Below are 46024 nucleotides of genomic sequence, written 5' to 3' on the forward strand. Positions count from 1 at the left end.
CGGTGTTGCTGCGGCTGCCCTCACAATGGACAAACTGGCGACGCAGCCAATGCCGGAGGTAATTCAATGAGCAGAATGGACCATTCAATAATCTTGGGTGCGCGACAGCCAAACCTGGTCAACGCCTTCGCACAGGGACAGGCATTGCGCGCTCAGTCGGACCAACTAGCAAGCCAGAACGCATTGCGGAACCTGTACCAGACGCAAGGCGCGAATATCTTTGCCGGGGATAAGAACGCCCTGAATTCCTTGGCGCAGATTGACCCGACGCAGGCGCTTGCCATTCAAGGCCAGCATCAGGTTCAGCAAGAACGTAGCCAAAAAATGGCTTATGACCGTCAGGCGATGGAATTGAGAGTTCGTGAGCAGCTTGCGCAGATGGATGAAGCAGAGGCACAGCAGGAACTCACCAGAATCCGCCAAGGTATAACGCAGGCTATAGCGCTCCACGCGAAAGGTGACTTGCAAGGTGTGAACGCAATTCTGGAACGTGTTGGTGAGACTCCGATGCAAAGCCTGGACGAGTTCCCAGAGCGTGTCATCAAGTACGGTGATGCCGCAGAGGTTATCGAAGATTTTCTAAAGCCGCAGGATCAGAATTTTGACAACTTCAGGGTGGTCGGAAATCAGCTCTACGACCTTAGCGCAGAAGGTGGGCCCTCGGTTGTGGGTAGCAGTCAGCAGACGCCGGGTTTCAGCGTTACGACGTCTGACGGGACCGTTGTGCAGCACGGCTGGCAAGGCAATACGCCTCCGGGTCAGAACCCAGACTTGACGGGTACCCCGCGCAACCCCGGCCAGTTGGGTAAGGAACTGTCCAAGAAGGATGCCGCAGCCCTTGAAGAAATCAATGCCGCAGGGCGCACGGCAACTGACCTCGAAAGCCTTGCAACCCAGCTTGAAACCGTATCGCCAAAAGTTGGCTACACCGGCCCTGGTGGCGAAGCTTACGGGTTCGTTGACGATATTGTGGGCTTCCTCCCCGGTGACAGCGGCTCACGTGGCGCGTTCAAATCACTGGCGATGGAAGCGCAGCTTACGTTCACGGAAAAGACCAAGGGCGCAATCACGGATCGGGAAATGGGCATGTTCCGCGCAGCGGTTCCGAACCTCAGCCAGACCCCCGAAGGGAACGCCGCAATTTCTCAGGTTATGAAGGCCGCAGCCGCACGGGCGCAATCCCGTGCCGCGTTCTTCGAGAACTGGGCGCGCAAGCATGGCAGCCTCGAAGGTGCGCAGGAGGTGTGGTCGGACTACATGCGTGATAACCCCCTCATCTCGGAAAAGGGCAACGGCATCAAGGCAAACCCCGAGGGCGACTGGCAGAGCTATCTAAGCCGCCAACCCGCCATGAGCTACACGCCTGAGGCAATTCTTCAGATGGACCTCAACCAGCTCAGCCAAGTGCCTGTTGAGAAGATGACAGGCCCGCAACTTGACGCCCTGGAGCGTCGGTTTCAGGAGTTGGGTCAATGAACGGGGATATTCAGCAGCGCATCGCTGACCGCCGCGCAGAACTGGCCCAGCAGGGCAATCTGGCGGGAATGCAGGACCGCATTGCCAAGCGCAGGCAGCAACTATCCGGCGAGGTTGTCGCCACCACCGACGATGGCGGGCAGGTGTTCAAACTTGAGGACGGTTCCCTGTCCTTCAAGTCACCGGGATATGCCACAAATGACCAAGAGCGGATCGCAGAAATCATGCAAGGCGCAAAGTCCGTGGATCTGGTGCAGCGCGATGTTGACCAGCAACGGATATCAGAAAACCCAATCGCCGCCCGCGCTCAGGAGTTTATTCAAGGCACCCCGCTCGTTGGTGAATGGGCAGACGAGGCTGTTGGTTTGGTCAGCCCGCAGGCCGCAGAGAACATGCGCCTGACGTCTGATGCGATGGAGCGCCAACACCCCGGCCAATCCGCAGCCCTGAACGTCACAGGCGGAATTGCAACCGCACTTCCACTGGCTGTTGGAGCAGGTGGCGCAAAGGCCGCAGATTACGTAGCCAAGGGGGCCAACTGGCTTACACGCGGCGTACGGGCTGGCACGGTTGCCGCCCCAGCCGGTGCCGTCGAAGGTGCAGCAAGTTTTGCCGGTCGCGCCGATGACGATAATCGCCTGACCGAGGGTGCAAAAGGTGCCGGGATAGGTGGAACGCTTGCAACGTTCCTTGGCCCTGTTGCCACGTGGGCGGGCGAAAGTGCCGTCCATGTCGCCAAGCGCATCAAGAAACTGGACGTGCGCACAATTGCGGAAGAACTTGGCATTTCTCCGGCAGCGGCCCGGATCGTCAAGCAGGGCATCGTCAGCGACAATCTGGACGAGGCTCAGGTCCGCTTGGCTCAACTGGGTGAGGACGCGTTGTTAGCCGATGCAGGACCGTCTACAGGCGCTCTACTGGACGCTGCGGCCACGACGGGCGGAAAAGCCCTGAACGCCGCCAGAAACGCCGCAGACGGGCGGGCGGCACGTGTTGGCAAGCGACTGCCCGGTGTTCTTGACGGTGTGTTTGGTGAACCCAAGGGCATCAAGACCGCTGCAAAGGAAATCTCGCAGGGAACTGCCTCAGCAAGGCAGAGTGCCTACAAAGCGGCTTATGCCAGTCCCATTGATTATTCCGGCACGACGGGGCGACGTATTGAAGAAACCCTGTCGCGTATACCGCCCAATTCATTGAAAGCAGCGATAGGCGAGGCAAATGAAGCGATGATTGCAGCGGGTCAGCGCAATCAGCAAATCATGGCCCAGATTGCAGATGATGGCAGCGTGACGTTCCGGGAAATGCCCAACGTTCAGCAGTTGGACGAAATCAAGAAAGCACTCGACGGCATTGCCAGGGAGTCGGTTGACCAGTTCGGCAGGCTCACGGCAGCGGGCCTGAGAGCGCGTAAACTGGCCACAGAGCTACGGGAGGCCACAAAACAGGCTGTACCGCTCTACGGGCGCGCTCTGCGCCTCGGTGGCGATAAGGTTCAGCAGGACGAAGGCTTGGCACTTGGCAAGAACCTCCTGTTCAAGGGAACCACGGTGGAAGACGTCAAAGCCTTCCTGAACCAAGGTGTCTCCAATGATGCTCGTCAGGCCGTCAGACAGGGCGTGAGAGAGAGCATCGAGCAGAACATGTCCAATGTCCGGCGCACTATCACAGAACCCAACACGGACGCCCGAGAGGCCATGCAGCTGGTCAAGGAAATGTCGAGCCGCGCCAATATCCAGAAACTGCGCCTTGTTCTCGGAGGCCCCCGTGCGGATCGGCTGTTGAACGAGCTGGACCGCTCGGCAACCGCGCTGGAACTCAGGGCGGCAGTCGCGCAGAACTCCAAGACGGCAATTCGCCAGTCCATTCAGGAACAGGTGGCAGACGAAACCGCCCCCGGCCTTGCGCGCCGCACTGCTGGCAACATGGGCAACCCGCTGGATGCGGCCCGCGAAGTAACGCAATCAATCGCCGCAATTGATCCGCGTTCGATGTCAGCCCGAGAGCGTGGCATGTTTGCGGAAATCGCAAAGGCACTGACAGGCATCAAGGGAAAGGACGCACAGGACGCGCTCAAGGCCGTCAGGGGCGCATTAAATTGCCAGCCCCTCAAAGACGCTCAGGCGCGGCTGATAGGCCGTGTGGTGGCTGGTACTACTGCTCTAGGGCTTTATCAGAGCGCCAAGCAGCCCCTAGCACACACACAGTCCCGCTGATGCAGGCTATGAAAAACGGGATGAAGCCGAACTGATGGTAAATCTGCATGTATCCCCAGCCCACGGCAAAGACCGTAATCGGGGCGCAAAGCAGAATGAGAACAATGGCAAGGGCGATAATCAATCTACGCATGTCACCAAGGTAGGCACTCGCGCACCCGCAGTCCAGATAGGAGGCACCACATGACTAGCGAAACCAAAATCTGCGGAGCCAAGACCAAGGATGGCGTATGTATGTCAGCCCCTGTTGAGGGCAAGACCCGCTGTCGTATTCATGGCGGGCTTTCGACCGGAGCAAAGACAGCCGAGGGCCGGAGGCGCATATCAGAAGCAAACGTTGCACATTGGGCAGAGCGCAATCGTCTGATTGAACTGGCGCGGTCACTTGAGCAGGCGGCACGCTAAGGTTTTTTGCTCAGTTTGCGTGCCTATTTTTCTCCTGATTGCCGTAAACCTCTCGCCAAAAAGAACATTGCGTGCTGAGCGAAAACTGAGGAATGAGCGAAACCCTTAGCCGCGTCCTGAGTTCTGTTGTGTCTCCAGTTTCAATTCGCTGCCATCATAAGACAGTGATACCCGAGTTGCGTTCAAATCATTGAGAATGCGCGTTGAACTGACACAAACACCAACCAAAGTGCAGAAACTCCGCAGGCAAATACCTTCGTCCAATACGCAGCGTGCCTAACTTTATAAAAAAAACAAGTTCTGTCATACGACAAGCTAGCTTCTCCTGCTTTTTCTATAGTTTTGAGCATTTTCACGTTCTGCTGAATTGCTGCCAGATACTGCAACAGGTCAGCTGTGAGCGCCAAAATCGCAACTGCGACAGGACCGGCGACTAGGTAAGGTTCTAGGAAGGGTTCACCTTCCTTTTTGGCGCCTTCAATGATGTATGCCAACGAGGTAGCCAGCACACCGACTGATATTGTCCATACTCGATTTGATATTCGCTCCGTTAATGAATCAAGGTTCTCAATCACATCCTCTTTTGTCGGCATCCTTTACTTCGTCTCCATACAAACGGTTAATACCAATCACGCCAAAGAGACAATTCAATGCAAGGCACGCTTGTGCAACATCATTCAGATGACAATTTTGGCCCGCCCCAATCAGTCGTTTCCACTGTGGGATCCACAGTCGGCTCTCCTCCTTCTAGGCAAGCCGAGACGGTTAACCCCAAAATCAGAATCCAAGCAATTTTCAACGGTCTCTTCATGGCAAGACTCTCGCTTCGAAGGTCACGATTTACACCAAGGGTTTTTTCTCAATACGATTATCGAAATTTAGCCACCTCATCGAACAGTAGACAACTTTAATTTCACTTATCCGTTCATTCTGACGCATTTCTTTCCCGGACCAGGGAACGGCTGTCCGTCCAGAAAAGCGTACTGGGTTGCGTACAAAGGGGATCTTAAGACTGCACCCAAATTACTTGTCCAGTTTAAGGCGCTGTCGACCACCTTCGGGGCCCCTTGAGAGGATACTGCAGGTGCAAGAGAGCCATTCATAACCTCTGCAATGGTTGTTGCGAGTACTTGGCATCTCAATATTTCCTGTCGAGTGTCCGTATCATTCAAACTGGTTGATTTTAGGTCCTGCTGGAAACTTCGGGCCCTTCGAAGAAGCGCTCGTGCAAAGTAAATGTTGCAGTCGCGAGTTTCTATGCCACGTGCGTGGCAAATGTCGTGAACTTGACAAAGCGCATCGATATCATCGTAGGGGCGAGCGCGAGTTAAGTCTTTTTCTCGCCGACTGACAAGCTGTTCTCCGGAAAGGGTTTTTGGGTAAGAAAGTGGGGGGTGGTACGCTCCGCAATAGCATCCATATTTGAACTGAGCGGAAGCCTTCGCAACTGATGGGTTGGCGCATGGCCTATCCATTTTGGCGCTTTCCACAAAACGCTGTGCGCCCCCCCAAACAGAACTTGAAGAAGCCCTATCAATGTACTTTTCTATTCCACCTTGGGGTTCCTCCGTGTCCGGTGTTGCCGAACATGATGCTATTGCAAAAATAACAGTCATTAGGGTGAAAAATTGTCCCAAGTGTAACTTGGAAAATCTTTGCGTGAAAACAAACTGGTACAAGAAACGACGTGCCCCCAAATATGTTATTAGAAAAATTCGGAAATTAGAAATGCCCCCACGCAATAGGCATAACATAATAAGCCACAATCATGCAAAATAATGTGAGCTCCAAGTCAAATTTGAATGCATGCGTTACCATGCGCATGTGCGTTATGTTCGATATCCAAAAAGTGACGCGCTTACTACAAGCGCGCCCAGTCCACAGGGAGAAAATGAAAAAACTCGCGCTCTAAACTAAACATGAGCGCAAACTCGTCAATGTCCCCACTATTGCCGGGCGTGGTGAGAGAGTCAGTGACGCTGTTCACACATCCTCGGTGGCATTTATGTTCTGAGGAACAAAGGGCGGAAGACCTAGAGAGCAAAGCGTTTGTTTCGAAGGTAATGGTCCCGCTAGAGCGATGAACAAGCAAAAGTTTCCCAGTTGGGTTTAGTTTTGGTCTTCTGTATTAGGCGCGAGCGTGATTCTGCGGGAAATAATCGACAACCAGTCCGGCCTTTCTTCGAACTGCATTTGTAAGCTTAATTCCCCTTCTTTCTTCACCTCTGGAAGTGGAATAGGAAGCAAAATAGGAACCGGTCCGCTACCTTCATTGACCAATTCTCCTTCGGTAAAGGAGACTTCTTTGCCGTTTAAATTCGCTGTAATTTTTAGTTTGAACTTACCAGTTGCGTCCTCTGGCATGTTTAGGATCAAGTAGGCATGTAGGAGTAATGACGCAGGAAAACTCTGCACCATTATCCCCCCCGAATACACCCCAATCAAGATGTCCTTGCCGTTAACTTCAGTGCGTACAGTGTCGCATATTAGCGCCGTCTCAACACGCGGTGGTTCAACTTTAGCCATGGGAACTCATCTCAAACCTTGATTTGGGCTTAGATGTTCTGCTTTCGCACGGAGTGTTGTTTTTGTTGGATACTTCAAACATCGCCTCTGGTTTTGACCCTGCAACGGTTGCAACATTGTGTGAAGGTTCTGAGACTTTCTTAGCAGAAAACTCGGGCTCCCAGCCCAATGCCCAAAGAAACTCACCGACACTTCGAAGAGTAAGGTTTGAATGACCTCGAAGTAGGCGACTCACTGATGACTTATGTACCCCAAGCTTGTCAGCAATCTCTTGCTGCGAAATGCCTGAAATCTCTTTTTCTTCAGCAGCAGCTCGCAAGGTTTCTCGAAGCACAAGCGATATCATGTTGTTGCCAGCCCGTTCCTTTGGGTTGGTTCTAAATTTGAAAGACATCTTCATATCCTCCTTCTGTGTACTTCGGTTCGTCTAGTTCAATTCGATTGCGATGAAATTCTGTTTCGTTTCGGAGCCCATTATAAGCTCCTCTATTTTTTTTGATCCAATTCGCATCAACCGCGCGATAAAGGATGTAGAAATCGGGTCGCCAGAACCAACCAAACGCTCTAACATCCGCAGTCTTAAGTTCCCAGACCCCCTTGTCCTGCGGGTCAAGCCAGTGAGACTTCCAGTCGGCATCAAACGGCTTTCCCATGAGGAATCTTCGCAACAGGTCATCGACTTGGCCAGTTGGATCCATTCGACCTGATGCACCTTTCCAAGGTCGAATCTTTGGCAATTCATCGTTGTACCAATCGTTAAACCCTGGAAAAGCAAAGAGTTGTCTGATCGGTAGTTCATGTGCTTCCAATGCTTCGGCAAGGTCTAAAAGAAAGCCTTTTGTCGCAAGTTGCTGTGGTGTTGCCATTTATGTCAACTCAAATATCACTTCAAGCGGTTAATACAAGGTAATAGAAAGCGCGATTATCACACATTTTGTTGATACCAGCACACCTCCAGGGATTCCGCAATCAGACACGCGACGGCATTTCCAGCTTAAAGCCGGGATCACCAGTTTCGTCTATGAACACCAGCAATCAGGAAACCTCTGTGCCCTGCATAAGGGTCAAAAACCCGTGGCAATCCTCTGGCGTGGCTCCCTAGTTGACCTTAGGCTGACCTGCATCGTTTTTGAGCCCCAGCCGCAAGTTCCCCTTCAGAGGGGAACATCAGCCTCGCTGACTTAAAGGGGCCAAAGAATGGGCGCATCCAGCAGCGGATTGCAAATCCGGTTACTAAGTATTCAACCTACTATGTGCGGCGCGCCACACCTCATCAACTTGGCGCGTATCATCTGCTGCACTATCGGCATAAGATAATTGATCCGCATAAGCGTTGAGGTCGTGAATATCGTACAGCCTGTTCGCACCAGATACCCTGACGGGAATACCCAATGTTCGAAGCTTCGATGCAGAGACGCCAAGGTAGTGAGCTGCCGCTTTGGCTTGCATCAAGCGCGGTGGAAACTGGTATGTCACTTATTGGTCGCCCTTCTTAACCAAAGCCACGCCCGGTGCCTTTGCTGCGTCCGCTTCACTCAAGAATTGAACGCCCTCGGCCTCGAGAGCTTTTTGAATTCGTTCTGCCGTTGAGAGCTGGATGCCGCCCCTTTCCGTCTCAAAGCGGGTGATGGTGGCTGGCGCAGTTTCCGCCATTTCTGCCAATTCACGGACTCCAATCCTCAACGCGGCGCGCGCCATTCTAAGCTGCTCTGGGGTCATTATTATATCCCTGACACAAAAAGTTATAACACAGTGTTGACATAAGTAGGTCAACGCACTAAATACTTATCACAAGGACATAAGAAGGCAACGCAGAGATACAAGTAAGGGTTTCCGCCATGTATGACCGCCAGAACATCATGAACCGCGCTTGGGCCATTATGGCAGGACGCAAGTTTCACCGGGTAATCTGGCGCAACGCAATGTGGCAGGCATGGGACGAAGCTAAGGAGGCTGTGCGCCGCGCAAGCATGACCGAAGCGGACCATATCCGCGAAGCCATGAACCTGCTGCAAAACAAGGATACATGGACGCAGGCCGACTATCGCAAGAATGACGAACTGGCGGCAGCTTTGCGCGTCGCTGAGGACCACGAGGCCAAGGCAAAGGACTATGCGGAAAAGCGCGACCTGATTGCCAAGGCAAGAGGCCGGTTCGTTTCTATCACATTCACCAAGAAGGACGGAACCGAGCGCACAATGCGCGTTCAGCCCGCCACCCTACGCCAACACGTCAAAGGCGATGCAGCGTCAGAAGCAGTCCGCTCGGCCATCGAGACCCGCGCTCGTCGCCACCCACACCTCCTGCCCGTCTGGGATTCAGAGGCACAGGCCCCGCGCTCTGTGAACCTCGCAACCGTGTCCCGGATCGCCGCAGACGGGCACGTTCACACCTTCAACCAATAAGAGGAGCCACCATGATTAATCGCCGTAAACTCGTCCAATCTGCCCCGTTCGCTGCCTTGGCTGCTGGCGCTGTTATGCAGACCGAGACGCCCGACCCTCACGCGAGTTGGATTACAGAACACAAGGCCCTGATCCAGCGCATGTATGCACCGGACACCCCGGACGTTGAAATGAGCAACCCCGACTGGATTCGCAGCCAGGAACTGGAAGAGCTGATTAGCGTTACACCGGCCAAGACGCCCAAAGGTGCAGCTGCGCAGTTGGAGTTCGCACTTAGCGAAGAGGCAAACTTTGACCTCATCGGCGGTATTTTCAAGGACTTGGATGCTCAAGCCCTGAGAAACGTACTGACCACACTTCAGTCCTTAGCTTGAGAGGAAAGCACATGACACAGGTACATCGCCGCACGCTGCTGAAATCTAGTGTTCCGGTTCTCATGGGGGCAATCGCAACCGGAGCTATTGCCAGCGAGCTTGCCTGTAAAGAAACCAAAATTCAGAGCCTCTACGTCAATTGGGAGAAGTTCGGCAATCGATATGGCAACCTGATTAGCGAAAGCGACGCCTTGTTTGCCCGCCTGACTGCCGAGGGCAACCCGGATGCCGAGGCATTGACTGATGAGCACTATTCTAAGTTTGTCGATCCTGCCTGTGATGAATTCCTAAGGGTTGAGGTCCGAATAATGAGAACCCCGGCACAGGACTTCAAAGACCTTGCCATCAAGGCCCGTATCTCGGCGCGGGTAGATGGCACGATTGACGATGAATATAACAGGCTGATCCGGGAAGACGCGGAACGGCTGCTGGGCAAAGTAGATATCTAACCAGTCCCGCCACACCTACTGAGAGACCGCCCCGTCAAACGGGCGGTTTTTCACTGAAAGCAGTGAATGCGCTACTTGAGCGTCCCGTTAGCCATTACACGCACAGCCAGCCCCTTTGTGGCAGGTGTAATTCCTATTGATGCAGCTATTCCCGCAAGCCTTGCCTTTTCGGCACACCTTGCAACACGCGGCGTTGTAGACCTTCCCGTCTTGCTTGCTGGTCAAAAGGTTCCAGAAGGTTTCAGTGGCTAGTGTCGTTTTGCCTGGTTCTTTGTGCTGATTCTGAGCAAATGCAACTGCGGATGAAAGGACAAGAGCAAACAGGCAGAGTAAAATAAGGTGCTTCACAAACATTCTCCGTTAACAATGTGTTAACTTTTGCATAGCGATGAAGAGTTTGGAAAAGGCATTATTGAGGCATCTTTTCAGCGCAAACGAATCCAGCATCGTTTCGAGTTTAATGCGGGATCAACTGCTTCACCGCCATTTTCGTTTGGGGATGGGGCCGGTAAGTCCAAAAGCAGCAGATGGCTAGTTGCGCGCGCTTCCAGTTGCATCAAATTTTAAATGTTGGTCGAAATGTTGGGTATCTAGAGGCGCACCAGTGCAAAACTATTTATTTTAAGTATCTTGCAATGAGGTGGTGGTAGCGGAGGAGGGACTTGAACCCCCGACACGCGGATTATGATTCCGCTGCTCTAACCAACTGAGCTACTCCGCCGTGAGTGAGAGGCGATGTAAGCGAGGGGCCGGGGAGGGTCAAGAGGGAAATCGCCCTAACCGGGGAATTCTTTCACGGGCTCTTTCACCGGGTCCTGCAAGGGCGTCTGACGGAATATCGTGGTGTCCACCGTTCTGCGGATAAACGCGGCGCATATCTCCGGTTCTGTGATCAGGATCATATGACCCAGACCGTCGAGCTCTTCATAGCTCAGACCATATTTGACCATCGGCGGTCCGTGAAGGGCAGGGGACAGAAGTGCGTCCTGACGGCCATACAATATCCCACCGGGGACCGATAGCTCAGGATATCTGGCCACCAGCGCATCGCAACTGGCATCCAACCCGATAACGTCCTGCGAGGCCGTGACAAAGGCCGACGGGCGCAGCCCGAGCGCACCACCCGCACGGTCCAGAAAGTCATTTGGAGGGGTTTCAGGGTCAAATGCCACGCCCAGACTGTGCGGCGCTGTTTTTGAGGCCATGGGCACTGCAATCGTGTTGGCAATCAGACTGCGCAGCCATTTGGTCCGAATCTCGAGCGGTTTGAAGATCACCGGTGTTTCAGGCAGCCTGTGCGTTAGTGGTGCTAACAGAGCGAGGCTGGATACCCGCTCGGGGTAATCCAAAGCCAGTGCCAGCGACACCGCACCGCCCAGTGAATGCCCGACCAGCACGGCCTGATTCACGCCTTTGGTTTCAAGAAACTCAGCTATCATCGCGGCCTGCTGCGGCAATTGTGCGAGTTCTGCTGTATCCCGGGTTGAATATCCGCAACCGGGGCGATCCAGCGCGATGACGTGGAAATCCTCGGCCAGTTGATCTGCCAACGCGTAGGTAAAATGCTGTAACTGCCCAGCCAGACCATGAATCAGGATAACCGTCTGCGCGTCCGGATTGACCTTTTCCACATAGTGGATGCTACCGCCCTGCACGGGCACGATCTGGCCCATCTGCGGCACGGTTTCTAGCCCCTGACGGGTTATACGCCGGGTCCACAGGGCCATGGTCAGAAGAAAGACGGCAAAGGCCGCAACCAGGCTAAGAAAAATTGTCATCTAGCTGTCTCCGGTCCTAATAGGGATGTATTGCTCCAATCCCGATTGTGACATGCGTTTCTGAAATTCGGCAACTGTTCCGGGCCAAAGCGTCGTGTTTTGCCCATCCGCATCAATGTACCAGGATGTGCAGCCTCCGGTCTGCCAGACACTGTCCGCGTGGCGGTCCTGCATTTCCTGTGTAAAGGCCGCCTGTTTCGCCGCATCGGGGGTGATCACCGACAGTTCCTTGTGCTGCATCTCGCTCAGAACCCGACCGATATGCCCGACCTGGGCTTCGATCATCAACACGACCGAATTATGCCCAAGCCCGGTATGAGGCCCCAGAAGGATGAAAAAGTTGGGAAAACCGGCTATCGCCGTGCCCAGATGAGCAGACATCCCGTTTGTCCAGGCCGACCGCAGCGTTAGCCCATCTGTGCCAGTAATATCCAACCTCTCTACGACATTGGTGACCTGAAACCCGGTGCCCCAGATCAGCGCGTCTGCCTCTGCCCTGGTGCCATCTGACGCGAGGATGCTGTTGCCATCGATACTGGCAACGCCGTGCGGAATGACGCTGACATTGTCGCGGGCCAGCGCCGGGTACCAGTCATTTGAACTGAGAATGCGTTTGCACCCAATTCGATAGTCCGGGGTCAGAATGCGCCGTTCTTCTGGGTCGGCAATCGCGCCTTCCAACGATTTTCGCCACATCTTCAGAGCAAAGTTCATCGCGCGTTCCTCGCCCCTGAACACGCGGTGACGAAACTCGAAGAACATGAAAATCAGTTTGCGCCGGATGCGCGGAAGCAGGGGAAGGTAGGCATATAGTTTGCGCACCCAAGGCGCGATCGGGCCGTCAGGGCGCGGCATGACGTAAGGCGCGCTGCGCTGAAAAACGGTGACGTGGCCCGCAACCTTGGCAATCTCGGGCACGAACTGAACGGCTGACGCCCCGGTGCCGACAACAGCCACATGCTTTCCGGTCAGATCGACGGTGTGATCCCATTCGGCCGAATGAAAACAGGGGCCGGGAAAACTGCCCGCGCCGGGAATATCCGGAATGCTGGGATGATGCAGTGCGCCGATGGCCGAGACCAGAAACCGGGCCGACCAGAACTGGCCATCCATGGTTTCGACCTGCCAAAGCGTGCCATCCCATTTCGCCGATTTCAGCGCCTGCCCAAAGTGGCAAAGATCATACAACCCTTCCTGATGCGCGACATCTTGCAGATATTCCTGTATCTCTGCGCCACCGGCATAGGCGCGGCTCCAGTGCGGATTTGGGTGGGTCGCCATGGAATACAGATGCGAAGGCACATCGCAGGCGACGCCAGGATAGGTGTTCTCGCGCCACGTGCCACCGATATCTTCGGCCTTTTCCAGAATGGCGATATCTTTGATGCCACGTTTGCGCGCCTCAAGCGCCATCGTCAGCCCCGAGAACCCGGCACCGATGATCAGCATCTCTGTCGTGTGGTGCATTGAAGCGCCCCTCCTGAAACAACTTTATGGATATCTGTTGCAGATGTCTGCACGTGATTGGCAGTGAAGTAGGTCACACAAGGTAAAATGACTGAACGACCTTACGTGAACAGACATGGCGAAAAACCGTCATCAGGGCGGTGTCGCTTCCTGCAAACACATATCGCAATCAGAGAGGTGAACGGCGCGTAATTCCGTCAGTCTGATTCAAAACAGGAGGATTGCCCCTTGTCGACCCGTACTCTTACACGCGCTGGTGGGCGTTCCGCGCGCCGCGCTCTTCGCACCGCGCCGAATTTTGACATGCTGCCGGGGCTGACACGCGGCATCCCGCATTGCGAAGTTATGGACGGAAGTCAGGTTGAGCTTATCGACAAGGCCGCCATGGATATTCTGGAGAATGTCGGTGTCCAGTTCCGCGACCCAACCGCAGTGGAAGACTGGAAGAAAGCGGGCGCGAAGGTTGACGGAGAGCTGGTCTTTCTGGATCGCAACATGGTGCACGAGCTGATCGCGACCATTCCGGCGCAATTCACCTATCACGCGCGCGATCCGCAAAAGAACCTCGCTCTCGGCGGCAAGCACTCGATCTTCGTGCCGATGACCGGCGCGCCGTTTCTTCGTGATCTTGACGACGTGCGCCGGAACCCGACGCTGGACGATCTGGCGATGTTTCACAAACTGTCGCACATGATGCCCGCACTGCACAGTTCGGCCCATCATATCGTCGAACCTTACGATCACCCGATCAGCCAGCGGCACTTGCGCATCACTTTTTCGTCGATGAAATACTCCGACAAGACCTTCATGGGTATGACCACCTCGCCCAGGAATGCCGAAGACGTGATGGACATGTGCGACATCCTGTTCGGCGAAGGTTTCATCGATGACCACCCGGTTACAACAGGCAACTGCAACGGCAACAGCCCATTGGTCTGGGATGAAACCATGCTGGGTGCAATGCGTGCCTTCTGCCGCCGGAACCAGCCGGTCTTGTGCTCGCCCTTCGTTCTGGGCGGTGCCAATACGCCCGCATCGGTACCCGCAACCGTGGCACAGCTGACCGCCGAGGCGCTTTCGGCGCTGGCCTATACGCAGGTGATCCGCAAGGGCTGTCCGGCGATCTGGGGGCACTACCTGTCAACCGTTTCGATGAAATCCGGTGCACCGATGGCAGGGACGCCTGAAATCAGTCTGATGAATTTCATGATTGGTCAGATGGCGCGTTTTTACGATGTGCCATGGCGCACTTCGAACACGCTGGGCGGGGCCAAGACGTTTGACGCGCAGGCCGGGTACGAATCCGCGACAACTCTGGGCGCTGTTCTGCATGCAGGGGCCCATTACATCTGGCATTCGGCAGGCTGGAACGAGGCGGGGATGCATTGTTCGGTCGCAAAGTTTGTGGTGGACGCGGAACAATGCGCGATGGCCTATCGGATGGCGGAAGGTCCTAAATGGCACGATTTCGATCAGGCGTTGGCGGCGGTTTCTGATGTGGGTCCCGGCGGACACTATCTGGGTCATCCGCACACGCAGGACAATTTCCAGACTGCGTTCTTCATGCCGGAACTGTTCGACAACAACTCCATCGAACAGTGGGTGGCGGAAGGTGAAGTTGAAATCACCGAACGCGCTCTGAAATACGCGAGGAAGCTTTTAGCCGAGTATCAGGAACCAAAGCTGGACGAGGCCAAGAACGACGCCCTTCTGGACTATGTCGCCCGCCGTGAGAGAGAAATTCCGGCAGCAGATGAGCTAAACCAGACATACTGATGCAAACTCCCCGTGCTGGCCTGCCCGAAACACCGGGCGGGTTCTTTTTCGTTCAAGACCAAGAGACCAAAATGAAGATCGCCGAATTGCACATCTACAGCCACGACCTGTCGGTCAAAAACGGACCCTACACCATGGCCAATGCACAGGTCTGGTCCTTGGATACCACGCTGGTGAAAGTTGTGGCGGACAACGGTCTGGTTGGCTGGGGGGAAACCTGCCCAGTTGGGCCAACATATGCCGAGGCGCACGCAGCAGGTGCCCGCGCAGCGCTTGCCGAAATGGCCCCTGGCTTGATCGGGGTCGAGGTGCTGCCCCTGTCCCTGCATCGCCGGATGGATAGGCTGCTGAACGGGCATGCCTATGCTAAGGCGGCCATCGATATCGCGGTGCATGACCTGCTGGGCAAGCATCTGGGCGTTCCGGTCTGTGACCTGCTGGGCGGTGCGACCACGAACAAGGTACCATCCTACTACGCCACTGGCGTCGGCGCGCCCGATGACATTGCCCGGCTGGCAGGCGAAAAGCTGGCAGAAGGCTACCCCCGTCTGCAGATCAAAGTTGGGGGTCGCCCGGTCGAGATCGACATCGAAACCATCCGAAAAGTCTGGGATGTGGTCAAAGGATCAGGCATGCGACTTGCCGTCGACGGCAACCGGGGCTGGACCACGCGCGACGCCCTGCGTGTTAGCCGCGAATGCCCCGAAATCCCGTTCATCATGGAACAGCCCTGCAACACCATCGAAGACTTGCAGAAGATCCGGCCTCAGGTCGCACACGGTATATACATGGATGAAAACAGCACCAGCTTGAACATCGTGATTTCGGCAGCGGGCACCGGTTTGGTCGATGGGTTCGGCATGAAGGTCACCCGCATCGGCGGTCTGCATCCGATGCGCGCTTTCCGCGACATCTGCGAGGCGCGCAACCTGCCACACACCTGCGATGACAGCTGGGGAGGAGACATCATCGCTGCCGCCAGTACTCATATCGGTGCCACCGTTCGGCCCGACCTGCTGGAAGGTGTCTGGCTGGCTGCGCCTTATATCGAGGGAAACTACGACCCTGAAAACGGCATCCGGATCAAAGGTGGGCATATTGAACTGCCAACCGGGCCGGGGTTGGGCGTGGTTCCTGATGAAGGCCAATTCGGTGCTCCGGTTGCATCATTCTAACAATGGATGACTTTATGAACCTGAATGGAAAATCGGCTCTGGTCACTGGCGCAGCCGGTGGTATCGGGGCGTCAATCGTTCAACGCCTGCGCAAGGCGGGGGCGCGGGTCGCCGTCGCAGACCGGTCGGTCGGTGGCATCGAGGCTGAGGCACATCTGCCCGGCGATTTACTTGATCCCGCCTATTCTGATTGCTTACCTCAGGCTGCGGCTTCGGCGCTGGGTGGGCTCGATATCGTGATCAACAATGCAGGCGTCATCACGCGCGGGTCGGTCACGGAAACGTCTGATGCGGATTGGTCTCTGTCACTGGGGGTCAACGTTGAAGCGCCCTTTCGTATCTGCCGTGCCGCGATTCCAATCATGGCCGAAGCAGGGAGTGGGGCCATCGTCAACACCGCGTCCTGCTGGGGGTTGCGTCCGGGCCCTAACCACGCCGTGTATTGTATGACCAAAGCGGCCATTGCGTCCTTGACCCAGTGCATGGGCATGGACCACGCCCATCAGGGCATTCGCATCAACGCAGTATGCCCGAACGAAGTGAATACTCCGATGCTGCGCTCGGGCTTTGAAAAGCGGGGTTTTGATCCCGATTCCGCGGTGGCTTCTCTGGGCCAAACCGTACCGCTGGGCCGGATCGCCGAACCGGAAGACATCGCCGACGTGATCATGTTCCTTGTCTCGGACGCATCGCGCTATGTTTGCGGTACGTTGGTCGAGGTCAACGGAGGGAAGCCCGTTTCATGAGGCGTTTCGATGGAAAAGTAGCGCTGGTCACCGGCGGGCGTAGCGGCATCGGTCAGGCCATCGCCCGACGTTTGCAAGACGAAGGTGCACAGGTCTTTACCGCCCAACGCGGCGAGGACAGCGAATTCCATGGAATCGCTGCTGATTTCACCAATCCCAACAGCCCCGAGCAGGTGGTCGGCAATGTGATCGCTGAAGCCAAGCGTCTGGACGTGTTGGTCAACAACGCCGGCATGATGCAGGAAGCCTCGGTCGAGGAAATGAGCCATGAGGACTGGCAGCGTATCCTGACGGTCAACCTCACCGCACCGTTCCTGATGATCAAGGCCGCACTGCCCTACTTGCGCAAAACCAAAGGCACCATCGTCAATACCGGATCCATCGAAGGTTTGGGCAGCAATCCCGGCCACGCCGCCTACTGCGCGTCCAAAGCAGGGTTGCACGGCCTGACCCGCGCCGTTGCCGTGGATCACGGGGCCGAAGGCATCCGATGCAATGCGGTTGCGCCGGGATGGGTCGATACCGAGCTGAATGAGGATTTCATTGAATCCATGCCCGACCCGGCTGCATTCCGTCGCGACATTGCCAAAATCCACCCTGTCACCCGGACGGGACGTCCTGAAGAAGTTGCGGCGCTCGTCGCGTTTCTGGCATCAAAGGATGCAGCTTTTGTCACCGGGCAGGTCTATACGGTGGATGGAGGGCGCATGGCGAAGCTCAGCTTGCCTTGACCTCATTCCTTGCCTGACCGCCATTCTTTCCAGATCAGATAGCTGTTTACTCCAAACGAGGCGAACGGCTCGGGTGGCAATCGCGGCAGGTCCGGTTGCGCCAGAAAATGATCTGCAATCTCTGATCCACCTTGCAGTACCAGTTCTGCCACCCCTATTCCCTGCAAGGTGCCTCGAGCGATACCCAGACCGTTCTGACAACAGGCCGAGAACACATCATCCTTCAATTCGCCGAACGCCGCCGATCCGTTGCGGCTGAGGCACAGCATACCGGCCCAGCGGTGCTCCATCTGCACATCTGACAGATGCGGGAAACGTTCCCTGAACTTTCTGTCATGCACCCAGCCTGCATTGCGCAGTCGCATTGGACTGGTTTCGATCGTTGGATGAAAGCTTGAGCAGGTGCGAATCAGGATGCGATCCCCGTAGCTGCCGGAAATGCGCCGTACCGACGTCCCCATTGGGTTCGCAGGCGTCACGGACCAACGCGACTGCCCGCCCATTGTCTTGATCTGCGTGTCGGTCAGCGGCGCTGTGAGCGAGGCATAGAGGCATATGTGCATCAATTGCCGCTGGTAGAACCCAAAGCTTTCCAGATGGCCATTGTTGGCCAGAATGATCCGCCCGGTGCTGACCTTGGCCTTGTTGGTGCTGACCGCCCAGCCTGCGCCTTGTTGTTCAATACGGATGACGGGTGAATGCTCGAATACATTCATCTGCCCGGCCAGACGGGCAGACAGCGCCCGCACATATGCCGCAGGCTGGATCATCACTGTCCCCGGCGCATAAAGCCCCGAGGTATAGTGTGGGCTGCCTGTGATCTCTTGCATCTGCTGCTGATCATAAAGCGTATGCGGCTCGCCCAGTTTGGTCAGGTGCGCGGCAAAGGCGCGGTTATGGGCGTCGCCCGCTTTGGTGGCGGCGGCATTGTATTTGCCGCAAGGGTCGAACATTTCCTGTGGCAGCCCGCAATCGGAGGCCACTTCGGTCGCAAAGGCAATGGCCTTGCGGTTCATCGCAATGGTGGCGCGATCTGCCTCTGATCCCTTGCCCGCGTAGTTATCCGAGGCCAAATCATGGGGCAAGTCGATCAGGAACCCCGAATTCCGGCCTGCCGAGCTCTCCGCGAAGCGATCGGCTTCCAGCAGAACGATTTTCAGCGAAGAATCCAATTGATGCAGCCGCCGTGCCGCGCTGAGCCCGGCAAACCCGCCGCCAACTATTGTGATATCCGCGGTAAGGTTCCGTTCCAGCACCGCCAGAGGTGTTTGGGGCGGCAGAATCGCGTTCCATCCCGACGGACCTGTCTGCCGGGGTAGCCTTTTGGCGTCATGTCGGCTCAACCGACGGCCTCGTCCGCGTCATCGGCCAGATCGATCCAGATGGTTTTCAACTGGGTGTACTGATCATGCGCGTGGATCGAGTTATCACGACCCCCAAAGCCCGATTGCTTGTAACCACCGAAGGGTGTCGTGATGTCACCTTCGCCGAAGCTGTTCACTGTCACGGTGCCTGCGCGGATCATCCGCGCACCTCGAATGGCGCGTTTGACATTGGCCGTGAAGATCGAGGCGCATAAGCCATAGTCGGTGTCGTTCGCGATCTGGATCGCTTCATCGAAGCCCGAGACTTCAATTACCGACAAGACAGGGCCAAAGATTTCCTCGCGCGCCAATGCAGCGTCGTTGCCGGGCACTTCGACCACGGTGGCCTCGACAAACCCGTTGTCTGCCTTGCCACCGATCACCACGTTCTCGGCCTGATCCAGATAGCCACAAACCTTGGTGTAGTGGTCTTCGCTCACCAGTGCGCCCATGCGGGTTTCGGGGTCGAGCGGGTCGCCCGTGTTCCATTGTTTGGCGTGATGCGCGATGCGCTCCAGCAGCTCGGCCTTCACTTTCTTATGCACGATCAGGCGTGACGAGGCCGAGCAGTTTTCACCCATGTTCCAGAATGCGCCATTGACGATATGCGCCGCCACCCTGTCCAGGTTTTCGGCATCGTCCATCACGATGGCTGGGTTCTTGCCGCCCATCTCCAAGACCACCTCTTTGGCGTTGCTTTCCGCCGAATAGGTCAGAAAGCGTTTGCCGGTCACGGTTGAGCCTGTGAAGGATACCATGTCGATATCCATGTGCCGCCCAATGGGTTCGCCCACCTCGGCCCCGCCACCGGGAACGATGTTCAATACACCGCGTGGCAAACCGGCCTCCATCGCCAATTCGGCAAGGCGCAGGGCCGTCAAAGTGGTTTCAATCGCCGGTTTCACAACAACCGAACAGCCTGCCGCCAGTGCTGGCCCTATCTTCCATGCCAGCATCAGCAGCGGAAAGTTCCACGGCAGCACCAGACCGACGACGCCGATTGGCTCGCGCACCACCATGGCGATGTGATCGTCGCTGGCGGGCGAAACCTGATCGTAAATCTTGTCAATCGCCTCGGCGTGCCACTTCAGGCAGTGGATCGTCTCGGGCACATCAACAGTTTCGCAGTCAAAGATCGTCTTGCCGCTGTCGATGCTCTCCATCACGGCCAGTTCACGGGCGTTGCGGGTTATCAGCTTGCACAACCTGATCAATATATCCTTGCGATCAGACGGATGCAGCTTGCTCCAGCGGCCATCGTCAAACGCCTCACGAGCTTTCGCGACCGCAAAATCCACATCCGCTCCATCGCAGGATGCGATATCGGTCAGTTTTTCACCGGTTGCAGGGTTCTCTGTCGCAAAGGTCTGGCCCGAGAACGACGGACGGAATGCGCCGTCGATAAAGGCACCTGTCGGCAGGTTCAGACCTGCGGCGATGGATTTGTATTCGTCCTGTGTCAGCAGATCCATGTTTGTCACCCCTCAGCCACGATGTCAGCGATTGTCTTCCTCAGCACGCGCGTCACCTGTTCCAGCGCGCGCTTGTCATCTTTGTTCAGGCCCTTCAGTGGAGGCCGCATGATACCCGCGTCGATCCCGTTCATGGTGACGCCATGCTTGATGGTCTGGATGAACTTGCCACCCTGTTCCAGCACCCGCATCAGCGGCATCATCGCAGACATGATCCGGCGCCCTTTGGCAAAGTTGCCTTCGATCACGCAGGCCTGATACAATGCCACATGTTCTGCTGGCAGGAAGTTCGAACCGCCGCAGACCCAGAATGGTGCGCCCCAGGCGAAAAACTCCAGTGCCTGATCGTCCATGCCACAGCCCAGCTGGATATGCGGATAATCCCGCGCCAACAGATGCACCCGGTTGATATCGCCCGAGCTTTCCTTGATGCCGCAGAAATTTCGGCTCCGACCTACGCGGTCAAGGAACTCTTCCCCCATCATTGTGCCGGTACGGTGCGGATAGTTGTAAAGCATCACCGGCAGGTCGGCGGCCTTGTCGATGGCCAGCGCGTTCAGCGCGTTTTCGCGATCCGTCGGTACCGAATAGGGCGGGCTGGCCAACAGGATGGCGTCCGCGCCGATGTCGCGCGCGCCCGCGGCCAACGCAATCGAGTCCGAAGTCAGCATCGCGCCCGTGCCAACCACCAAGGGCAACCGCCCTTTCAGGCGCTGATGCGTGAATTTGGCCAGTTCCAGCCGCTCCGCCACGGTCTGGGAATAATTCTCACCCGTGGATCCGCCGGAAATCAGGCCGTGCACACCATTTTCGATCAGGTATTCGATCACGTCGGACAGGGCGTCCCAGTTCACGCTTCCATCGTCGTGATAGGGGGTGACCACAGGGGTATATATCCCTTCAAACTTGAAAATCGGGTTCATTCCGTCCTCATGCGGGTTTCGAAAATGGTGGGATACCCATCGGCACATCCAGCGCGTCAGGCATCACGAACATCCCGATCTGATCCCGGGACAGGTTCCAGTGATCCTCGGCCAGTTTCGCCGCCGCGGCTTCATCGCGTGCCTCGATGGCTGCGATGATCGCGTCATGCTGTTGGCTGGCCAGCGACAGGTTTTCGGACATTTCAACTGTCTGTGGCCGGTAGAACGTCATGCCAATCCGTGCATGATCGATCAGCAGCCGGTTGAATGACGGCAGCAGGTAGACATTGCCGGACATCTCTCCGGTCACGTCATGAAAACGGTTGTTGGCAAGTGCACGATCTTCGGCCGACCCTGAACGAAGGGCAGCTTTGAATGCTTGCTGAGCCGCTTTCAGTTCTTCGATTTGCGCGTTAGTCGCGTTCACTGCCGCCAGACGCAGGATGGCCCCGTAAACCATCGGCGCGGCAAGGAAGAAATCTCGCAGCGTGGTGTAGGACATTTCCGAAACACGGGCGCTGCGGTTTTTCCGTAGATCCAGATAGCCTTCGCCAGCCAGTTGACGAAACACTTCGCGCAGAGGCGTGCGCGACAGGCCGAATTCATCGGACAGATGCGCCTCATCCAGATCGTCACCTGGACGAAGGCGCAGCGTCAGGATGGACATCTTCAGGTGTTCTCTGAGCGCATTTTTGCGCGACTTGGCTTCGTCTTTCATCCTTTGGCCTCACTATGTCCTGTGGCCGCTGCGTTCGAATCGCGGAGGTCACAGTTTTGTATTTCTAAAAAATACAACTTGTATACAAAAAAATCTCGTGCAGCATGGGTGTCTGCAAAATAGACTCACGTTCGGGCGTCGGCCCAGTTTGGAAATGGTCCTGCTCATGCCTCAGACGCAGCACTTCGCCTTCATTCTGGTCGAGGAGTTTTCGCACCTCGCCTTTTCCTGTGCGGTCGAGCCGCTGAGAATCGCCAACCTTGTAAGTGGCGAAGAGCTGTATCGCTGGTCATTTGTATCCGAACAGGGCGAGCAGGCCGTGTCTTCCAATGGGTCCGTCACCCTCGTGCATTCCGGACTTGAGGAACTGTCCAAGTGCGATCAGCTCTTTGTTTTGTCGGGCATTCACATGCGTGACCACGTGACCCGTTCCCTTCTGGCCACACTGCGGCGCGAACGAGCGCGTGGAACGCGGATCGGGGCATTGTGTTCCGGCGCGTGGCTGCTGGCCGAGGCCGGGTTCCTCAACGGTATGCAGGCGGCGATCCATTGGGAATACCACGACGCGTTCATGGAAGCCTTTCCGGATATCAATCTGGTGCGCAGCGTCTTTGTCGCCGACGAAAAACACATTACCGCATCAGGTGGGACCGCGACCGCAGACCTGATGCTGCATCTTATTGAACGCGACCATGGCGAAGAGCTGGCCACCGATGTTGCGGATCAAATGGTCTATAACACTGTGCGTAATGCGACCGCTAAGCAGCGCGTTTCGCTGCAGTCGCGCAATGGAATGCGCAATGCCCATCTGGCAAAGGCGATAGATATTATGCAGGACAGTCTGGAAACCCCAGTTTCACCATCCTTCATTGCAGACAATTTGGGTATCTCCACCCGTCAACTTGAACGGTTGTTTGGCAAATACTTAAACACTTCCCCTAAAAGGTACTTTATGGAAATGCGGCTGGAACGGGCCCGGAAGCTGCTTTTGCAAACCGAGGCGTCGGTCACCGAAGTCGCCGTGGCCTGCGGCTTCGAAAATCCGGGTCATTTCTCTAGGGTATACAGGTCCAGTTTCGGCATCACGCCGCACGCGCAACGCAACAAGATCAACTGAAAAAGATGGGTTGCTGGTTCGCGCTTACCGGCGGGGGTGCCGCGATCTGTTGGCCTCGAACTGGCCTGATCTGGCACCCCCTGATCCTGCCGGGATACCCCCTCGTTAAAAACTGGACTAGTCAACAGACCGGCAGGATTACCCACCAATAAATCTCGATATAGGCATAAGTATATCAAGAACTTGTCATCCAGAGATTTGTTGTGCCCTGTTTCGTTAATCTACCGTTAATTTAAGGCTCAGATTGAGGCTTTGATTGTGGGTAATCTGCAATATCGACATGCGGTCGCCGCAATCTGTTCAACCTGATGGCGTGTCGTGATTTGTGTCAAGCCTCAGAGGTTTCCAAAAGGAATCTGTTTCACGGTTCAAAACAAGTAGTGAACATATCATTGAGGTTTGGTCGACCCACGCTCGGACAACGCGCCTGCTGATCATCTTTGAAGGCAAAAATACGAACGAATCCAATCCAGGTCAGAATCAAGACAGCATTCGACGGGCAACTTGACGGGTTGTGAGGAAACCCAAGTCAAGATTGCGCGCCGTTGGAATATGGCTTTGAGGCCGTAGATTGTACGTATCTGACATGCTGCGCTGACGACACTGATATCCTGTACGACCAGAAGCGATCGGAATCCGTCAGTCCAGATGATAGGACAGAAATCGTTCTGTCCCGCCGGCACTATACCCCCACTGTGCTTTGACACCGAAAACTTCTGAAACGGTTTCCAAAGACAGGGCATGTTCGGGCGGGCCAAGAGAGACCAGCCGCCCTTTTGACAAAACAGCCACCCGGTCACAGGCCATCGCCTGATTCAGATCGTGCAGCGCCATCACTGTCGTCACTTTTAGAATTCGAACACAGTTCAGGATCGACAGTTGGTGATGAATGTCCAGATGGTTGGTCGGTTCGTCCAAAAGCAAGAGTCCCGGTTGCTGAGCCAAAGCGCGTGCGATGTGCAGTCGCTGGCGCTCTCCTCCCGACAATGTCGCCCATTCTCTGTGTGCCATATCGGCCATTTCCACGGTTTGCAGGGCTTTGTCGACTTGCCAGGTGTCCTCGGCGCGCCACGGCCGTAAGGCCGACAGCCAGGGCGTGCGGCCCAGTTCGACCACGGATCGTGCAGTCACGCGTTCGGCCGTATCAGCCTGTTGTTCAACGATGGCAATCCGTTGGGCAATTTGTCTGCGCGACAAATGCGAAACGGGATGACCCGCTATGACGACTTTTCCTGAAACCGGACGTACCAACCCCGCCAGCAGGCGCATCAGCGTTGATTTTCCCGAACCGTTAGGTCCGACCAAAGCAAGTGTTTCGCCGGGCTCCACGACAAAGGATACGTCTGACAGCAAAGTCTTGCCGCGAACGGAATATGTCAGGTTTTGCGCCTCGATCTTCATCGGGCGCTCCTCTGGCCGCGCACCAAAATTACGGCAAAGGCAGGCGCACCGATCAGAGCGGTGACCACCCCAATCGGCAGAACCTGACCCGGGATGATGATGCGCGACACGATATCTGCGCCGATCAGGAAGACCGCTCCGATCAAGGCGGAGGTTGGGATAAGCCTGCGATGCCCCGGTCCCACAAGGAACCGGGCAGCATGAGGGATGACCAGCCCGACAAAGCCAATGGATCCGACGATAGAAACCATGACAGCTGTCGTGAGCGCGGTCGCAAAGATCAGGGTTGCCTGCACCCGACGTACCGATATGCCCAGCGAGGCCGCTGAATCAGAGCCGAAAATAAAGGCGTCCAGTGCTCTGGCGTGAAAGCGGCAAATGAGCCAACCGACAAGGGCCACCGGAATGGCCAGATACACATCCGGCCAGCGCACGCCGCTGAGGTTTCCCATCAGCCAGAACATGATCCCGCGCGCCTGATCGGCATTGGCGGATTTGGCGATGATGAAGGCCGTCAGCGCATTGAACAACTGAGACCCGGCAATTCCCGCCAGGACGATCTGTGCCGTCGCAACCCGTCCGCCCCCTGCGCCAGCGGCTCGGGCCAGCAACGCGACAAAACCAAAAGCCAAAAGCGCGCCATTGAACGCGCCAAAAGACAGCGACAAAGCCCCCCCACCCAAACCAGCGATGGTTACAGCCACGGCACCCGTCGAGGCCCCGGCAGAAATGCCCAAAATGTAAGGGTCGGCCAACGGGTTTCGCAGCAAAGCCTGCAACACGACCCCTGCGACAGCCAGACCGGCACCGCAGGACGCAGCGACCAGAGCGCGAGGAATCCGGTAGCTCCAGATAATACCCTGATCAATTGGGTCGACAGGAAAGTCCGCTCCGGCCAGCTTGTTGGCCAGAACGGAGAGAACCAAATCGGGCGACAGAGAGGTTTCCCCGATCATCGCGCCCGCAAGAACCGCCGCAATCAACAATGGCACGGTAAGGCACGCAGCCTTGAAACCCTGCCGTAAGATTGCGGCGACCTCGTTCACAGGTTGTTTCCGATGGTATCCAGCTTCTCGGCCAGATCCTCCAGCGCCGGGATTGCGCGGATGGTGGCGTCCATGGCCTGCGCATCCATAATGACGATCCGGTCATTCTTGACCGCATCCATCTGGCTGGTCACCGGATCAGTGCGCAGGAACTCCAGCTTTTTCAGGTAGTCGTCCGCAGCAAAGCGACGGCGGTCCATCTTGGCGATAACAATCACCGTCGGATTGGCCTTGGCAATGGTTTCCCAGCCCACTGTTGGCCATTCTTCATCCGTCTCGACGACGTTGCGGATACCCAATTTACTCATCATGTATCCCGGTGCGCCTTTCTGTCCGGCCACAAACGGGTCGCTTTCCATTTCAGGAGAGGAAAACCAGAATACGGCTGACACATCGTCCAGCTTCACGGTTTGCGCCTTGGCGACGGCTGCGGCTTCGCGGGCCTTGTACTCGGCAACCAGGTCCGTGCCGCGTTCGGATACATCAAAGGCTGCCGCCAGTTCTTCGATACCCTGATACAGCGTATCGGTCGAGAACGCTTGCAGGCGGGTGCCATCGCCGCCGACTGTATTGTCTTTGCCGATGCAATCTGCAGGCATTACGTACGTTGGAATGCCCAGTTCGTGAAATTGCTCACGCGTGGCGACGATGCCCTCGGGTCCGACATGCCACTCATATTGCGCTGCGACCAGTCCCGGCCGCTTGGCAACAACGCTTTCAAAGCTGGGATCATTGTCTGCCAGACGCTCTACCTTGGCATTCACCTCGGCATATTCAGGCAGCACCTCGTTGAACCAGACCGAGGTTCCAAGAACCTGCTCGCCCAGACCCAGCGCATAAAGCACCTCGGTCGCGGCTTGGCCGACCGTGACTGACGACGTCACTGGCGCGTCAAACGTGACCGAGTGACCGCAGTTTTCGATAGTTAGGGGAAAGTTTCCTTCGGCGGCAGCGCTGGTAGCCAGCAAGGAAAGGCCAATCAGGCCAGTGCGTAGAAACATGACAATCGATCTCCATGTGTCAATGACCAGAGAACGGGTGAATGGGCATTTACCGAAGCAACAGACGCTTTACTGCCTGCCGTGAGCGCAGGGTAGAAAATAGACCGCCCGGCGCGTTTCTTCGGCAACCTCCCCGGACAACCCCGCCCGGTGTGTTTCGGTTTCATACCGGCAGGTCTCCTGACTGACGGGTCTTTGTCTGTCCTGTCTTCCCAGACCAAAATGGCCCAGTGACGGAAATGGACAGCGCTCGCCGCCTACAGTTGCGGGGGCAGTTCCGGTTGGCACCAAAAGGCACCTCGGATTCCCTCTTAGCCACATCGGGACCGGTAAAACGCGGGTACCTTAACACTTACCCTGCGGCAAGAAAAAACTCCGGGGTCTTTCCTATTTTCTCGCAAGAGCATGCACCTGCGCGTCTCAACATGGCGCTGATATCAGAAAAGCCGCTGAGAACGCGCCAAAATCCGGACCTAGATTCATAGTGTGTGATATTAGGTGCAAATTGAGCATAAGCGTGCACGAATCAGTATTTTCTCGCATAGGTTGTGCAAAAAAATCTCTTAAAAACAATAGCTTAAAGAGCGACAAATTTGATGAAACACCATAACTGTGCAACGCGTGAAGCATAAGCGTGCAAGACCAAAATCAGGAGGCATAAGCGTGCAAAAGTAGAACAAAGACCAAGACCACTAGAAGTGCCGGCCCATGCCGCAAATATTGAAACAACACTAGTCCATCGCAAATTTGACGGGCTTCGGCGAGCATCGCACCTCGAAGACTTTTTCGAGAGCTACCCACTGCACCGAAATCGGATGTTGAGATGGCTCGGGTCAACTTCCGCTTTATCGGGCAAAGCTTCGCTTCTCTGCCGCGCAGCATCCCGACTGTACTACGTCAGCGATGCGCAGAAAGCAGACTTTGCAAAGTCCGGTTGACCACATTGTCCACCAAAGGCGACAGTTCTGCTTCGCGACTGGGCTATACATAGCCCTCAAAGCGTATTGTTTGCGGGACTTCAGTTGCACCGTTTTCCTGAGCGAGTAGGGCGCGTGCTGACGAAAAGGTAGCAAGCGCAAAAAGAACAAGAAGGGCCTTTATCATCGTAGCGCCTCGGATCCGGGTTTTGAACTTGGGCCGGGGTTCACAAATGATCGCCCCGGCCAGCGTCAGGGCAAACGAGGTAGTTCTTGCCCTGAAACATCGTACTTTCGCCTAATTTAGAAGATCACCGACGATGCCGACGGCATCGACCACGGTAGACAGGTCATTCGTAACTTCGAGGACTTCGTCATCGACCAGAATGTAGCGGTTTCCTTTGCCCGGCTCCCCAAGCTTCCATTTGGAAAGGTCCCCAATATCCTCGAACTCCAGGTCAGATGGGAGCTTGGCACCGCGCGTGTAGCGCTTGATCTGTCCAGGTGGTACAGCTTTTGGGCCTTTGCCGGGTTTGTCTTCTATCTGAATGCTGACATCACCGTTCTTGCCCCCCTTGTTCGGCTTTTTACCCTTGTTGTCTTTGGCATGGGCATCGCTGCCTCCAAGGATGAAAAACACAACTGCTAAGGCTGCAAGAATTCCGTATGCAATCTTCATAGATTGTTCCTTTGCTTCCCAACTTCATTCGACCGGCGTTGAAAATTCCGGCACGCGCTTGATCTCTCTTAGTTGCCCTTTGGCACACCCCTTAGTGACTGCCTTCACCCCGCATTAGAAAACGATCCGGGTTCTTAGACCGAACAGGGTAATCCGGTCCTGATCGGGATTTAGAAGCGGGTCGGAAATGAATTGTACCGATGGCGTGATCTGCAGTCCGGGTGAGATTGAAAAGCGGTAGAAAGCTTCAAGCGTGAACTGATCGCCATCTATGCCTCTTGCTTCGGCCCAGTTTAGGCCCAGACCGGCCAAATCGGTGTTGCGACCATAGTAACCGAGACCGGCAGAAATCGACCGTTCATAAAGCGCTGCGGTTCCCTTCGAGGCCCCTGCACGGAAGAACGGCATCCATTTATTGTCAACAAACCATGCGGCGGAAAACGCTGCGCCGTAATCTTCTGCTCGACTGCCATCGTCAGCCGCATCCGCATGCCAGAGGGTCAGATGGATATTGTCGAAGTAGATGCGATCAAAGCCGGACGTGTACCCAAGTTCGAGCGACTTGAAGAGATTGCCGTCGCTAAACACATCAAAGTTTGGATCGGACGGGTCGGCGTTTGCGTCTGATACGCTGGCAACGGCGTAGAGGTTCTCGCTCAGCTTTACCCCGCCGGCAATACCAAGGCCTTGGTTGGGCGTGTTGATTGTCGGGTTGGTATTGAAAGACAGGTTTTGAAAACCACTGTAGGGGCTTACCAACCCGTAGATATCCACAAAGTCCGTTACATCAATCTGGCCGACTTGCAGCGCCCACGACCCATTCTCAGCCCTTTGGGTCCAGAACAAATTGGTCAGAAGCAAACCGTTGTCATTGAAGGCTGTTCCCGTGATTGAAAGGGCTCCGCCATCCAGCCCGAGAAATTGCGGAGCAACGTCAGTATAACTGTGCCTGTCTTCGATCTTGAATGTCAGAGACCCCCGTTCAGTTGCCTGCCAACTGCCGTAGAACCGCGCAATTCCGCTGGCTGCTTCGCCGGTTCCCAGATCAGCATCCGTGGTTTGGCCCAATGCCAGGTAGTCAATGTTGAACCGAAAACCACCCTCAGCCAGTCGGTCTTTCCACTGAAACCAACCCGGTGCGATGTTGCGTGGAAAATCGGAACGATATTGCGGATCGGTGAGCCCGTCTCCGGGCGCAAGATCGGCTTCGACTGAAGATGGCCCGGATAGTCCCTGAGCCGACGCTGCGCCAGCAAATGCAATGCTCAATGCGGCAACCAGAAGTCTTATCATTTTGACGCCTGTGCCCCACCGGTCTTGCGATTTCCTGCCGCGCGGATGCGATCAGCAGCACGCTGCTTCCATTCCAACCTGTCTGCCTCGGTTTCCAGAGTTTCGACACGTTCCGCCACTAGCTGGAAAGTCGCATTCATAGGCATGAGGCCATCCACAACCATCATATTATGAACGGAAGGATCGATAGTCAGCGTGCCTGTCAGCCGAACGGGTTCGTGGAAATAGCTAGGCGCCCAGTCCCCGTTCAACCGCACACGGATCATCTGGTTAGGCGGAGGTGGAGGCATGTGGCTGCACATCCCTCTTTCTGGCACCAAATACGCCACAGGCCGGCCGTCCGGATCGCTTGGAGCAGGAATGGCAAAGCCCGCGAGTGTGATTGTTCTGCCGTCGAATTGCGGGTTTCCGCTCGTTCCAGCCTTTCTTCGACGTTCAGTCACAACCTCGCGCTGATCGAGTAACCAGTCGACGTCAATTCCGTCTGACACCAAGGCGTCTTCGGTCTCTGCTAAAAGCAATTGCCATTTCTGCCGTTCTTCGGCGCTGCCAACCTCCTGCTGCAACCTGCCGCGTATACGCACAACGAAAAGAACATCGTCGAACTGTTCGGGGCTGAGTTCACGATAGGGGTCATCAAAGACCTGCGCAGACGGATCTGGCAGATCTGCCCAGTCCAACGCGGTTCCAGGCGTCGCCGCAGCATCATAACCGCACAAAACCAACCCTGCGAATACTGCGGAGCAAAACCAATTTCGCATGAATGCTCTCCGGCTGCTTTATCTGGTCAATCCAGTGTGTTTTTGTAGATCACACCGTCCTTCATGATCAGGCGGATTGTTTCCGGGCTGTCCGGCCTCGGGTCCGCACCGAACCACTGATCGCCTGTTCCAACGACAGAGAAGTCTTCGAGGGGGTTGCCGTCTATCAGCAGGATGTCGGCATAGGCGCCTTCCTCGATCACACCGAGCTTGCCAGCCGTGTAAGGGTTCGAAAAATCGCCTGACAAAGCTACGACCTCACCGCCGATTGACGTAAGTGTCACCATCGACTGGTACGGTCCGAAGAACTCGTTATTGAGATGTTTTTCATAAGCAATCTGGATGTTGCATGCTTCCACTGATCCCACGCAATCGGTCTGAAAGCCGCGTTTTACCGGGCATTCCTTCATATTCGGAATGTAGTTCGCGAAAGTCGCGGACGCCGAAATCGCTTTCGCGAGGCTCTTGGGCTCGTTCTTGACCGATGGGATATCCAACAAACCCGGATCAAAAGCCGTGAGGTTAGTCGTTATGTAAGCCCCTTTCTCGTTCATAATCTCGGCAATCTCGCAATCGAAGGAGAAGCCGTGTTCAATGGACATTACACCGGCCTCAAGGGCGTTCATGATTGCTTCCTTGCGGTAAGAATGCGCCATGACATAGGTGCCGTATTCGTTGGCAACCTGAACGGCAGCTTCGATTTCTTCCTTGGAGCCGGCGAGCAACTGCCATGGGTCAAACGCCGAGATCACCCCACCCGACTGCATGAATTTCAGCTGTGTCGCCCCCATGCGCATGTTATTACGACCATACAGGTAGACATCATCGACACCGCTGACTTGTTGCGCCATGTTCAGATTACCGAAGTTGGTCTGTCCGCCCGGCGGCGAGGTGAAGGATGCGAAGTCAGCGTGGCCGCCGCGTGTCCCGAGGAACGCGCCTGACGCATAGTGACGTGGACCGACGATCTGTCCGGCGTCGATGGCCCTCCGCAGACCGCCGTTGGCGCCGCCAGCATCTCTTACAGTCGTAAATCCTTGCATCAGGTACATCTCGGCCATCCTGGTTCCATGGATGCCAAAATCCTCCCAGGTCGAGTTCGTTTCCATGGAAGCGATAGACGGTCCCATGAGCATGAGGTGTGCGTGAAGCTCGATGAAGCCAGGTGTGAGTGTCCTACCGCCGCCATCGATCACCTCCGCATTGGGGGCATCGATCGCATCAGTTGAGACGACCTTGATAAGGTTGCCCTCAACCAGAACGCTTGCATTTTCGATCCGCTGTTCATTGACGCCGTCGAAGACATGTACGTTGGTAAACAGCGTTTGGGGTTCTTCTTGATCCTGAGCCTGCGCGGTCGTCGAAAAAGAAAGAACTGCTGCGACAATTGCCGTCGAGCAAAGAGACATTCGTAAGCCGGACATAAGTACTCCCTTCATATTCATGTTTTGCCAACTATAGTCTGGAATTCACTGACACGGTTGCCCCTTTTTAATTAGGATGTACGAATATGATGATTAAAATGGCCACTTCTTAAAGCTAATCCAACAAGGGTTATGAGCTTGCCTTTCAACTCCACCTCCCGAGAGCATAGCGAGGGCTTTGTTCGCCTCTCTTTAGCCGCTCCCTTTCTGCAATATCTCACCGAACGTAAGATCAATCCGCAACCAGCATTGGATCAGGTCGGCTTGAAAGCTGAACTGATGACTAACCCATCCGTGTTCGTTCACTCCGAGTTGGTTTACGGCTTGGTAAATGCTTTCTCAGAAGTATCAGGGGATCGATACCTAGGACTGAATGTAGGGGAAGCGTTTGACCTACAAGGATGGCCGCCCTTCGCTCAAGCCTTGCAATCTACAAAAACGCTGTTCGAGTTTTTTACCCGCTTTGTTGAGCTCGTGCCGCAGGAGTCCAATTCTGTGCGGCACAGCCTTGTCATTGAAGCAGACAAAGCGACTTATCGTATCGAGAGGCAACAGGAACCAACCGTCCCACCCATTCAGGTGACCGGTTTTGGTGCCGCAATCTATGTACGCCTATTGCAGACCGTCGTCGGAGAGTCCTGGGACTCTTCCCGTGTGCGATGGGAAAGCAGATACATCAATGGGCTGCCTATCGACTACAAAGGGATCGAGGTTGGCCTTGGGACTGATCCCGGAATGCAAATTAGTTTTCCTGTGGAATGGTTGTTTTTGCACCACGTCTCTGAGGGTTCTGCCAAGCCCATAGCATCACTTCGACAAGATGAAGAAGTAACCGTGGTGGCAGCTTTGCGATCTGTCTTACGCGACAAACTGGATGAAACCGATTTGGGACCAGAGATGGTGGCTGGAATGCTGGGAATACAACCGGAACGGTTTCTGAAAGCGCTTCAAAAACAAGGCACAACGCTACCGCGCGAAATCAAACGGCTGCGTATCGATGTCGCCAAGGAGCACCTCAAACAAAACCAGATGACAATTGCAGAGATCGGACTGATGCTCGGCTATTCTGACAAGTCCCATTTCACTCGCTTTTTCCGAGGTCAGACCGGAATGACACCGACCAAGTTCCGAAGCAAGTAAATGTGGTCGAGCCAAATGAACGCTTCGAAGATTAGGTCCTCGTGGGATCAGTTCGAAGAAGTTGTAGTGCGACGTTGAACAGGTTAGTCGACGACATGAATGGTTGGTTGCCACCGCCGATACAACCTCTGCAACTGGCCGTTTCGTTGTATATTTCGGAGTTAGCAAAGCTTGGTTGCGAAGGTCCGCTTCGGGCTGGAAACAGTCGTCGCCGATTGAAGCAATGAGCGATTGCTTAGGCTCTGGACTCATAACCAAAACAATACGGTTGCCGCGAGCGCAATGGCCGACATGAAGATTACAGGGCATCTGTCATAACGGGTCGCGACCCTACGCCAGTCTTTAAGCCGCCCAAACATGTTCTCAATCTTGTGGCGGATTCGATAAATCTTTGTGTCATGTGGGATGATGTCCTTGCGGTTCCGGCGCGATGGTATGCAGGGTTTGATGCTTCTTTCTTTCAAGCTTTCGCGGAACCAGTCGGCGTCATATCCGCGATCCGCCAACATCCATTCCGCAGCAGGTAGTGAGGGTAAAAGTGCCCGTGCTCCGATGTAGTCGCTGACGTTTCCCGCCGTCATGAATAGCCGAATTGGACGACCCACCGCATCGGTTACGGCATGGAGTTTTGAGTTCAGCCCACCCTTGGTGCGGCCAATCAGGCGGCCGCGCCCCCTTTTTTGAGCCCCATGCTGGACGCTGTTCTATGGGTCTTCAGATGCGTCGCATCAATCATTAGCGTGCCTGTTTCATCGCCTTGAGCGGCTAATTCGGTCAGGATACGTGCAAAGACGCCCATGTGGGACCATCGAGCCCATCGGTTGTAAAGTGTCTTGTGTGGCCCATAATCGGACGGAGCGTCTCGCCAGCGCAATCCATTGCGAATGACATGGATGATGCCGCTGAGAACGCGGCGATCATCGACACGCGCAACACCGCGTGGCTTTGGGAACATATGCTTGATGCGGTTGAGACGCTCTTGGTCGAGCCAGAACAGATGCGACATGGACAATCCTCCTGTCGACCTTGAATCACGATGCCTCAGGGAATGGAATCGACCATCGCAAAGGCGGCTCCGCGCGGCATTGCGGTCATCCGACAAAAACACTCGGATGACGGCACTGAGCCCATTTCGACGTACTTCCGCGTTGTTGGGGAATGTCGGTTCAAGTAAAGATCGAGAATTGAATTTTCTGCGCAATCCGTACACTCATAAAGACTGATCGGAAACCTACGACCAAAAGGGATGCGAGATAAGCGAACAGCTCATACTAGCATTGAAAACGAGAAGCTGAATGATCAGACACTTTCGAAAACGACCTAAACTGGCGATCTTCTTTCTGCTCGCTTTACTTGCGTGGGGCCTCCCGAGGGTAATTGCCCAAGGCCCCGAATTAGACTGCAAACATCTCGGCCCAGACTGCAGAATTGATGCACATATTCTGTCCGATCAAGAACAAGTGCCATTCATGTTTTTAGGAAAAATCGTGGATTCGCATCACCCACAATGGTCGAGATACCGACGAGCAATAAATAGGTACGATGATGTCAGGGATTGTCTTCTACCGTCCGAGCGAAACCTTGAAAAACCCAACTTGCTTATGATGGATTGGCGGCGTGTGGGATCGGGTACGGGCGCAGAGGTCTGCATCTTTCGAATTGCGCAAAGTCTTCGAAACATAGACGAACTTTCTGACTGGCTGAAGGCCCAAAGGTTCCGAGTTAGAGAGCCTCAGCGGGTATACAGTGATAGCTATAAGCCTCATTACCCTACACAGAGTGTTCGCAACTTACAGGCAAACTGGTCGATCGATCAGTATCGCGATCTCGAGCCTTCAATACTGTCAATGATTGGGCTGGAAATGTTGTGGAGCTACTACGCCATAGTAGGTTTAGATAGTCAGAATCGCGTCGTAGGTGTGAGTGTTGGGACGCCCACCAAACTCAACTAAGACGCTTTCATGGGCAAGTTTTTCGCCAACGCGATGCGGAACTTTGCAAGCACTCCCAACCCATGCGGAAGAACCACGGAAAACCGAAACCTGAGGTTCTTGAGCGAAGAAATGACGTCCGCAACGTCCGCTACCCGGACATAAACGCATATTTGTTTACCGTCCGCTTCTGCGCAAAGCTGCCAGTCATGGCCTAGGTTTTGAAAATTTCGCAGTGAACGTCGGCTCTGGGGCTCTGAACTGTCATCCGACAAAATAGCGTGGATGACCAGGTTGAGCCCACTTCTACCGATGCTGCGCGTTGCTCGAACGTCAGCTTTGCGTTGAGCATTCTAGGTGCGTTGTCAGGCTCATAGATTAAATCCAGAAACTGGTTCTAATGGTTCTGACCCACTGGAGTCCCAGTACTAGCTGCCATTTCGAAAGCGTTGCAGTGTCTGCGGATAATTCGATGGAAAACTCCAGACAGCTTCGCCCGGAGCACGCACAAGCCCGCGCGCTTGAGGATCTCGGTCTGTAAGCAGAGAAATGAACAGGTCACTGCTGGCCCAGGGCGAAGACCGAAAGTACCAATGCCCGTTTCCTGTATCGGCTGCTTCGGCCTCGGTCACATCGATGATATGTAGGGTTTTCATCTCAGACAGTCGGCGCTGGAACAGAGACCCATTTATTGCTTCATCGGAAACCTGACCCAGACGGTCGCGGCCGAAGACCAACCGTGACATCGCCAGCGCTGAATCGGTCTGCGATTGATAGAGTGTCACACATATAACGGCATCCAGAAGGCCGTCTTCAATTGATTGCAAGAAATAGCTTCGATCAAGATCGCTGCTGATCAGGATCAACTGCCCCAGCCGCGGCTTTGGCCCAGGCCGCAAAGCAATCTGATAGGCGGCTTCAAATGCGAGCCTTGAGCCTGCGCTGTATCCTATAAGGTGAATGCGCCGGGCGTTGGTGTTTGCCGACAAGTATTCGACAAGAGAACGCAAATTGCGGCGCGTCGCCAATGCAGATTCCTGATCCCGAAAATACGCCAAGCGATTGGGTGTAGCGGGCCAGTTGTAGCTGATGAAGGCGCCCTGATAGCCCAGAAAGTGTTGCAACTCTTTGGAGACAAGGGTCGAGTAATCAAAATCGACATTGTAGCCATGGACATAGATGAAAATGTCTTTGTTGCGAGAGGCTGCAAGGTGATCGTCAATCCATTGGGCAAACCGAAGTCCGGCTGCCTTCATCTCCTTTTGCGAAGGTGGATCGTTCATGTAGCGCGTGACACTGAACGGCATGACACCAATCTCTTGTACGTCAGACAAGCTGAGCGTGTAGTCCTTAGCGCGGTCGCGCGTCATGGTAACGTGGCGAAGCTTTTTCAACGTCGCCAATGGGGGGTTGCTTTGCACTTCGGCAATGCCGGTACGCAGAATGTGACCGCGCTCATTGTTGTAATAGGCTTGTGGGTCGCCGGGAACCGCGGGCAGCCGATCTGTAGCGTAGAATAGCTGCGAACGCTGCACGAAATTGTCTTCCGTGATGTCCTTGTAAGGGTCAAAAGCAGCCTCGGCATAGACCGTTGGGGAGGGCATCAGTTCAATTTCGTCATAGATGTTTGGCCCGCAGGCAGCGAGGACACAGAACGAACACACGGTTGCCGCAGGCAAAGCTCTGGCAATCAGTCGCCTCGTCGTTCCTTTTCTGAATTGCCTTTGTCCGACTGTTCGCATCCGGCTGCAATTGTCGGTCCCAAGCATGTCGGCACCGCTGCTCGCGCCTTGGCGCAACTTCGATACTACAGACCTGTTTGTGTTCGGCATGGCCGCCTTTCGCATAATGCCCTTACTCAGAAGCTGTAGGTCACACCCAACACGGGTCCGAATTGTGAGAGCTTGAACCTGCTGTCAACTTCACCTTTGTCGACCATGATGTAGCGATAACCTGCGCGCAAATTCCACTTTGGAGCGATCGCATAACCTACCGTTGCCAAAAACTGTGCGGTTTCGCGATCTGAGCGAAATCCACCATAGTCGGCCAAGGCAACGGCCGACCATCGGTCATTGATCTGATACCGGATACGGGCCGCAATCAGAGGGTCTATCCAATCGTCGCTGGCACTGGAACTTGGTGCCGGGGTGGGGCCGCCGACCAGAGTGATCGTGCTGCTCGTCTCAAACCAGCGAAACCCGCCACCGAGATCGACGGCCAGGTTTTGGTCTTGATAGGCCGTGTAAGCGGCATATCCACTTAAAAACTGCGTCTTCAGACTGGTTTCAGCGCCACTGAACACCGGGCCGGGAGTGTCATTGTCAAAGGACAGGTCTGTGCGCATGTAGTCCGCGATCAGCGACCACCGGCCACTTCGCGCTTCAAGTGTACCCATGAATGCCAGATCAAGGTTTTCAACCGCTTCACTGAAGCTGAGTTCCGACTCCAGCGATCCAATGGTTGTCTTGGTGTCCGCCGCGTAGATGTAGAAGCTGCCGGAAAAACTCCAGTCGGAGTCCTGTGCCACTGCTGTTGATCCGCCGGGCAGCATCGTCGCCGCAACCAGAAAACTGCTTGCGATACACCGTATTTTTAAGCACGCCATGGCCCGCTCCCCCCTTTGCCTATCCCGAGTTCGAGGCGCGGCAAAAGATGGGCCGCGCCGTTGTCCTGTTACGTTTCACAATCGCATTCGACCGGGTCGAGTATCGGAACAGATGCCTTAACGCTATTCATTTCACGGGCGCGAAACTCTGACGGTGTTTGACCCGTCCATTTCTTGAAGGCCCGTGTCATGGCCGTCGCGTCAGAGTATCCCAAATGATCAGCGATATCGCCCACCGACAATTCAGACTTGGAAAGCAGATGTTTCGCCTGGTCACATTTGGCTTCGATGACGATGCGCGACAGTGATGTCCCATAGACAGCAAGCCGTCGGTTGAGAACCGCGCCTCGAAAACCGCATGCCTTGGCGAGCGCCGTAGCCGACAAGTCCGTGCGCCTGACCCTTGAGTTGGCAACGCTTTGGATCGAACTCAACAAGTCTGTAGGTACAGGGTTTTTTTCGTCCTGAGTGGTCAACACGTACTCGGTCGCGGTTCGGTTAACCAGTTCAAACAAAAGCCAGGCACTTGGGAAGCGGATGGAATACCCGTCTGAGCCCGCACCTACCGCCCGGATACCGTAGAAGTAAGACGGGAGCAGATCAGGACGGTTCACACGCACAAGAACCTTATTTGCTTCCCAACGCTGACCTGCGGTTTCATGCAGCAACGTAGCCCATCGGCTGATCTGAAACGCATCCATATAGGCGGGCGAACAGCATGGCGTGAACCTGCGTTTGGCGGACAGCACGGCGAACTCTCCAGAGACATCGAGTGTCATGGTGACCGCGTTTGTGTTGTTTCCCGCATGAACGCAAAACCTGGCAATGAAATCGGCCAGCGACTTTGCTACGCGAAAGGCCTGTCCGAATGGGGATGCAACGGTCGGATCTGAAGTTTGACCAACAAGTGCTGGAAAGTCTGGGGATGTCTTTTGTGCGACGGCTTCAAACACGGCATAGACAGTGTCGTGCGGAATGAAACAACTCGGAGCGTTCAATTCCGAGAAGGATAGATCGAATTCCGCTAGGAGACTTTCTACAGATTGACCGGATTCTTGAAACGCAAGCAAAAGCGGCACGATAACCCGCCCGCGTGTAAGCGGCGGTGTTCTGTGTTGAGCATGTGCGTCATGCCCTGTCATCATAGCTCCTTAAGACCCCGCAATTGAAAGGTCGGGCACGTCAAGCATAGACCAGCGCGGCTCTGTGTCCCTGACCTGCGTCAAAGCGGAAGTCACTTTTTGAGGTAAAAAAGTCAGGTGCCCGCTGGTAGGGGCTCAATCGAATTGAACCACGCTACCCGCAGAGAGTGCGCTCTAAGAGATTGACATCACCACACGAATAATAGGACCGCCGTCGGGTCAATATGCAAAGTGAGTTTCTAGTTGTTGGCCGAAACGCTATCGCTACCTGTCATTTTTAACCAGTTTTCGGAAGCGGTCGCTCCAATCTGTCAGGGCATACATTCGAACTTTGTGGTTTGTTGGAGAGAGATGGCCAAGGCTCCAATTGTAGCATTTTAAAAAACAACAAAATGAGAGGCGTGAGAATGCGCTTTTGATCAGGTGCCGGGACCATCAAGCAATGCATTTCTGTAATTGGCTAGTGGAGCGGGCAAACTATGAATCTCACGCACAAACGCTGGAAACTGGCTGCTTTAGCTGTCCTGATTGGAAGCACAGCGACCGCTCAGAGCTTTGATACCACGGTCGATGCACTTGCTGAGACATACGAAGTGCCCATTACCATAAACAACTTTGTTCGGGCTGCTACAGACAATGAACTGAAGACGTACAATGGCCTGGCCGGAGGCGTAAATCAGTTCTTTCACTTCAAAGAACCCACCCCCATCGACAATCAGCCCACCATTCGGATGAATCGCGACACACTCTACAGCGTTGCGGTTATTGATATCAGCCAAGGCGCAACCTTGACTCTGCCCGATGTGGGCGACCGATACATGACGACGATGGTGGTCAATCAGGATCATTTCATCAATGAAGTGTTCGACGGTGGCGGTGTGTTCCAGCTTGACATGGGTACATTCCATACCCCCTACGTACTTGTTTTCATGAGAATACTGGTGGATGCCGAGAGCCCCAAGGATGTTGCGGCGGTCAATGCAATTCAGGACGGGTTCACCATTGATGCTGCCTCCGCAACGCCCTTCGAAATGCCCAATTACGACGCGGAGAGCTTTGAGGCGCTGCGCCAAGCCGCAATTGAGCTGGGCAGGTTCGCCACAGACAGCGTCCGGACTTTTGGTAAGGCAGATCATGTAGACCCATTACGCCATTTCCTTGGCACAGCAGTCGGCTTTGGTGGGCTGCCAGAAGACGAGGCCTTTTATCTTAATATCGAGCCCGGCCTGCCGCTTGGGGAATACAAAATCCAGGTCCCGGCGGATGTGCCAGTGAACGCATTCTGGTCCGTGAGCCTTTATAATGCAGACGGGTTTTTTGAACTCAATTCCCTCGACACGTATGTGGTCAACTCGGTCTCAGGCACCAAGAATGACGATGGCAGTGTGACCGTGCACTTCGGCGGTTGCAACGACGGACGTGTGAACTGTCTCCCGATCATGGATGGCTGGAACTATGCCGTGCGCCTTTATCAGCCGGGCCCAGAGGTCATCGACGGAAGCTGGGTCTTCTCCTCCGTAGAACCCGCAAACTGAACAACAGGATGCTTACGATGAAAAAGCTTCTTCTGACAGTCGCGCTTACACTCCCGACAGGCGTTTGGGCCGAAGACATGGTCGATGTGACCGTCGACACCCTTGTGCGCGCCGAGACAGATCACATGTTTCGGACCAACATGGCCAATCTCGGCCTCGCTGTTGGCGAATTGGGGCATATGCGCGAAGCCACCACACCGGATAACCAGCCCGTCATCCGCATGAACCAGGACACGCTCTACTCCGGCGTTCTGCTGGATTTGAGCGAACCCGTCGAAGTGACACTGCCTAAAGCGGATGGCCGCTATATCTCGATGCATGTCATCAATCAGGACCACTTCATGTATGCCGAGGCAGAGCCCGGCACGTATCAAATCACACAGGAAGACCTTGGTACGCGCTTTGGTTTCATCGCGTTTCGCACATTCGTCGATGTGACTGACCCGGATGATATTGCCGCCGCGCAAGCGGCACAGGATGGAATTGTCGTCAGCGGCGGTGGAACGGGCCCGTTTGACGCGCCCAACTGGAACACCGAACAACTTGCCACTGCGCGTCAGGCGATAAACGATTTATCCTTGCTGGGCACCGATTCAGCCCGCGCCTTTGGCAGAACAAAGGACGAGATTGATCCGGTTCAGTTTCTGGTCGGTGCGTTCTCGGGTTGGGGCGGTCTTCCGCCTGAGGCCGCGATCTATCTGTTGGACGCGGTCGATCAGAATGACGGCGAAACACCGCATGCGGTAACCGTCAAGGATGTGCCGGTTCGGGCGTTCTGGTCGGTGACTGTCTATAACGGTGACGGCTTTCTGGAAGCCAATGATCTGGGCGTAAACAGCTACAACGGTTACACAGCCGAAGCAGCAGAAGACGGCTCGGTCACGTTGCATTTCGGTGGGTGCGACGATGGCCGCGTGAACTGTCTGCCGATCACTTCGGGCTGGAACTATGCGATCCGCCTTTATGAGCCGGAGGATGCAATCCTGAACGGCAATTGGACCTTCCCGAAGTTGGAGCCGATCAACTAGGCCACTCGCCCAACCTGCATTTCAAAAGGAGTACACGGCTATGCGTCGATCCCATACTCTTATGGGGCTGCTTTTTGCAGCCAGTGCCGGAACCACAACCGTTGCAGACGAGGCATCCGATCTGGCCCAGGAACTGGCCAACCCGCTTGCGGCAATCGTCTCGGTTCCGTTTCAATTGAACCATGATGAAAATCTGGGCGTCTCTGATCAGGGCTCGCGCACCACGCTGAACTTTCAACCAGTCGTGCCCTTTCAACTGAACGATGACCTTAACCTGATCACCCGAACTATCATTCCTTACATCTGGCAGGAAGACGTTGTGCCGGGCACACGTCAGGAGGGGTTCGGAGATATCCTTTTCTCTGCGTGGTTCTCGCCAATCGGAACCGGGGACATAACGTGGGGCGTGGGTCCCGTTGTGCGCTTTCCAACCTTTAGCGACGTATCGAGTGATACATGGGCTGCTGGGATCACCGGCATTGCACTGCGACAGACCGGTCCGTGGACCTATGGTGCGCTGGCCAATCATCTGTGGGATCTAGAAAGCAACCCCGACACCCCCACGAATGTGAGTTTTGTCCAGCCCTTTCTTGCTTATTCCACCGAAGGCGCGTGGACCTATTCGCTGCAAAGCGAAAGCGCCTATGACTGGGAAACTGATGCCTGGGCTGTGCCTATAAACGCTTCGGTCTCCAAGCTGGTCCAATGGGGGGCGCTGCCGGTCAATCTGCAAGCGGGGGCGGGCTATTGGCTCGAAGCGCCCGAAGTGGGTGCCGAAGGCGTTCGCTTGCGTTTGCAGGCTCAGGTCGTCTTGCCCAGAGGGCGCTGACGTTTGGCTGAAGAACTTTTTATGAAACGTCGAAAATAGGGAGGTCTTGATGGCCGATCAGATGCAACGCAATGCGCAAGCGCATGTCGAGCTTGACCCTGACCATTAGGATCTGATTGTCAGAAGCTGCAATCGGCTCATTCGACACGCCGTTCGGGTGATGTCTTTGTTCATGGTCGTTGTGATCGGATTTGCCGTCATCGACGCCGGTTACTCGTTCTACATCAAGCTTGTAAGTCCACCGGCCCTGATTCTTGACGTCAGTGTTCTGTTGGAGGTTTTTGCGGCCGCGCTTGTTGTGCTGATCGCTATCGAGATTTACACGAATGTCACGCTCTACCTGACGGCCGATGTCATACATGTGAAGCTGGTAGTTGCAACTGCCCTGATGGCCGTTGCCAGAAAGGTCATTACACTCGATACGACGGACCTGGAGCCGCTTTATTTCGTTGGGTATTCTGGACTCGGTCTGGCGTTTGGTGTCACGTATTGGTTGCTGTGGCGTGGCAAGTAGATATTTCAAAGGACGCCTGTATCGACGCTGGCATAAGCGAGATCGCCGACATTAGTGTTTTTTGAAGCCGCAATCGCCTCCTTATTCAGCCAAAGAAGAAACGCTCGAAAATCTTAAAGAAATCCGGAAGCAGACCTTGGCACCTGCCCGGTGAAAGTTCCCTTTGTCCGCAACTCGGTCATAGCGGCGATTTCGACGAACGTCCGGTGCTGATGGAAGCTGCCGTTGAAATTGCTACCCGTTTATAGGTCCAGAGCCTAGAACCTTTCGAGGACATTGCGCTAAAATTGGATTGGCCCTTGGCACGATTTGTCTGCGATAGTTTCGAGCTTTGGCATCCTGACCAACTCTACGGCTTAACACCAGCTTTCTTCAAGCCTTCGACCAAAAGCGCATTGTGTTCGGGTAGACGGAAGAGGATCAAAGCTCCGGAGACAATGCTGTCTAGGAACGCTGGGGCGAAATCCGCCAGCGCCTGCTCATGTGGCAGGCCTGCTTCGGCGCGCCCGAGGTGGGCGGCACTGGCGATCATAAGAGCCCGGCGGATCGGCGCACGCGGCGTCATCTGAATGGCGTGCTCACCCCAACGCATTGCGTCTTCAAAATCAGCGTCGGCGAAGGCAGCTTGGGCGAGCGCCAGATAGGCGTCTCCTACCCAGAGGTCAGTGTCGCGTGGGGAAAGCTGGAGGGCAAGGTGGGCATGTTCGCGCGCCTGTGTGGTTCGGCCGACCAAAGATTCATGCCAGGCCATGAAGAAGATGTTCCGGGCAAAGTTCGGGTTCAGTGTGAAGCCCAAACTGAAGTCGGCGTTGGCCCCGTCAAAATCTCCACGGAAATGACGAACCATACCGCGAACGCATAAGGCGCGCGGGTCGAGTTGACCACCAAGAAACAGAGGTTCAACGCTTTTATCAGCTAGGCCCAGGTTTTCGGTGGGGTCCTCATCGAACTGGTATAGATAACGCATCAGGTAGGCAAACGCTTTGATCCAATGGGCCTGGACGTTGCGCGGGTCGAGATCAATGGCGCGATCAGAGACCGATATGACCTCATCGAACTTATCCTGAGAGTAGAAGCCTCCCGCGTAGAAGATCGCCATTGCACGTAGCGAGAGGTCGTAGGAGTTGAAGTCGATATCTCGAGCCACAGACGCGCGATCTATTTCGGCAATGGATATCTGGGGGGCGATGGCGCCGACCACGCTGCGTGTAATCTCATCCTGTAACGCGAAGATGTCGTCTAGCGTGCGGTCGTAGCGCTCGGCCCAAACATGGGCTCCATTTGTGCAGTCGATGAGTTGGGCAGTAATGCGTACGCGGTTTTGGGCTCGACGGAGGCTACCCTCTAGCATGTAGCGAACACCGAGTTCTCGAGCGATATCTATATGGGTGACGGGGCGACCCCTGAACGAAAATGAGGAGTTGCGGGCGATGACGAAAAGCTCGGGAAAGCGCGAGAGCTCTGTGATGATGTCTTCGGAAACGCCGTCACAGAAGTATTCCTGTTCTGGATCATTGGACATGTTCTGGAAGGGCAAGACAGCGATGGAGGGTTTGTCAGTGGGTTGAGATTGGTTTTGCGTGGAATCTGATTTGCCCTCCATCGCCAATTTGTAGGCGCGAACTGGCTCGGAGATGTTTTTGAGCGCTACTTCGCCAAGGTCTATGATGTCGTGTTCGATTTTGCCTCGAACCTGCCGGCATGCGTCGTCAGACAGTATGACACCGCCTGGGTCAGCGATGCCTTCGAGTCTTGCGGCAAGATTAACACCCTCGCCATAAATGTCGCCCTCGTCCAAGATTACGTCTCCAATGTGCAACCCTATTCGGAAGCTGATCCGGCTTTCGGTGGGGCTCTCGGCTTCGGCGGCGTGCAGCGCCTTCTGGAGCGTCGCTGCGGCCTCAACGGCAGAAACGACCGAGCTAAAAAGTGCAAACAGGCCATCACCGGTAAGCTTGATAATCTCACCTCCGGCACTTTCGATACTTGGATTGATGATGTCCCGTCGTAGGTCTTTGAGACGAGCAAGTGTTCCCGCCTCGTTAGCCGCCATAAGCCGTGAGTAGCCGACCATATCGGCGGCAAGTATGGCGGCAAGTCGGCGTGTCATGCGCATTTCCCAATAGCAACCTTTTTTCGAATCTATCAAGTTCGGCAGTAGTGTGCCAACTTTCGAGAATGTCCGCTTCGGGCTGCCACCGGTCATTAATGTGAAAAGTAACGAAAGGCGACAACAAGCCCAATGCGGGCTTTGCCAACCTTTCAAATCAGCATCATCCCCGACCATTTCAGTTCGAGTTTCAATCCCTAGCGGGCAAGGCAACCTCGCCTTCCCAGTCAGAAATACGGTGCGGTAGCGCCAGGAGTTTTGACGCCACACGTGTTTTGGTCGTTCCACTTCCAGTCATCCCCGAATATTTGCCGGTGGAGGAAACAATCCGCCAGTTGTTGACGCCGAAGGCAACAACCTCCCATCTCATGGTGAACGTGTCCTCTTCTTCACCATAAACACAGACGCCACCGCCGCTGACACCGCTGGGTCCGCCGAAACCCGAGCCCACGCACCGGACAAAACCAGGATCGATTGGTCCCTCGTCAACGGTATAAGTCCCATAGTTGTCCTCTTTCCAGAACACGTCCTCGCCCGCGGAAATTTGCTCTTGGTTGACGACATAGAAGTTCGTTGCCGACACTTTCTCTGCAGCAGTCAGACAATGAGGCGCAAAGAGAACTGCGGGGATAAGCATTGAACGCAACATGTTGTTTCCTTCGACAGTGGGGCAAAACCAGCATGATAGAGACTACGAAATTTATTGCTAGGAAAGGAACGCATAGCCGGACCTGAAAAGTCAGCTTCGTCCCGCATCTCAGAGATTGCAAAGCTTAGTGATGAAGGTCCGCTTTGGGCTGCGACCCGCCGAATGCAGGTGCAGCATGCCTTCGAATTTGCAGACTAGTTTTCATCAAATACTGACTAATCGCTCAATTTGAGCATTCTCTTTGTATCGAATGCCTCGACGTAGTTTTTCTCAGTGAATGGAGAATACTGCTCTGTCGTACCTGTCCGCAGTGCAAACTGTTCAGCGAAGTCTTCCAGCTTGAGTTCGCTTTTACCCTCTAGTTTTGCTTTGGTGAGGGTGTCAATCAACAGTTCGATCACAAGGCCCCATCGATGAGCACAAGCAAAGTCCAGTCGACTTAGAAATTCCATCGTTACCAGTTGGAAGATGTCAATTTCCGCCTCGTCAGCGTAGGCGAACAAAAGCTCGCGAAGTTCATCTTTATCACGCTTAAGTCTGATTTCATCGAAGTGAACGGGGTCCACAAGCGCGTCAAGTTGTTCGTAGGAGCGTACGTATTCGAACAAAGTGGGCACCCCGGAAAGGATCAACATCAAGGGCCAGCGGGGCTCTTTCATCATGGATTTGAAGCTGTCCAGAAATACCGTGTTCGATTTCACGCCCGCAGCAAACACGTGCTGGCACTCATCGTAGTGGATGCCCACAACGCCCTGGCGCTGAGCTTGATCCAACACTCGCTCCCAGATGTATTCTTGTGTACGAGCCCTTTGGACTGGACGTGTCGCGGTTTGCTGCCGCTCCTTTGATAGCATTTATTGCAGCAAAGGAGACGAACTATGGGACTGAAACGGACGGACGAATT

Annotated in this window: 41 protein-coding genes, 1 tRNA gene, 1 pseudogene and 1 riboswitch (1 of these 44 running past the window's edge); of the genes and pseudogenes, 17 read left to right on the plus strand and 26 right to left on the minus strand. The window is 55.0% G+C overall.

Features of this window, described 5'->3' with window-relative positions; translation table 11 throughout:
• From ACR0ES_RS08230 to ACR0ES_RS08245, 4 genes are all read left to right on the plus strand, one after another.
• On the plus strand, nucleotides 1-70 hold the 3' portion of the coding sequence (locus ACR0ES_RS08230) for a hypothetical protein (RefSeq protein WP_480870187.1). The gene continues 194 nt to the left of window position 1, outside the view; 70 of the gene's 264 nt are visible here — the last part of the coding sequence; its start codon lies beyond the left edge, outside the window; the stop codon is at nucleotides 68-70.
• Nucleotides 67-1476, plus strand: coding sequence for a hypothetical protein (locus tag ACR0ES_RS08235; RefSeq protein ID WP_480870189.1), 1410 nt, complete (start codon nucleotides 67-69; stop codon nucleotides 1474-1476). The genes ACR0ES_RS08230 and ACR0ES_RS08235 overlap by 4 nt, the downstream gene beginning before the upstream one ends.
• On the plus strand, nucleotides 1473-3689 hold the full coding sequence (locus ACR0ES_RS08240; protein WP_480870192.1) for a hypothetical protein: 2217 nt from the start codon (nucleotides 1473-1475) through the stop codon (nucleotides 3687-3689). Before ACR0ES_RS08235 ends, ACR0ES_RS08240 begins: the two co-directional genes overlap by 4 nt.
• 183 nt (nucleotides 3690-3872) lie before the next feature.
• The gene (locus tag ACR0ES_RS08245; RefSeq protein WP_480487693.1) at nucleotides 3873-4094 is read left to right on the plus strand and encodes an HGGxSTG domain-containing protein; all 222 of its coding nucleotides are present in this window, start codon (nucleotides 3873-3875) and stop codon (nucleotides 4092-4094) included.
• A 182-nt stretch (nucleotides 4095-4276) separates the two neighbouring features.
• Here ACR0ES_RS08245 and ACR0ES_RS08250 read toward each other — a convergent pair whose 3' ends face one another.
• The 5 genes from ACR0ES_RS08250 to ACR0ES_RS08270 all read right to left on the minus strand — a co-directional run bounded on the left by ACR0ES_RS08250 (nucleotide 4277) and on the right by ACR0ES_RS08270 (nucleotide 8339).
• Nucleotides 4277-4687 (minus strand): hypothetical protein, encoded by a 411-nt coding sequence (locus tag ACR0ES_RS08250; RefSeq protein ID WP_480870195.1) that lies wholly within the window; start codon nucleotides 4685-4687, stop codon nucleotides 4277-4279.
• A 1516-nt stretch (nucleotides 4688-6203) separates the two neighbouring features.
• Entirely contained in the window at nucleotides 6204-6620 is a 417-nt protein-coding gene (locus ACR0ES_RS08255; RefSeq protein ID WP_480870198.1) for a hypothetical protein, read from the minus strand.
• The gene (locus tag ACR0ES_RS08260) at nucleotides 6613-7014 is read right to left on the minus strand and encodes a helix-turn-helix domain-containing protein (RefSeq protein WP_480870201.1); all 402 of its coding nucleotides are present in this window, start codon (nucleotides 7012-7014) and stop codon (nucleotides 6613-6615) included. The genes ACR0ES_RS08255 and ACR0ES_RS08260 overlap by 8 nt, the downstream gene beginning before the upstream one ends.
• Nucleotides 6998-7486: a hypothetical protein gene (locus ACR0ES_RS08265; RefSeq protein ID WP_480870203.1), complete on the minus strand. Its 489-nt coding sequence runs from the start codon at nucleotides 7484-7486 to the stop codon at nucleotides 6998-7000. The genes ACR0ES_RS08260 and ACR0ES_RS08265 overlap by 17 nt, the downstream gene beginning before the upstream one ends.
• Nucleotides 7487-8096: 610 nt before the next feature.
• Entirely contained in the window at nucleotides 8097-8339 is a 243-nt protein-coding gene (locus tag ACR0ES_RS08270) for a transcriptional regulator (RefSeq protein WP_480870206.1), read from the minus strand.
• 119 nt (nucleotides 8340-8458) lie between these two features.
• On the opposite strand from ACR0ES_RS08270, the gene ACR0ES_RS08275 reads away from it, so the two are divergent.
• The 3 genes from ACR0ES_RS08275 to ACR0ES_RS08285 are packed head-to-tail and all read left to right on the plus strand — an operon-like array spanning nucleotide 8459 to nucleotide 9848.
• Nucleotides 8459-9025: a hypothetical protein gene (locus ACR0ES_RS08275; RefSeq protein ID WP_480870209.1), complete on the plus strand. Its 567-nt coding sequence runs from the start codon at nucleotides 8459-8461 to the stop codon at nucleotides 9023-9025.
• A gap of 11 nt (nucleotides 9026-9036) precedes the next feature.
• Complete coding sequence (locus ACR0ES_RS08280) at nucleotides 9037-9399, plus strand: hypothetical protein (protein WP_480870212.1); 363 nt, start codon at nucleotides 9037-9039, stop codon at nucleotides 9397-9399.
• An 11-nt stretch (nucleotides 9400-9410) separates the two neighbouring features.
• Nucleotides 9411-9848, plus strand: coding sequence for a hypothetical protein (locus ACR0ES_RS08285; RefSeq protein WP_480870215.1), 438 nt, complete (start codon nucleotides 9411-9413; stop codon nucleotides 9846-9848).
• A 644-nt stretch (nucleotides 9849-10492) separates the two neighbouring features.
• On the opposite strand, the gene ACR0ES_RS08290 is transcribed toward ACR0ES_RS08285, so the two are convergent.
• From ACR0ES_RS08290 to ACR0ES_RS08300, 3 genes are all read right to left on the minus strand, one after another.
• Nucleotides 10493-10569, minus strand: a tRNA-Met gene (locus ACR0ES_RS08290).
• Nucleotides 10570-10624: 55 nt separating this feature from the next.
• Nucleotides 10625-11626 (minus strand): alpha/beta fold hydrolase, encoded by a 1002-nt coding sequence (locus ACR0ES_RS08295; RefSeq protein ID WP_480870218.1) that lies wholly within the window; start codon nucleotides 11624-11626, stop codon nucleotides 10625-10627.
• The gene (locus ACR0ES_RS08300; RefSeq protein ID WP_480870221.1) at nucleotides 11627-13093 is read right to left on the minus strand and encodes a flavin-containing monooxygenase; all 1467 of its coding nucleotides are present in this window, start codon (nucleotides 13091-13093) and stop codon (nucleotides 11627-11629) included.
• Nucleotides 13094-13321: 228 nt separating this feature from the next.
• Here ACR0ES_RS08300 and ACR0ES_RS08305 point away from each other — a divergent pair, with 228 nt between their 5' ends.
• From ACR0ES_RS08305 to ACR0ES_RS08320, 4 genes are all read left to right on the plus strand, one after another.
• Nucleotides 13322-14869: a trimethylamine methyltransferase family protein gene (locus ACR0ES_RS08305; RefSeq protein WP_480870224.1), complete on the plus strand. Its 1548-nt coding sequence runs from the start codon at nucleotides 13322-13324 to the stop codon at nucleotides 14867-14869.
• Nucleotides 14870-14940: 71 nt separating this feature from the next.
• Complete coding sequence (locus ACR0ES_RS08310) at nucleotides 14941-16044, plus strand: mandelate racemase/muconate lactonizing enzyme family protein (protein WP_480831418.1); 1104 nt, start codon at nucleotides 14941-14943, stop codon at nucleotides 16042-16044.
• Nucleotides 16045-16058: 14 nt separating this feature from the next.
• A complete protein-coding gene (locus ACR0ES_RS08315) occupies nucleotides 16059-16790 on the plus strand; it encodes an SDR family NAD(P)-dependent oxidoreductase (protein WP_480773256.1) in 732 nt (243 codons plus the stop codon).
• Nucleotides 16787-17521, plus strand: coding sequence for an SDR family NAD(P)-dependent oxidoreductase (locus ACR0ES_RS08320; RefSeq protein ID WP_480773120.1), 735 nt, complete (start codon nucleotides 16787-16789; stop codon nucleotides 17519-17521). The genes ACR0ES_RS08315 and ACR0ES_RS08320 overlap by 4 nt, the downstream gene beginning before the upstream one ends.
• 2 nt (nucleotides 17522-17523) lie before the next feature.
• Here the strand turns inward: ACR0ES_RS08320 and ACR0ES_RS08325 are convergent, their stop codons facing one another.
• The 4 genes from ACR0ES_RS08325 to ACR0ES_RS08340 are packed head-to-tail and all read right to left on the minus strand — an operon-like array spanning nucleotide 17524 to nucleotide 21998.
• The gene (locus tag ACR0ES_RS08325; RefSeq protein WP_480870226.1) at nucleotides 17524-18864 is read right to left on the minus strand and encodes an NAD(P)/FAD-dependent oxidoreductase; all 1341 of its coding nucleotides are present in this window, start codon (nucleotides 18862-18864) and stop codon (nucleotides 17524-17526) included.
• Nucleotides 18861-20357: an aldehyde dehydrogenase gene (locus tag ACR0ES_RS08330; RefSeq protein WP_480773122.1), complete on the minus strand. Its 1497-nt coding sequence runs from the start codon at nucleotides 20355-20357 to the stop codon at nucleotides 18861-18863. The genes ACR0ES_RS08325 and ACR0ES_RS08330 overlap by 4 nt, the downstream gene beginning before the upstream one ends.
• Before the next feature lie 5 nt (nucleotides 20358-20362).
• Complete coding sequence (locus tag ACR0ES_RS08335) at nucleotides 20363-21280, minus strand: dihydrodipicolinate synthase family protein (protein ID WP_480773123.1); 918 nt, start codon at nucleotides 21278-21280, stop codon at nucleotides 20363-20365.
• A 7-nt stretch (nucleotides 21281-21287) separates the two neighbouring features.
• Nucleotides 21288-21998 (minus strand): GntR family transcriptional regulator, encoded by a 711-nt coding sequence (locus ACR0ES_RS08340; protein ID WP_480557693.1) that lies wholly within the window; start codon nucleotides 21996-21998, stop codon nucleotides 21288-21290.
• A 166-nt stretch (nucleotides 21999-22164) separates the two neighbouring features.
• Here ACR0ES_RS08340 and ACR0ES_RS08345 point away from each other — a divergent pair, with 166 nt between their 5' ends.
• Nucleotides 22165-23115 carry a GlxA family transcriptional regulator gene (locus tag ACR0ES_RS08345; RefSeq protein ID WP_480537370.1) on the plus strand — a complete coding sequence of 317 codons (951 nt, stop codon included), beginning with the start codon at nucleotides 22165-22167 and terminating at the stop codon, nucleotides 23113-23115.
• A gap of 891 nt (nucleotides 23116-24006) precedes the next feature.
• Here ACR0ES_RS08345 and ACR0ES_RS08350 read toward each other — a convergent pair.
• The 7 genes and pseudogenes from ACR0ES_RS08350 to ACR0ES_RS08380 all read right to left on the minus strand — a co-directional run.
• A pseudogene (locus tag ACR0ES_RS08350) lies at nucleotides 24007-24516 on the minus strand (ABC transporter ATP-binding protein); the annotation flags it as partial.
• Nucleotides 24513-25544, minus strand: a complete 1032-nt coding sequence (locus tag ACR0ES_RS08355; protein WP_480538224.1) for a FecCD family ABC transporter permease — start codon at nucleotides 25542-25544, stop codon at nucleotides 24513-24515. The gene ACR0ES_RS08355 and the pseudogene ACR0ES_RS08350, both read right to left, overlap by 4 nt.
• A gap of 14 nt (nucleotides 25545-25558) precedes the next feature.
• Nucleotides 25559-26563, minus strand: coding sequence for an ABC transporter substrate-binding protein (locus ACR0ES_RS08360; protein ID WP_480773124.1), 1005 nt, complete (start codon nucleotides 26561-26563; stop codon nucleotides 25559-25561).
• Between the two features lie 153 nt (nucleotides 26564-26716).
• Nucleotides 26717-26909, minus strand: a riboswitch (cobalamin riboswitch).
• An 869-nt stretch (nucleotides 26910-27778) separates the two neighbouring features.
• A complete protein-coding gene (locus tag ACR0ES_RS08365) occupies nucleotides 27779-28159 on the minus strand; it encodes a hypothetical protein (RefSeq protein ID WP_170337130.1) in 381 nt (126 codons plus the stop codon).
• Nucleotides 28160-28273: 114 nt separating this feature from the next.
• Nucleotides 28274-29452 (minus strand): carbohydrate porin, encoded by a 1179-nt coding sequence (locus tag ACR0ES_RS08370; protein WP_170337128.1) that lies wholly within the window; start codon nucleotides 29450-29452, stop codon nucleotides 28274-28276.
• Nucleotides 29449-30213, minus strand: a complete 765-nt coding sequence (locus ACR0ES_RS08375) for a DUF3299 domain-containing protein (RefSeq protein ID WP_480870229.1) — start codon at nucleotides 30211-30213, stop codon at nucleotides 29449-29451. The genes ACR0ES_RS08370 and ACR0ES_RS08375 overlap by 4 nt, the downstream gene beginning before the upstream one ends.
• Before the next feature lie 26 nt (nucleotides 30214-30239).
• On the minus strand, nucleotides 30240-31652 hold the full coding sequence (locus ACR0ES_RS08380) for an amidohydrolase family protein (RefSeq protein WP_480870232.1): 1413 nt from the start codon (nucleotides 31650-31652) through the stop codon (nucleotides 30240-30242).
• Between the two features lie 117 nt (nucleotides 31653-31769).
• Between ACR0ES_RS08380 and ACR0ES_RS08385 the strand changes: the two genes are divergently transcribed.
• Nucleotides 31770-32777, plus strand: coding sequence for a helix-turn-helix domain-containing protein (locus ACR0ES_RS08385; RefSeq protein WP_170357373.1), 1008 nt, complete (start codon nucleotides 31770-31772; stop codon nucleotides 32775-32777).
• A 248-nt stretch (nucleotides 32778-33025) separates the two neighbouring features.
• Here the strand turns inward: ACR0ES_RS08385 and ACR0ES_RS08390 are convergent.
• From ACR0ES_RS08390 to ACR0ES_RS08405, 4 genes are all read right to left on the minus strand, one after another.
• Nucleotides 33026-33783 (minus strand): IS5 family transposase gene (locus ACR0ES_RS08390; RefSeq protein ID WP_480870235.1). Its coding sequence is split into 2 segments (ribosomal slippage): nucleotides 33026-33447 and nucleotides 33447-33783, totalling 759 coding nucleotides; the frame shifts between segments, so codons are not numbered across the junction.
• A gap of 1353 nt (nucleotides 33784-35136) precedes the next feature.
• Nucleotides 35137-36312 (minus strand): alpha/beta hydrolase, encoded by a 1176-nt coding sequence (locus ACR0ES_RS08395; RefSeq protein WP_480870238.1) that lies wholly within the window; start codon nucleotides 36310-36312, stop codon nucleotides 35137-35139.
• A 254-nt stretch (nucleotides 36313-36566) separates the two neighbouring features.
• A complete protein-coding gene (locus tag ACR0ES_RS08400) occupies nucleotides 36567-37313 on the minus strand; it encodes an outer membrane protein (protein ID WP_253282656.1) in 747 nt (248 codons plus the stop codon).
• A gap of 68 nt (nucleotides 37314-37381) precedes the next feature.
• A complete protein-coding gene (locus ACR0ES_RS08405; RefSeq protein WP_480833430.1) occupies nucleotides 37382-38458 on the minus strand; it encodes an AraC family transcriptional regulator in 1077 nt (358 codons plus the stop codon).
• Between the two features lie 476 nt (nucleotides 38459-38934).
• Here ACR0ES_RS08405 and ACR0ES_RS08410 point away from each other — a divergent pair, with 476 nt between their 5' ends.
• The 4 genes from ACR0ES_RS08410 (at nucleotide 38935) to ACR0ES_RS08425 (ending at nucleotide 42361) form a co-directional block, all read left to right on the plus strand.
• Nucleotides 38935-39990: a DUF1214 domain-containing protein gene (locus tag ACR0ES_RS08410; RefSeq protein ID WP_480870241.1), complete on the plus strand. Its 1056-nt coding sequence runs from the start codon at nucleotides 38935-38937 to the stop codon at nucleotides 39988-39990.
• A 17-nt stretch (nucleotides 39991-40007) separates the two neighbouring features.
• Complete coding sequence (locus ACR0ES_RS08415) at nucleotides 40008-41018, plus strand: DUF1254 domain-containing protein (RefSeq protein WP_170717655.1); 1011 nt, start codon at nucleotides 40008-40010, stop codon at nucleotides 41016-41018.
• A gap of 40 nt (nucleotides 41019-41058) precedes the next feature.
• Nucleotides 41059-41847, plus strand: a complete 789-nt coding sequence (locus tag ACR0ES_RS08420; RefSeq protein WP_170400928.1) for a transporter — start codon at nucleotides 41059-41061, stop codon at nucleotides 41845-41847.
• A gap of 160 nt (nucleotides 41848-42007) precedes the next feature.
• Nucleotides 42008-42361, plus strand: coding sequence for a phosphate-starvation-inducible PsiE family protein (locus ACR0ES_RS08425; protein ID WP_170738391.1), 354 nt, complete (start codon nucleotides 42008-42010; stop codon nucleotides 42359-42361).
• Between the two features lie 349 nt (nucleotides 42362-42710).
• Here ACR0ES_RS08425 and ACR0ES_RS08430 read toward each other — a convergent pair whose 3' ends face one another.
• From ACR0ES_RS08430 to ACR0ES_RS08440, 3 genes are all read right to left on the minus strand, one after another.
• Entirely contained in the window at nucleotides 42711-44471 is a 1761-nt protein-coding gene (locus ACR0ES_RS08430) for an adenylate/guanylate cyclase domain-containing protein (protein ID WP_170556818.1), read from the minus strand.
• A 190-nt stretch (nucleotides 44472-44661) separates the two neighbouring features.
• On the minus strand, nucleotides 44662-45120 hold the full coding sequence (locus tag ACR0ES_RS08435; protein ID WP_480474019.1) for a hypothetical protein: 459 nt from the start codon (nucleotides 45118-45120) through the stop codon (nucleotides 44662-44664).
• A 215-nt stretch (nucleotides 45121-45335) separates the two neighbouring features.
• Nucleotides 45336-45893 carry a hypothetical protein gene (locus ACR0ES_RS08440; RefSeq protein WP_480870244.1) on the minus strand — a complete coding sequence of 186 codons (558 nt, stop codon included), beginning with the start codon at nucleotides 45891-45893 and terminating at the stop codon, nucleotides 45336-45338.
• Nucleotides 45894-46024 lie beyond the last annotated feature (131 nt).

The organism is Ruegeria sp. N7 (assembly GCF_056531345.1).

Coding starts and splice junctions, on each gene's coding strand:
- ACR0ES_RS08235 (WP_480870189.1), top strand. CDS start 67: ATGAGCAGAATGGACCATTCAATAATCTTGGGTGCGCGACAGCCAAAC.
- ACR0ES_RS08240 (WP_480870192.1), top strand. CDS start 1,473: ATGAACGGGGATATTCAGCAGCGCATCGCTGACCGCCGCGCAGAACTG.
- ACR0ES_RS08245 (WP_480487693.1), top strand. CDS start 3,873: ATGACTAGCGAAACCAAAATCTGCGGAGCCAAGACCAAGGATGGCGTA.
- ACR0ES_RS08250 (WP_480870195.1), bottom strand. CDS start 4,687: ATGCCGACAAAAGAGGATGTGATTGAGAACCTTGATTCATTAACGGAG.
- ACR0ES_RS08255 (WP_480870198.1), bottom strand. CDS start 6,620: ATGGCTAAAGTTGAACCACCGCGTGTTGAGACGGCGCTAATATGCGAC.
- ACR0ES_RS08260 (WP_480870201.1), bottom strand. CDS start 7,014: ATGTCTTTCAAATTTAGAACCAACCCAAAGGAACGGGCTGGCAACAAC.
- ACR0ES_RS08265 (WP_480870203.1), bottom strand. CDS start 7,486: ATGGCAACACCACAGCAACTTGCGACAAAAGGCTTTCTTTTAGACCTT.
- ACR0ES_RS08270 (WP_480870206.1), bottom strand. CDS start 8,339: ATGACCCCAGAGCAGCTTAGAATGGCGCGCGCCGCGTTGAGGATTGGA.
- ACR0ES_RS08275 (WP_480870209.1), top strand. CDS start 8,459: ATGTATGACCGCCAGAACATCATGAACCGCGCTTGGGCCATTATGGCA.
- ACR0ES_RS08280 (WP_480870212.1), top strand. CDS start 9,037: ATGATTAATCGCCGTAAACTCGTCCAATCTGCCCCGTTCGCTGCCTTG.
- ACR0ES_RS08285 (WP_480870215.1), top strand. CDS start 9,411: ATGACACAGGTACATCGCCGCACGCTGCTGAAATCTAGTGTTCCGGTT.
- ACR0ES_RS08295 (WP_480870218.1), bottom strand. CDS start 11,626: ATGACAATTTTTCTTAGCCTGGTTGCGGCCTTTGCCGTCTTTCTTCTG.
- ACR0ES_RS08300 (WP_480870221.1), bottom strand. CDS start 13,093: ATGCACCACACGACAGAGATGCTGATCATCGGTGCCGGGTTCTCGGGG.
- ACR0ES_RS08310 (WP_480831418.1), top strand. CDS start 14,941: ATGAAGATCGCCGAATTGCACATCTACAGCCACGACCTGTCGGTCAAA.
- ACR0ES_RS08315 (WP_480773256.1), top strand. CDS start 16,059: ATGAACCTGAATGGAAAATCGGCTCTGGTCACTGGCGCAGCCGGTGGT.
- ACR0ES_RS08320 (WP_480773120.1), top strand. CDS start 16,787: ATGAGGCGTTTCGATGGAAAAGTAGCGCTGGTCACCGGCGGGCGTAGC.
- ACR0ES_RS08330 (WP_480773122.1), bottom strand. CDS start 20,357: ATGGATCTGCTGACACAGGACGAATACAAATCCATCGCCGCAGGTCTG.
- ACR0ES_RS08335 (WP_480773123.1), bottom strand. CDS start 21,280: ATGAACCCGATTTTCAAGTTTGAAGGGATATATACCCCTGTGGTCACC.
- ACR0ES_RS08340 (WP_480557693.1), bottom strand. CDS start 21,998: ATGAAAGACGAAGCCAAGTCGCGCAAAAATGCGCTCAGAGAACACCTG.
- ACR0ES_RS08345 (WP_480537370.1), top strand. CDS start 22,165: ATGCCTCAGACGCAGCACTTCGCCTTCATTCTGGTCGAGGAGTTTTCG.
- ACR0ES_RS08360 (WP_480773124.1), bottom strand. CDS start 26,563: ATGTTTCTACGCACTGGCCTGATTGGCCTTTCCTTGCTGGCTACCAGC.
- ACR0ES_RS08365 (WP_170337130.1), bottom strand. CDS start 28,159: ATGAAGATTGCATACGGAATTCTTGCAGCCTTAGCAGTTGTGTTTTTC.
- ACR0ES_RS08370 (WP_170337128.1), bottom strand. CDS start 29,452: ATGATAAGACTTCTGGTTGCCGCATTGAGCATTGCATTTGCTGGCGCA.
- ACR0ES_RS08375 (WP_480870229.1), bottom strand. CDS start 30,213: ATGCGAAATTGGTTTTGCTCCGCAGTATTCGCAGGGTTGGTTTTGTGC.
- ACR0ES_RS08380 (WP_480870232.1), bottom strand. CDS start 31,652: ATGAAGGGAGTACTTATGTCCGGCTTACGAATGTCTCTTTGCTCGACG.
- ACR0ES_RS08385 (WP_170357373.1), top strand. CDS start 31,770: ATGAGCTTGCCTTTCAACTCCACCTCCCGAGAGCATAGCGAGGGCTTT.
- ACR0ES_RS08395 (WP_480870238.1), bottom strand. CDS start 36,312: ATGCCCTCCCCAACGGTCTATGCCGAGGCTGCTTTTGACCCTTACAAG.
- ACR0ES_RS08400 (WP_253282656.1), bottom strand. CDS start 37,313: ATGGCGTGCTTAAAAATACGGTGTATCGCAAGCAGTTTTCTGGTTGCG.
- ACR0ES_RS08405 (WP_480833430.1), bottom strand. CDS start 38,458: ATGATGACAGGGCATGACGCACATGCTCAACACAGAACACCGCCGCTT.
- ACR0ES_RS08410 (WP_480870241.1), top strand. CDS start 38,935: ATGAATCTCACGCACAAACGCTGGAAACTGGCTGCTTTAGCTGTCCTG.
- ACR0ES_RS08415 (WP_170717655.1), top strand. CDS start 40,008: ATGAAAAAGCTTCTTCTGACAGTCGCGCTTACACTCCCGACAGGCGTT.
- ACR0ES_RS08420 (WP_170400928.1), top strand. CDS start 41,059: ATGCGTCGATCCCATACTCTTATGGGGCTGCTTTTTGCAGCCAGTGCC.
- ACR0ES_RS08425 (WP_170738391.1), top strand. CDS start 42,008: ATGTCTTTGTTCATGGTCGTTGTGATCGGATTTGCCGTCATCGACGCC.
- ACR0ES_RS08430 (WP_170556818.1), bottom strand. CDS start 44,471: ATGACACGCCGACTTGCCGCCATACTTGCCGCCGATATGGTCGGCTAC.
- ACR0ES_RS08435 (WP_480474019.1), bottom strand. CDS start 45,120: ATGTTGCGTTCAATGCTTATCCCCGCAGTTCTCTTTGCGCCTCATTGT.